Annotated in this window: 48 protein-coding genes (1 of these 48 cut by a window edge); 29 read left to right on the forward strand and 19 right to left on the reverse strand. The window is 60.4% G+C overall.

Annotated elements, in window-relative coordinates:
- Positions 1–211, reverse strand: partial view of a fumarylacetoacetate hydrolase family protein gene (locus MUN82_RS04780; protein ID WP_245095375.1) — the 5' portion only. It extends 404 nt beyond the left edge of the window; the window shows 211 of its 615 coding nt (coding positions 1–211); its start codon is at positions 209–211; its stop codon lies off the left edge, out of view.
- Positions 212–510: 299 nt separating this feature from the next.
- On the opposite strand from MUN82_RS04780, the gene MUN82_RS04785 reads away from it, so the two are divergent.
- Both MUN82_RS04785 and MUN82_RS04790 read left to right on the forward strand, forming a co-directional pair.
- Positions 511–1,308 (forward strand): M48 family metallopeptidase, encoded by a 798-nt coding sequence (locus tag MUN82_RS04785; RefSeq protein WP_245095376.1) that lies wholly within the window; start codon positions 511–513, stop codon positions 1,306–1,308.
- Between the two features lie 17 nt (positions 1,309–1,325).
- Entirely contained in the window at positions 1,326–1,910 is a 585-nt protein-coding gene (locus MUN82_RS04790; protein WP_245095377.1) for a hypothetical protein, read from the forward strand.
- A 159-nt stretch (positions 1,911–2,069) separates the two neighbouring features.
- Here the strand turns inward: MUN82_RS04790 and MUN82_RS04795 are convergent, their stop codons facing one another.
- A complete protein-coding gene (locus tag MUN82_RS04795; protein WP_245095378.1) occupies positions 2,070–3,458 on the reverse strand; it encodes a UDP-N-acetylmuramate--L-alanine ligase in 1,389 nt (462 codons plus the stop codon).
- Positions 3,459–3,877: 419 nt separating this feature from the next.
- On the opposite strand from MUN82_RS04795, the gene dnaB reads away from it, so the two are divergent.
- The 3 genes from dnaB to MUN82_RS04810 all read left to right on the forward strand — a co-directional run bounded on the left by dnaB (position 3,878) and on the right by MUN82_RS04810 (position 8,015).
- The gene (gene dnaB, locus MUN82_RS04800; protein ID WP_245097515.1) at positions 3,878–6,445 is read left to right on the forward strand and encodes a replicative DNA helicase; all 2,568 of its coding nucleotides are present in this window, start codon (positions 3,878–3,880) and stop codon (positions 6,443–6,445) included.
- Positions 6,446–6,601: 156 nt separating this feature from the next.
- A complete protein-coding gene (proC, locus tag MUN82_RS04805; protein ID WP_245095379.1) occupies positions 6,602–7,405 on the forward strand; it encodes a pyrroline-5-carboxylate reductase in 804 nt (267 codons plus the stop codon).
- Between the two features lie 22 nt (positions 7,406–7,427).
- Positions 7,428–8,015 carry a Crp/Fnr family transcriptional regulator gene (locus MUN82_RS04810; protein WP_245095380.1) on the forward strand — a complete coding sequence of 196 codons (588 nt, stop codon included), beginning with the start codon at positions 7,428–7,430 and terminating at the stop codon, positions 8,013–8,015.
- A gap of 146 nt (positions 8,016–8,161) precedes the next feature.
- Here MUN82_RS04810 and MUN82_RS04815 read toward each other — a convergent pair whose 3' ends face one another.
- Complete coding sequence (locus MUN82_RS04815) at positions 8,162–8,536, reverse strand: winged helix-turn-helix transcriptional regulator (RefSeq protein WP_245095381.1); 375 nt, start codon at positions 8,534–8,536, stop codon at positions 8,162–8,164.
- A 218-nt stretch (positions 8,537–8,754) separates the two neighbouring features.
- On the opposite strand from MUN82_RS04815, the gene MUN82_RS04820 reads away from it, so the two are divergent.
- The 3 genes from MUN82_RS04820 to MUN82_RS04830 all read left to right on the forward strand — a co-directional run bounded on the left by MUN82_RS04820 (position 8,755) and on the right by MUN82_RS04830 (position 13,036).
- On the forward strand, positions 8,755–9,351 hold the full coding sequence (locus tag MUN82_RS04820) for an FMN-dependent NADH-azoreductase (protein WP_245095382.1): 597 nt from the start codon (positions 8,755–8,757) through the stop codon (positions 9,349–9,351).
- Positions 9,352–9,594: 243 nt separating this feature from the next.
- A complete protein-coding gene (gene ygiD / locus MUN82_RS04825) occupies positions 9,595–10,482 on the forward strand; it encodes a 4,5-DOPA-extradiol-dioxygenase (RefSeq protein WP_245095383.1) in 888 nt (295 codons plus the stop codon).
- Positions 10,483–10,579: 97 nt separating this feature from the next.
- On the forward strand, positions 10,580–13,036 hold the full coding sequence (locus MUN82_RS04830; RefSeq protein ID WP_245095384.1) for a M1 family metallopeptidase: 2,457 nt from the start codon (positions 10,580–10,582) through the stop codon (positions 13,034–13,036).
- A 33-nt stretch (positions 13,037–13,069) separates the two neighbouring features.
- Here the strand turns inward: MUN82_RS04830 and MUN82_RS04835 are convergent, their stop codons facing one another.
- The gene (locus MUN82_RS04835; protein WP_245095386.1) at positions 13,070–13,510 is read right to left on the reverse strand and encodes a winged helix-turn-helix transcriptional regulator; all 441 of its coding nucleotides are present in this window, start codon (positions 13,508–13,510) and stop codon (positions 13,070–13,072) included.
- 99 nt (positions 13,511–13,609) lie between these two features.
- Between MUN82_RS04835 and MUN82_RS04840 the strand changes: the two genes are divergently transcribed.
- A complete protein-coding gene (locus MUN82_RS04840; protein WP_245095388.1) occupies positions 13,610–14,470 on the forward strand; it encodes an SDR family oxidoreductase in 861 nt (286 codons plus the stop codon).
- A 123-nt stretch (positions 14,471–14,593) separates the two neighbouring features.
- On the opposite strand, the gene MUN82_RS04845 is transcribed toward MUN82_RS04840, so the two are convergent.
- Both MUN82_RS04845 and MUN82_RS04850 read right to left on the reverse strand, forming a co-directional pair.
- A complete protein-coding gene (locus MUN82_RS04845; protein ID WP_245095390.1) occupies positions 14,594–15,433 on the reverse strand; it encodes an MIP/aquaporin family protein in 840 nt (279 codons plus the stop codon).
- 106 nt (positions 15,434–15,539) lie between these two features.
- Complete coding sequence (locus MUN82_RS04850; RefSeq protein WP_245095392.1) at positions 15,540–17,960, reverse strand: TonB-dependent receptor; 2,421 nt, start codon at positions 17,958–17,960, stop codon at positions 15,540–15,542.
- A 404-nt stretch (positions 17,961–18,364) separates the two neighbouring features.
- Between MUN82_RS04850 and MUN82_RS04855 the strand changes: the two genes are divergently transcribed.
- A complete protein-coding gene (locus tag MUN82_RS04855) occupies positions 18,365–19,708 on the forward strand; it encodes a PepSY-associated TM helix domain-containing protein (protein ID WP_245095393.1) in 1,344 nt (447 codons plus the stop codon).
- Positions 19,709–19,717: 9 nt separating this feature from the next.
- Here MUN82_RS04855 and MUN82_RS04860 read toward each other — a convergent pair whose 3' ends face one another.
- The 4 genes from MUN82_RS04860 to MUN82_RS04875 form a co-directional block, all read right to left on the reverse strand.
- Complete coding sequence (locus tag MUN82_RS04860; protein WP_245095395.1) at positions 19,718–20,170, reverse strand: ankyrin repeat domain-containing protein; 453 nt, start codon at positions 20,168–20,170, stop codon at positions 19,718–19,720.
- Positions 20,171–20,243: 73 nt separating this feature from the next.
- Positions 20,244–21,287, reverse strand: coding sequence for a bile acid:sodium symporter family protein (locus tag MUN82_RS04865; RefSeq protein ID WP_245095397.1), 1,044 nt, complete (start codon positions 21,285–21,287; stop codon positions 20,244–20,246).
- A gap of 186 nt (positions 21,288–21,473) precedes the next feature.
- A complete protein-coding gene (locus MUN82_RS04870; protein ID WP_245095399.1) occupies positions 21,474–22,514 on the reverse strand; it encodes an LLM class flavin-dependent oxidoreductase in 1,041 nt (346 codons plus the stop codon).
- A gap of 203 nt (positions 22,515–22,717) precedes the next feature.
- The gene (locus tag MUN82_RS04875) at positions 22,718–24,316 is read right to left on the reverse strand and encodes an MDR family MFS transporter (protein WP_245095400.1); all 1,599 of its coding nucleotides are present in this window, start codon (positions 24,314–24,316) and stop codon (positions 22,718–22,720) included.
- A 123-nt stretch (positions 24,317–24,439) separates the two neighbouring features.
- On the opposite strand from MUN82_RS04875, the gene MUN82_RS04880 reads away from it, so the two are divergent.
- The gene (locus tag MUN82_RS04880; RefSeq protein WP_245095401.1) at positions 24,440–25,207 is read left to right on the forward strand and encodes a sulfite exporter TauE/SafE family protein; all 768 of its coding nucleotides are present in this window, start codon (positions 24,440–24,442) and stop codon (positions 25,205–25,207) included.
- Positions 25,208–25,374: 167 nt separating this feature from the next.
- On the opposite strand, the gene MUN82_RS04885 is transcribed toward MUN82_RS04880, so the two are convergent.
- Complete coding sequence (locus tag MUN82_RS04885; protein ID WP_245095402.1) at positions 25,375–25,845, reverse strand: DUF4890 domain-containing protein; 471 nt, start codon at positions 25,843–25,845, stop codon at positions 25,375–25,377.
- Positions 25,846–26,041: 196 nt separating this feature from the next.
- Here MUN82_RS04885 and MUN82_RS04890 point away from each other — a divergent pair, with 196 nt between their 5' ends.
- The 12 genes from MUN82_RS04890 (at position 26,042) to MUN82_RS04945 (ending at position 39,530) form a co-directional block, all read left to right on the forward strand.
- Entirely contained in the window at positions 26,042–27,067 is a 1,026-nt protein-coding gene (locus MUN82_RS04890) for an SDR family NAD(P)-dependent oxidoreductase (protein ID WP_245095404.1), read from the forward strand.
- A gap of 215 nt (positions 27,068–27,282) precedes the next feature.
- Complete coding sequence (locus MUN82_RS04895) at positions 27,283–29,307, forward strand: tetratricopeptide repeat-containing sensor histidine kinase (protein WP_245095405.1); 2,025 nt, start codon at positions 27,283–27,285, stop codon at positions 29,305–29,307.
- 244 nt (positions 29,308–29,551) lie between these two features.
- Positions 29,552–30,718, forward strand: coding sequence for a phage tail-like protein (locus MUN82_RS04900; protein ID WP_245095407.1), 1,167 nt, complete (start codon positions 29,552–29,554; stop codon positions 30,716–30,718).
- Positions 30,719–30,893: 175 nt separating this feature from the next.
- Positions 30,894–31,523, forward strand: a complete 630-nt coding sequence (locus MUN82_RS04905; protein WP_245095409.1) for a response regulator — start codon at positions 30,894–30,896, stop codon at positions 31,521–31,523.
- 65 nt (positions 31,524–31,588) lie between these two features.
- Positions 31,589–33,397, forward strand: a complete 1,809-nt coding sequence (locus MUN82_RS04910) for a tail fiber domain-containing protein (RefSeq protein ID WP_245095410.1) — start codon at positions 31,589–31,591, stop codon at positions 33,395–33,397.
- 57 nt (positions 33,398–33,454) lie between these two features.
- Positions 33,455–35,140 (forward strand): tail fiber domain-containing protein, encoded by a 1,686-nt coding sequence (locus tag MUN82_RS04915; protein ID WP_245095411.1) that lies wholly within the window; start codon positions 33,455–33,457, stop codon positions 35,138–35,140.
- Positions 35,141–35,171: 31 nt separating this feature from the next.
- Positions 35,172–36,596, forward strand: coding sequence for a T9SS type A sorting domain-containing protein (locus tag MUN82_RS04920; protein ID WP_245095413.1), 1,425 nt, complete (start codon positions 35,172–35,174; stop codon positions 36,594–36,596).
- A 97-nt stretch (positions 36,597–36,693) separates the two neighbouring features.
- Positions 36,694–37,224: a WG repeat-containing protein gene (locus MUN82_RS04925; protein ID WP_245095415.1), complete on the forward strand. Its 531-nt coding sequence runs from the start codon at positions 36,694–36,696 to the stop codon at positions 37,222–37,224.
- On the forward strand, positions 37,224–37,850 hold the full coding sequence (locus MUN82_RS04930) for a M949_RS01915 family surface polysaccharide biosynthesis protein (RefSeq protein ID WP_245095417.1): 627 nt from the start codon (positions 37,224–37,226) through the stop codon (positions 37,848–37,850). Before MUN82_RS04925 ends, MUN82_RS04930 begins: the two co-directional genes overlap by 1 nt.
- A 44-nt stretch (positions 37,851–37,894) precedes the next feature.
- On the forward strand, positions 37,895–38,488 hold the full coding sequence (locus MUN82_RS04935; protein WP_245095419.1) for a hypothetical protein: 594 nt from the start codon (positions 37,895–37,897) through the stop codon (positions 38,486–38,488).
- 22 nt (positions 38,489–38,510) lie between these two features.
- Positions 38,511–38,789: a hypothetical protein gene (locus tag MUN82_RS04940; RefSeq protein WP_245095420.1), complete on the forward strand. Its 279-nt coding sequence runs from the start codon at positions 38,511–38,513 to the stop codon at positions 38,787–38,789.
- A 27-nt stretch (positions 38,790–38,816) separates the two neighbouring features.
- On the forward strand, positions 38,817–39,530 hold the full coding sequence (locus MUN82_RS04945) for a hypothetical protein (protein ID WP_245095422.1): 714 nt from the start codon (positions 38,817–38,819) through the stop codon (positions 39,528–39,530).
- A gap of 60 nt (positions 39,531–39,590) precedes the next feature.
- On the opposite strand, the gene MUN82_RS04950 is transcribed toward MUN82_RS04945, so the two are convergent.
- The 5 genes from MUN82_RS04950 to MUN82_RS04970 form a co-directional block, all read right to left on the reverse strand.
- A complete protein-coding gene (locus tag MUN82_RS04950) occupies positions 39,591–39,878 on the reverse strand; it encodes a hypothetical protein (protein ID WP_245095424.1) in 288 nt (95 codons plus the stop codon).
- Positions 39,879–39,997: 119 nt separating this feature from the next.
- Positions 39,998–42,535 carry a DUF4132 domain-containing protein gene (locus MUN82_RS04955; protein ID WP_245095426.1) on the reverse strand — a complete coding sequence of 846 codons (2,538 nt, stop codon included), beginning with the start codon at positions 42,533–42,535 and terminating at the stop codon, positions 39,998–40,000.
- Positions 42,536–42,589: 54 nt separating this feature from the next.
- Entirely contained in the window at positions 42,590–42,982 is a 393-nt protein-coding gene (locus MUN82_RS04960) for a hypothetical protein (RefSeq protein ID WP_245095428.1), read from the reverse strand.
- A gap of 160 nt (positions 42,983–43,142) precedes the next feature.
- Positions 43,143–46,367 carry a DUF6493 family protein gene (locus MUN82_RS04965; protein WP_245095430.1) on the reverse strand — a complete coding sequence of 1,075 codons (3,225 nt, stop codon included), beginning with the start codon at positions 46,365–46,367 and terminating at the stop codon, positions 43,143–43,145.
- Positions 46,368–46,442: 75 nt separating this feature from the next.
- Positions 46,443–47,783 carry an SWIM zinc finger family protein gene (locus MUN82_RS04970; RefSeq protein WP_245095432.1) on the reverse strand — a complete coding sequence of 447 codons (1,341 nt, stop codon included), beginning with the start codon at positions 47,781–47,783 and terminating at the stop codon, positions 46,443–46,445.
- Positions 47,784–48,081: 298 nt separating this feature from the next.
- On the opposite strand from MUN82_RS04970, the gene MUN82_RS04975 reads away from it, so the two are divergent.
- The 6 genes from MUN82_RS04975 (at position 48,082) to MUN82_RS05000 (ending at position 54,612) form a co-directional block, all read left to right on the forward strand.
- Positions 48,082–49,275 (forward strand): hypothetical protein, encoded by a 1,194-nt coding sequence (locus MUN82_RS04975; RefSeq protein WP_245095434.1) that lies wholly within the window; start codon positions 48,082–48,084, stop codon positions 49,273–49,275.
- Positions 49,276–49,407: 132 nt separating this feature from the next.
- The gene (locus MUN82_RS04980; RefSeq protein ID WP_245095435.1) at positions 49,408–50,724 is read left to right on the forward strand and encodes a transposase; all 1,317 of its coding nucleotides are present in this window, start codon (positions 49,408–49,410) and stop codon (positions 50,722–50,724) included.
- Positions 50,725–50,726: 2 nt separating this feature from the next.
- On the forward strand, positions 50,727–51,713 hold the full coding sequence (locus MUN82_RS04985) for an SPFH domain-containing protein (RefSeq protein ID WP_245095437.1): 987 nt from the start codon (positions 50,727–50,729) through the stop codon (positions 51,711–51,713).
- 655 nt (positions 51,714–52,368) lie between these two features.
- Positions 52,369–53,163, forward strand: coding sequence for a hypothetical protein (locus MUN82_RS04990; RefSeq protein WP_245095438.1), 795 nt, complete (start codon positions 52,369–52,371; stop codon positions 53,161–53,163).
- A 32-nt stretch (positions 53,164–53,195) separates the two neighbouring features.
- Positions 53,196–53,984, forward strand: coding sequence for a hypothetical protein (locus tag MUN82_RS04995; RefSeq protein WP_245095440.1), 789 nt, complete (start codon positions 53,196–53,198; stop codon positions 53,982–53,984).
- 28 nt (positions 53,985–54,012) lie between these two features.
- Entirely contained in the window at positions 54,013–54,612 is a 600-nt protein-coding gene (locus tag MUN82_RS05000) for a hypothetical protein (RefSeq protein ID WP_245095442.1), read from the forward strand.
- A gap of 335 nt (positions 54,613–54,947) precedes the next feature.
- Here the strand turns inward: MUN82_RS05000 and MUN82_RS05005 are convergent, their stop codons facing one another.
- The 3 genes from MUN82_RS05005 to MUN82_RS05015 form a co-directional block, all read right to left on the reverse strand.
- Positions 54,948–55,550, reverse strand: coding sequence for a hypothetical protein (locus MUN82_RS05005; RefSeq protein ID WP_245095444.1), 603 nt, complete (start codon positions 55,548–55,550; stop codon positions 54,948–54,950).
- Between the two features lie 210 nt (positions 55,551–55,760).
- Positions 55,761–56,189: a beta-class carbonic anhydrase gene (locus tag MUN82_RS05010; protein ID WP_245095446.1), complete on the reverse strand. Its 429-nt coding sequence runs from the start codon at positions 56,187–56,189 to the stop codon at positions 55,761–55,763.
- A 30-nt stretch (positions 56,190–56,219) separates the two neighbouring features.
- Positions 56,220–57,497, reverse strand: a complete 1,278-nt coding sequence (locus MUN82_RS05015) for a YeiH family protein (RefSeq protein WP_245095447.1) — start codon at positions 57,495–57,497, stop codon at positions 56,220–56,222.
- Between the last annotated feature and the right edge of the window lie 174 nt (positions 57,498–57,671).

Here is a 57,671-nt window from a genome sequence, read left to right on the forward strand (position 1 = left end):
TCTCCTCGATGTTCTTGCCGTTTTTGCTGATGCGCAGCACTAGCTCCAGCTCGTGGTGCACATCCTGCGAAAAATCGGGGTAGAAGAAGGGCATTCCACGCTGGAGCAGGGCCGTATCGGGCTTGGCGAAGATGACCGGTTCAGAAGGGGTTTCGTTTTGTAGCTCAGCAATATGGTCGGCGTAGTTGCGGCCGATGCACAGTATTTTCATGTGAATCAAGAAAGTCTGGTGAGTAGGGCGTCGTTGAGGGAGGGCCGTGTGGCAAGCTGAGCCGTGGAGGCTCAGCGCGCATACCGCACAACGTGCGTAGGCATCAAAAGTAGGCCTTCATTTTGCGGGACGCAACCCAAAACGGACTCCCTACCCCGGAATGAGAACATTTTACCTGATGCCTGTCGTATAGCACACCACAGGCTACTACGTACTCGTTGCTCCAATGTTGGTGGGGTAGTTGGGCTAGTGGTCTGGCCTGTTCCCTTTTCTCTCTCCCTCCAAAACCACTTAGTAAAATGCTTAAAAAGTATATAACGGTTGCCAGCCTCTGCCTGCTGAGCGCCTGTGCTACGGTGCCCATCACGGGCCGCCGTCAGCTTAGCCTAGTTCCCGAAAGCGAAGTAATCAACCTGGCGCAGCAGCAGTATCGGCAGGTACTGGACTCCAGCAAAGTGATTAACAGCGGCGCGCAGGCCGCTATGGTAAAGCGGGTAGGCCAGCGCATACAGCAGGCTGTGGAAATGTACTTCCGCCAGCAAAATCAGTCGGACCAACTGACTGGCTACCAGTGGGAGTTCAACCTAATTCAGGATGATAAGCAACAGAACGCCTGGTGTATGCCAGGCGGTAAGGTGGTAGTGTACACCGGCATCCTACCCATCACGCAGGACGAAAACGGCTTGGCCGTGGTGATGGGTCACGAAATTGCCCACGCCGTAGCCCGGCACGGCTCCGAACGCATCAGCCAGCAGGAGGCGCAGCAGTTAGGTGGTAGTCTGGTTAGCGCGGCCCTCACGGGTCGGTCGCCTATGGCTCAGCAGTTGGCGGCGCAGGCGTTTGGCTTGTCTACTAGTTTGGGTATTCTGCGTTACGGCCGCAACCAAGAGTCAGAAGCCGACCACCTGGGGCTTATTTTTATGGCTATGGCCGGCTACGATCCGCAAGGTGCCATTGCGTTCTGGCAGCGTATGGCTGCCCGCGAAAACCAGGCCGCGCCACCAGAGTTTCTGTCGACTCACCCCTCCAATGATACACGTATTGCAGACATCCAACGGGAGTTGCCCGAAGCACAGAAGTATTACAAAGCCCGCTAATTTATATCGTATATCCTATGCCACGTTTCTTCCGTTTGCCGCTACGTCTACTCAGTATGGTGCTCGTCAGCCTGCTTTTGCTGCCGGCCTGCGAAACATCCAAGCGTAGCTTTCCGGAATTTGGCACGCCGCCTTCCGACAACCCGGAGGAAGACGCCGCCCGCCGCCGCCGGACGGAAGGCAATACCAAGCTGGTGGCCTGGGCCAGCACCAAAAACGAAAACGTGGAGTACGTGGTGCCCCGCGCCCAGCTGGCCACGGAGTTTATCCGGCAGTTTGGCGACGGCACGGTGGTAGACCGCATCACCATTCGGAAGGTGCAGGACACCCCTCAGGACAAAGCCGTGTACTACTTAGTAGGGCTGGGCTTACGCAATGGCATGTTTCAGGCCATGGCCATCCCGCTGCAAACGTCCTCCGACAACTCCCTGTACATGACCTCTAACGCGTCTCGTTACATTATCACCAGCGTGGGCTGCACTATGTGCTTCTTTGAGTTCGAGAACAGCCAGATTACAGGCACCAGCTGCGCCGAAAACAACGGTGGTGGCCGCTGCGACTTACGCGTGGAAAACGGCAACACTTTCTTCGTCCGCCAATGATCAGCCGCAAGTGGATTCTGCGCCTCTCCCTCACCGCCCTAGCCCTGCTACTTACAACGGATGGGGGTAGGAAGGTGATTAAGAATGAATAAGTAAGATAGGCGCCACAAACGTCTGTCATCCTGCGCGGAGCGCAGGATGACAGACGTTTTTTAATTCCTATTTCTTAATTACCTCTTCCGCCAACCCAGCTAAATCAAGCCCGTCAAAAGTACCGGAGGTCATCATCAGCAGATTGGTATCTTGCCAATTTTGCTGATGTAGGAAGTCAGCCAGGGCCTTGCTGTCGGTAAATACCTGCAAATCGGAACGCTGGAAGGCCTGCTGCACGGCTTCGGGGGGTAGGGCGGGTAGGCGTTTGTGTTCCAGCACGTGCGGGTTGAAGTAAACCACCGCCACATCGGGTGCGTCGAAGGTATGGGCGTACTGAGGTAGGAAAGCCGGGTTGAGCGAGCTGAACGTGTGTAGCTCCAGGCAGGCTACTAGCCGGCGCTTCGGAAACTGCTGTTTCAGGGCCGTAGCGGTGGCTTTCAGCTTGCTAGGCGAGTGCGCAAAGTCTTTGTACACCACCGAGTCCTGGCCCTCGCGTACCAGCTCCAGACGGCGCGCAGCACCTTTGAAGGTCGCAATGGCTTCGTAAAAATCTTTGCCTTTGATGCCCAGCTGCTTGCACACCTCTTTGGCCGCTGAGATGTTGCGCAGGTTATGGGCGCCAAACACCTGCACCGGCACCTGCTCATCGCGCTTGGTGATGAGGTAGGTTTTGCCGTCGCGCAGCACGTGCTCGTGCGGACCGTAGCCCACGTACTTCACATCGGAGGAGGTAGGCACGGTTATCAGCTGCACCTGCTCGTCGTCCTGGTCGTAGATGAGGGTGCCGGCCTTGGGCGTCATCTCCGCGAAGATTCGGAACTGCTCGCGGTAGATTTCCTCGGTCGGAAACACGTTGATGTGGTCCCAGCTAATGCCGGAAATCACGCCAATGTGGTGCTGGTAGAGGTGAAACTTCGGTCGCCGGTCGATGGGCGACGACAGGTACTCATCGCCCTCAATGATAATGATAGGCGCATCTTCCGTGAGCTGTACCATCAGATCGAACCCCGCCAGCTGGGCGCCCACAGCGTAGTCGAACTTTCGCTGGTGGTAGCGCAATACGTGCAGAATTAGCGAGGTAATGCTGGTTTTGCCGTGCGAGCCGCCAATCACGATGCGCTGCTTGTCCTTACTGGCCTCGTAGATAAACTCCGGAAACGAGTACACGCGCAGGCCCAGCTCTTGGGCGCGCAGCAGCTCGGGGTTGTCGGGGCGGGCATGCATGCCCACAATCACAGCGTCAAGGTCGGCCGTGATTTTCTCTGGAAACCAACCTTCGGCGGCCGGCAGGAGCCCGGCGGCCTGCAGGCGACTTTTAGCCGGCTCAAATATCTCGTCGTCGGAGCCCGTCACGTGGGTGCCGCGCTGGTGCAGGGCCAGCGCCAGATTGTGCATGATGCTGCCGCCGGTAGCAATCAGGTGAAGGCGCTGGAAGGGGGAAGGGGTAGCAGGCATTGGGTAAGCGAAACGATGCAAGCGAATGGGCGGCAAAGGTAGGCAGATAGAACATACCAGCCAGGGTAGGGGTTAGGAAGCAGGCAGTGCGGCTTGCCGCCGCCTACCGCGCCGTGCGGCAAAACCCAGTTGAGTGCCTGCGAGGCAGGCCGGTACACCGCAAGGAACATAGCAAAAGAAACTGTATTTCCCACACCTGTTTTCTTCGCGTTAGCCGTTAGTTTTGTACCCCTTTTGCCCGGCCTGGCCGGGTACGTCAGGCATGGCCGGCTACACATTTTTTGGTGCCGCGGCCGGCTGCTACCCTAGTTCTGCTTACCTTAGTATTTCCCCCTCACCCCATGAACGACCGGATGGATGACCGCCTGAAACAATCGGCCTCACGGGCCAAAGCCGCCTGGACCAGCCGCCCGCCGGCTATGTCGATGGCGGCGCCCGCCGGCAAATTGCCTCCGCAGGCCCGCGAGCTGGAAGCGGCCGTGCTCGGCGCGCTCATGCTGGAAAAGGACGCCCTCACCACCGTTATCGACATTCTGAAGCCCCAGAGCTTCTACGACGACCGGCACCAAAGCATCTTCAAGGCCATTCTGAGCCTGTTTGATAAATCGGAGCCCATTGACTTGCTCACTGTTAATCAGGAGCTGAAGGAGCTGGGCGAGCTGGAAATGGCCGGTGGTACGCACTACGTGGCCAACCTCACCTTCAAGGTGAACTCGGCAGCCAACATCGAGTACCACGCCCGTATCATCACCGAAAACGCTATCAAACGCGAGCTGATTCGTATTGCCAGCGAGATTCACCGCGACGCGTTTGAGGACACCACCGACGTATTCAACCTCCTCGACAGCACCGAGCAGGCGTTGTTTGAAGTGTCGGAATCGAACATCCGTAAGAACTTCGACGACATGCGTTCTTTGATGGGTAAAGCCATCAAGGAGCTGGAAGAAAAGAAAAACCAAAAGGACGGCCTCACCGGCGTACCTTCCGGTTTCTCGGCGCTGGACCGCGTAACCAGCGGCTGGCAACCCTCTGACCTAGTGATTATTGCCGCACGCCCCGGCATGGGCAAGTGCCTCGGCAAAGGCACCAAAGTGCTGATGTACGACGGCACCCTACGCAACGTGGAAGACGTGCAGGCCGGCGAGCTGCTGATGGGCGACGACTCTACGCCTCGCCGCGTGCGCAGCATTGCGCGGGGTAGGGAAAACATGTACTGGGTGCGCCAGAACAAGGCTGAGGACTACCGCGTCAACGAAAGCCACATTCTGTCGCTCAAGCGCAGCCGCACCGAAGGCCCGTACCGCAAGGGCGACGTGCTGAACATTACGGTGAAGGACTGGCTGACGAAATCAGACAAGTTCCGCTCGAATTACAAAGGCTATAAAGTACCCGTGGCATTCGCCGCGCAGGACGTATCCGTAGACCCGTATTTTCTGGGTGTGTGGCTGGGCGACGGCAGCTCCGCTAACTGCCGCATCACAGCCCAGGATGCAGAAATTATTGAATATCTGAACGAGTATGCCGATGCGCTGGATCTGCAAGTGACGGTAGGGGTAGTGGCTGACCGGTGCAACAGCTACGGCATCACGCGGGGTAGGCAGGGCGGCAGCCTCACGCAATTCTCCTTGCAGGATGAGCTGCGCCAGCTGGGCGTACTCGGCGACAAGCACATTCCGCAAGCCTACCTCATCAACAGCCGTGAGAACCGCCTACGCCTGCTGGCCGGCCTTATCGATTCCGATGGCCACCTTGACCCTGTAAGCAACGGCTACGAAATCACGCAGAAAAACCACCGCCTGGCCCGACAAATCAAGTTTCTGGCCGATTCGCTGGGTTTTCGCACGTCGCTGAAGAAAAAGCGGGCTGCTATCAGCGCCATTGGCTACGAAAGCGAAGTGTACCGTGTGCGGATTTACGGCGACATCAATTGCGTGCCGGTGCGTATTGCTCGCAAAAAAGCCCAACCCTGGCAGAGCCCGGTGGATTGGCGCGTGACAGGTATCACAGTTGAGTTTGACAAGGAAGACGACTACTACGGTTTCGAAATCGACGGCAACCGTCTGTTCCTGTTGCAGGATATGACGGTGACGCACAACACCGCTTTTGTGGTATCGGCCATGCGCAACGCGGCTGTAGACCACAAGAAGCCGGTGGCCATCTTCTCGCTGGAAATGTCGTCTATTCAGCTGGTAAACCGTCTGATTTCGGCGGAAGCGGAGCTGGATTCGGAGAAGATCAAGAAAGGTAACCTAGCTGACTATGAGTGGGCGCAGCTCAACCATAAGATTTCCTCGCTGTCGTCGGCGCCTATTTTTATCGACGATACGCCCGCGCTCAGCATCCGGGAACTGCGCACCAAATGCCGCCGCCTCAAGGCCCACCACGACATTCAGATGATCATCATCGACTACTTGCAGTTGATGACGGGCAACTCGGATGGGGGCAAGGGTGCTGGCAACCGCGAACAGGAAATTGCCTCTATCTCGCGGGCGCTCAAGGGGATAGCCAAAGAGTTGAACGTGCCCGTACTGGCGCTGTCGCAGCTCTCGCGCTCCGTAGAAACCCGCGGCGGCGACAAAAAACCGCAGCTCAGTGACCTGCGCGAATCCGGTTCTATCGAGCAGGACGCCGACATGGTAGTGTTCTTGTACCGCCCTGAGTACTACAAGATTACGGAGGATGAAATGGGCAATCCTACCCAGGGTACGGGCGAGGTAATTATTGCCAAGCACCGGAACGGCTCCCTGGAAACGGTGCAACTCAAGTTCATCGGCCGCTTCACCAAATTTGCCGACCTGGATGGTGCCGGCGGCTTCGAGGGCGGTGGCGACTACAACCCCGGGGCTTTCCCTACCAGTACGTTCGACGAAGAGCCTGGCGCCTTCGCCCCGAATACCATCCGCCTAGGCTCGCGCATCAACAACGACGGGCCGGCCCCGCAGGCCTTTCCCCGCAGTACCTTCGGCAACGAAGACCCGCCGTTTTAAACGCAAGCCCCTGTCATCCTGAGCACAGCGAAGGACCTTTTCCCGCATGAATAACCGTCGTAACAACGACTAGTTCACACGGGAAAAGGTCCTTCGCTGTGCTCAGGATGACAGGAGTTTTCTACCTTGTCAATCCAACCTTCTACCCTCATAGCAATGCGCGTAGCAATTATCGGATGCGGCAACATGGGCATGGCCTACGCCAAATCCTTTCTGCAAAACAACTTGGTGAAGCCCGATAACATGCTACTGGTGGCTAAAAATCCGGCCCGGCACACAGAGCTGGCGGGTAGGCAGGCTGGGCGCGTAGTGCTGGGCATCACGGAGCAGGTAGGCCAGTATGATCTGGTGATTGTGGCCGTAAAGCCCCAGGATTTCAGTGGGGTAGCGCAAGAATTGCGCGAAGTGGTGCAGCCTCAGCAGATGGTACTATCCATTATGGCGGGCATCCCGATTGCGCGGTTGCAGCAGGAGCTGGCCCACCCCCTGATCATTCGGGCCATGCCTAACACGCCGGCGCTTATTGGGCTGGGCATGACAGCCTACGCTGCCGCCGATGGCCTCACGGTGCAGCAAATCCGGCAGGTGGAAAACCTGATCAACTCCACCGGGCGGGCCGTGTTCCTGGAGCAGGAAAACCTACTGGATGCCGCCACGGCCGTGAGCGGTAGCGGCCCGGCCTACTTCTTCTACATCGTGCGGGCCATGATTGAGGCCGGCCGCCAGTTGGGCTTCGACGAGGCCCTGGCTGCGCAACTAGTGAAGCAGACGATGCTGGGTTCCTTTCACTTGCTCAATAACTCCGAGAAGTCGCTGGATGAGTTAATTAAGGCAGTAGCTTCAAAAGGCGGTACCACCGAGGCAGCTCTCACGGTATTTGGGGAGCGGGATTTAACTGGGGCGTTGATTGGCGGTATCAGCGCCGCCGAGCGCCGGGCGGGAGAGTTGTCGAAGGGGTAGGGGCGAGGTATACGTTGTTTACATGATACCACCGGCCGCGTTTCGGAGCTACTTTCAGCGTCACTTGTCGGGGTTGCCCGAGGAGCAGGTGGCAGCTCTGGCGGCGCTGCTTACTCCGCGTACACTCCGGCGACACGAGGTGCTAGTACACCAAGACGAGGTAGGGCGGCACGGTGCGTTTGTGCTTTCAGGTTGCCTGCGCGCCTACGTGACGGATGCCAAGGGCAAAGAGCACATCCTACAATTCGCTCCCGAAAGCTGGTGGATAGCCGATCAGTATGGCCTGCTGCACCAGGCCCCCGCCCAGTTCTCCATTGATGCTGTGGAGGCTTCCGACGTGCTGCTCTTCGGTCCCGATTTCTACCCCCAGCTGCGGCAGTTGGGGCCGGAGCTACAGCAGTTTTTCTACGAGCTGCTGCAAAACAGCGTAGCCGCCATGCAACATCGCCTCATTGGGGTGCTCAGCGCCACCGCCGAAGCGCGCTACCTCGATTTTCAGCAGCGCTACCCTACGTTGGCGCAACGGCTGCCCTTGCGCCACATTGCGGCCTACCTGGGCATCACGCCCGAGTCGCTGAGCAGGCTGCGGCGGGAGCTGGCGCGAGGGTAAGCCAGTTATACTAGCTGTGGTCCAAAGCAAGGTTGGAGCCTACTCAAGATGGCTGCTCGACCTTTCCAGCGCGATGATAATGTTTCTTCCATGAGCACGTAGACGGGCACCGTACTACGCGTCATGTGCAGGTGCTCATCAGCAAATCACTCAGATGAAATTTGCTGGCCATGAGAGGTAGTAGCATCTAATCGGAGCTGATGTGCAGCACCCCAATCTTTTAAAATACTAATGACTGGCTCAAGCGTGCTGGCGTAGGGGAGGGCCTCGTATTCGACCACTACTGGCGGACCAGGGTAAACGGTGCGCGATAGAAGCTGGTGCGCTTCCAATTCCTTCAACTCCTTGGCCAGTACCTTAGTTGAAATACCTGGAATACTGCGCTCCAAGCCACGAAAATGGCGGACACCCGAGAGCAATGCTACCAGTATCTGCAGTTTCCATTTACCGCTGATGACGTCCAGCGCACTGCGTAATCCCAGTATTGTGTGAGTGCATTCCGCGGCGTTATGTTTGAACATGATGAAGAAGCGAAAAGAACAGTATGTGAAGCAAGGGAAACCCTGATTACCTGTCGGAAACCAGATTACCAAGGTGTAATCTGCAACTAGTGCAGGTCATAAACAAACAGGAAGCTGATTACTTGAGGAAAGCAGAGTTCTCGTCGTACGAGGGCGCCGGCAAAGTAGATGCCACCCATTTCTACGTCGTTCCTTTTTCTCATTTCACTCCTTTTTTCATGCAGATTCTGCAAATCATTTCCAGTGCTCGCGGGGCCGAATCGTACAGCACCCAACTCAGCCAAGGCATCATTGACAAACTACTGGTGGCGCATCCAGGCAGCTCGGTGGTGATACGCAACCTAGCGCAGACGCCCTTTCCTCATTTGGAGGAAGCGCACCTACAAGCCTATTTCACACCAGCCGAAAGTCGTTCGGCGGAGCAGCAACAGGCCGTGCATCACTCCGACGAGGCTATTGCGGAGATACTCGCCGCCGATGTCCTAGTTATCGGGGTGCCGTTCTACAACTTTTCCGTTACCTCGTCGCTGAAGTCGTGGCTCGACCACTTAACGCGGGCAGGCATTACTTTCCGCTATACGCCTACTGGTCCCGAGGGACTGATAACGGGTAAGAAAGTGTATTTGGCTGTGGCTAGTGGCGGCATTTACTCCACAGGACCCATGCAGCCCTACGATTTTGCTACGCCTTACTTGCGCCATATGCTCGGTTTTCTCGGCATGACCGATGTAGTGGTAGCCCGCGCCGAGGGTTTGAAAATTCCCGAGTTTCAAGCCACTGCTCTGCAAAAAGGACTAGATAGCGTAACTGTTTAGCCAGCTAGCTAAGTGCGGATACATAAGAACTCACCAATTCAGCAGCTGCCGGATTGGTGAGTTCTTATTCGTCTAGTGCTTGCAAGCGTAACGGTTCAGCAGGACGTTATGGTCAGCTATAACACCAAATGAGGCTGCTTTCTAACTTCCTGCACGCCGCAATACAACTACCTGTTTCTTACCCTACATCAAGGTCTTGCCGCCCTTGGTAGGGTATTTTTGTTATCGTTAATCCGATAACCCATGCACCGCAAAGGCTTTCTAAAAATGATGGCGGTGCTACCCTTCGCTTCTGCCATGAACTCCTTGCAAGACCTTCACAAAACCGCTTCCACGTTCCAGAAAACCGATAAAATGCCGGTGCTCTTCGTGGGGCACGGCTCGCCGATGAACGCACTGGCCGACAACCCCTTCACCCAAACCTTGCACCAACTGGGTAGGGATATCCGGAACCGGCAACCGCCGCGGGCGGTGCTGGTGGTGTCGGCGCACTGGCTCACGCGCGGCACCTACGTAGCCGTGAACGAGCGGCCCGAAACCATCCATGACTTCGGCGGCTTCCCCGACGAGCTGTTTGCCATGCAATACCCCGCGCCTGGCGCGCCTGATGTGGCGCAGGAGGTGTTGGCCGCCCTGCCCGACGCCCACCCCACCGACGAGTGGGGCCTCGACCATGGTACCTGGACGGTGCTACACCACTTGTTTCCGGAGGCCGATATCCCAGTATTTCAGCTCAGCATCGACTATGGTCGGCCACTTACCTTCCACGCCGAGCTAGCCCGGCAACTCCAGTTTCTGCGGCGGCGTGGGGTGCTGGTGGTAGGCAGCGGCAACATTGTGCACAACCTGCGCCAGAGCATGCCCCATTTTATGCACAACAACCCCGCGCCCCATGCCTGGGCGGTGGAGTTTGACGCGTGGGCCAAGCAGAAAATCAACCAGCGCGATTTGCTGGCGCTGGCGCACTACCAGCAGGCCGGCGCCGCGGGCCCTCTGGCTGTGCCTACCCCCGACCACTACATCCCGATGCTCTACAGCCTGGCCTTGGCCGAAGCCGACGACGATATCCGGCACGCTTTCGAGGAAGTGAGCTTCGGGGGGATGAGCATGCGGACGTTTGTAGTAGGGTAGGAGCGGCGCGCTAGTACTGGCTACCCAAGCGGACAGGCAACCCTGCGTGCTGGCCGCGCATCTGCTATAGCATAAGTTTCTTCATCTTGTGCTTCAGATGCGAAATCTACTCCTACTACTGGCCTTTGCCGTTGCTACCCCTGCTGTTGCCCAGCAACCAACCGACGCCGTGTACCGTGCCGCGCCTGGCAAAATCAACGACTTGGTGCACACGCGGCTGGACCTGCGGTTTGACTATGCCAAGCGCTACGCCTACGGCAAGGAATGGGTGACGCTGAAGCCGCACGCCTACGCTACCGACTCGCTGCGGCTGGATGCGAAAGGCATGGATATTCAGGCAGTAGCCTTGATGAAGGGGGAGAAGCAACAGCCACTGCAGTACGACTACAACCAGCAACAAGTGCTGATCCGGTTGGGGCAAATGGTACCGGCAGGGGAGGCGTATACCATCTACATAGAGTACACGGCCAAACCCGACGAGCTGAATGCGAAAGGTTCGGCGGCTATTCGGGATGCTAAGGGCCTTTACTTCATCAACCCCGACAGCGCGGAGGCTGGTAAGCCCGTGCAAATCTGGACGCAGGGCGAGACAGAAGCCAATTCTGCTTGGTTCCCGACCATCGACAAGCCCAACCAGAAGTCTACCTCGGAAATCAGCCTGACGGTGCCCGCCAAGTACGCTACCCTCAGTAATGGCCTGCTGGTGAGCCAAGTGCTCGCTGGTCCCGGCCTGCGCCGCGACACCTGGAAGATGGAACAGCCTCACGCGCCCTACCTGTTTATGCTGGCCGTGGGCGACTTCCGCAAAACCACCGACACTTGGCGGGGCAAGGAAGTGAGCTACTACCTGGAGCCGCAGTACGCAGCGCAGGCCCGCGCCATCTTTGGGCAGACGCCCCGCATGCTGGAGTTCTTTTCCCAGCGCCTCGGCGTGGATTTTCCGTGGCAGAAGTACGCCCAGGTGGTGGTGCGCGACTACGTGAGCGGCGCCATGGAAAATACTACAGCTTCGTTGTTTGGGCCGCACGCCCAGGGCACAGCCCGTGAGCAGCTGGATTGGGAGTATGCCGATGTGGAGCGTGAAATTGCCCACGAGCTGTTCCACCAGTGGTTTGGCGACTACGTGACGGCCGAGAGCTGGAGTAATCTGACCATGAACGAGTCGTTTGCCAATTTCTCGGAGGTACTGTGGGCCGAGTACGCCCACGGCCCCGATGCCGGCGCCGCGCAAGCCGACCGCAGCCTACGCAACTACCTGAGCCGGGCCGACAACTATTCCAAGCCGCTCGTGCGCTTCACCTACCCCGACAAAGAAGACATGTTTGATGGGGTGAGCTACCAAAAAGGTGGCAGCATCCTGAATATGCTGCGCAGCTACCTGAGTACGGAAGTGTTTTTCAAGGGCTTGCAGCGCTACCTGACCCAACACGCGTTCGGAACTGGCGAGGCTCAGCAGCTGCGACTGGCTTTGGAAGAGGCATCGGGGCAGGATCTGAACTGGTTTTTCAACCAGTGGTACTACCGCGCCGGGCACCCCATCGTCACAATTGATTATGCCTGGGATGCGACCCGCAAGGAGCAGCAGGTCACCATCAAGCAAACCCAGTTGGGGCCAGCCTTTCAACTGCCACTTGCCGTGGATCTATACGCGAATGGTAAGCCCACGCGCCACCAAGTTACTGTGCGGGCAGCCACCGAAACTTTCCGCTTTCCATCGGCTAGCAAGCCGGATCTAGTGAACGTGGATGCTGAAAAGGTGCTGGTCTGGCAGAAAACGGACAACAAGCCGCTGGCCACGTATGCCTACCAATTCCGCCACGCACCGCGCTACCTCGACCGCCGCGAAGCCTTGGCTGCCGCCCAAACGCAACTAGCCCATCCGGCGGCACAACAGGTGCTAGTGGCAGGCTTAGCCGATAAGTCGCCGGTGTTGCGCCAGTTTGCCATCGAAGCCTTGGCGCTCCAGCAAGTGGGTTTGCGCAAGGCAGCTACGCCTGTGCTACGGAAGCTGGCCACCACAGATTCGTCGGTACAGGTGCGGGCGGCGGCGCTACTGGCGCTGGGTTCGCTCAAAGAGAAGCAGTACACCACGTTGTTTGCGCAGGCTCTGGAAAGTCCGTCGTACCGGGTGCAGGGGGCGGCGCTGCAGGGGCTGCTACCCTTAAATCCACAATTAGCGCTGGCTCGCGCGCTGGCTTTTGAAGCTGATAACACGGGTGCTCTGACGGTGGCCCTGGTGCAGGTGTATGGCCAGGTAGGCACCCTGGCGCACTGGCCCCTAATGCGGGCAAAATACGATGCCGCTGCCCCAATCAGGCGCCTAGACATGCTACCCGCCCTGGGCGAAATACTAGGCCGCCTCGACGACCCTACCGTCCTGACCGAAGGCATCACCCGCATCAAAGACCTGACGGTGGGTTTCAAACCCTATTTAGATACCAAGCGGCTGATTGGCTTGCTTCGCCAGATTCAACAGCGTCAAGCTAGCCGGCCTAACGCAGTGCATACGGCCACATTGGTAACTCAGGCCATTGCAGCGATAGAAGCAGCCTAGGCGAGGGGTAGGGCAAATAGCACGAGTTGCTGGTCAACTTCTACCCTCGTGCTTTTCCCGCGCTGCAAATGCCTGGCGGGCTTGGGCTACCTCCTGCGCGTGAGCGTTGGCCCAGGTACCCAGCCCCGAGAAGGCTACAAGTAGGCTGTGGCCCAGTGGCGTGAGCTGGTACTCCACACGAGGCGGTACCTCTGCGTACACGTGACGCTGTACCAAGCCGTCGGCTTCCAGGGAGCGGAGCGTGACGGTGAGCATCCGCTGCGATACATCACCTATTTGTTTGCGCAACTCGTTGAAACGCAGTGTATCGGCGGCGCCCAGGTGCAGGATGCAGAGTAAGGACCATTTATCGCCGATGCGGTCCAGCACGTGGCGCACGGGGCAGATACTGGCGGCCGTTTGAGCGTTCTGTAAAATTTTTTGGGCTTCTGCCCGAAAAGTAATTGGCTGGTTATCAGTGATGGTTACCTGCATGTGCCTTAGGAAAAAGAAAATGCCTTCTTGCGGACGGCAAATACGTCCGCTAGCTTTGAGTTACTAAAAGTAACTATTGTACCTAAAAGAACCAAGCGCATGATTGCCATCACCGGAGCTACCGGCCACCTCGGTCGGGCTACCCTCAACGCCTTATCGTCTAAAGTTCCTGCCAACCAACTGATTGCCTTGGTGCGGGACCCGCAAAAAGCCACCGACCTGAGTGCCCAGGGCGTGCAGGTGCGACAGGGCGACTACAACGACCCAGCCGCGCTGCAAGCAGCTTTTCAGGGCGCGGAGAAAGTCCTGCTGATTTCCGGCGACGACTTGGAAAACCGTTTACAACAGCACAAAAATGTGATTGACGCGGCCAAGGAAGCCGGGGTGCGCCACGTACTCTATACCAGCGTTACAAACCCTTCGGCCGATTCGCACTTTGGCGCTTCGCCCAGCCACGTAGCTACCGAAGCCTACCTGAAAGAATCGAGCCTGACCTACACCATGCTGCGCAACACGCTGTATCTGGACATTCTGCCGATGATGATTGGCGACAACGCGCTACCCAGCGGGCAGCTCTACGCCGCGGCCGGCGACGGCAAGGTGAGCTACGCGCTGCGCCAGGACCTGGCCGAGGCCACGGCTGCCATCTTGGCCACCCCCGGCCACGACAACCAAACGTACGACCTAGCGCCCGCGCCGGCCTATTCTTTCCAGGATATTGCGGCTACGCTGCGTGAGGTAGCCGGCCAGCCGGTGCAGTACGTGCCCATCTCGCCGGAAGCACTGGCCGCGGGTATGCGCGAGCACCATGTTCCCGAACCCGTGGTGACCATGATGGTCGGCCTGTCGAAAGCCATGGCCGCCGATGAGTTCAACCTCAGCAGCCCTACCCTGGAGGAACTGCTGGGTCGTCGCCCCACCGACCTGAAAACGTTCCTGGCGGGCGTCTACGGCAAATAAATTCAATAGCTGCCTGCACTAACAGCCTCCGGTCTTACCCTTTCTAAGGGGTAGGGGCGGAGGCTGTTAGGCGTTAGGATGAGAACTTGCGCTGACGCTAGTAGAGGGCAGGCAGTGCGGCGGCTACTGGTCGCCCTGCGGATCGGGAAACTGCGGTTGCTGCCTGGCATACGGACCCGTTTCGGTAGGGGTAGCGCACCCGGCCAGAATAGCGCAGTCGAAGGTAGCATGGTGGTAGTAGCGCTGAAACAGCACCGCCACCAGCCACATAGCCGCGATGGGGCCCACAAAATACACCCATAGTCCCGTGAAGTTTCCGGCTGCCACGGCCGTGCCCAGCGAACGGGCCGGATTTAGGCTCATACCCGAAAGCGGCGTTTCGAACGCAATGTATAGCGCCAGTAAGCCAGCCAGCAGCCAACCCGCATACTTCCGCCGTGTTTCAGAGTGAAGCGCCCAGAGCAACACAAACATAAAGAAGGCCGAAATGGCAGCTTCGGCTAGCAGTGCCATGCCTACGCCCCAGTGGCCGGGCACCGTCACGTTCTGCCGGACGGCTGGATGGTCGTACCAATGCACCAAAGCCTGTTCCATAAGCATGCCCCCAGCCAGGGCGCCCCCAAACTGAAACACCACGTACCAAAAAGCATCAGTGGCGCGGAGGCTACCCAGCTGCCAGAAGGCCAGCGTCACGGCCGGGTTCAGGTGCGCCCCCGAGCGCTGCCCCCAGGCACTATAGGTCATGAGGGCCACGGCCAGCCCAATGGGTAGGCCCAGCACCATGTGGCGCAGCAATTCGTTGTTGCCGAGCCACTGCCGCACCGGCGAGCTAGGGTGCTGCACCACCACCGCCGCACACGACGCCACGATGATGAACGTAGCTGCCCCGGCTGCTTCCGTCAGGTAGTACGTCCAGTTGCGGCGGAAGGTAGGGAGCAGGCCAGCGGTGGGAGGGGAGGACATAAAACGGGGCTGCGTTAAGCAAATAGTATTCGCTTAACGCAGCCCCGTTCAAAGTGTTGGCGTTCCTACGGCCGAGCTTTTTTCGTGAGGTGAAGCCTGTATTGTTTTACAGCTGATAGGTGAGCGTAGCAGCCAGTTGGCGCGGCGCAATGGGGTTGATGCTGTTGTCGTCGTGGGCGTTGTAGCTGAGCTTGTCGAGCAGGTTGGAGAGCTTCAGGCGCAGCGTGAGGCGCTGGTAGGCGTAGCCCACCGACGCATCGAACTGCGTGTAGCTAGACAGCGGAATTAGCTTGAACGTGTCGTTGATGGGCTGGCCATTGCTGCCTACCTGGCGGGTGCTGCGGCCAGCCTGCCGCTCGCCCACGTAGTAAGCCGTGAAGCCAGCCTGAAGGCCACGTAGAATGGAATGGTCGAGCGTGTAAAACAGGCTCAGGTTGGCCGTGTGGTTGGGGTTATAGCGCAGCAGGCTTCCTACCTCATAGATATTGCTTTTGGTATAAGAGGTGTGGTTGTAGCTGTAGCCGCCAATCAGCGACCAGCCTTGGTAAGGCTTGCTGAGAATGTCCACTTCAAGCCCTTTGCTGGTTACCTCGCCGGCCAACTCTTGGGCATTGGGGAAGTCCGAATTGAAGCTGGGGCTGTTTTGTAGAATGGTCTGCGCCTGTCCGTCGTTCACGATGTGGTAGGCCGTCACGTTGGCCGACAGCGCCCCGTTGAACAAATCGTTTTTCACGCCTACCTCAAACTGATTGAGGGTAGAAGGCGGCAGCGCCCCGCCATTCCGATCAATGCCCGTGTTCAGCACAAATGAGTTAGAGTAAGAGGCAAAGACGGAGCTGGTTTTGATAGGCTGATATACAAGGCCCAGACGTGGCGAAAACGCGTCGTCATAGCGCTTGCTCTGCGTAATAGAGTAGTCCTTGTATGCCAGCGACTTCGTGCCGGTTTCCTGGTAGGTGTAGCGCACGCCAGCCAGCACTTTTACCTTCTCCCCCACGCTAATCAGGTCTTGCACGTAAGCCCCTACCCGCCGGATGGGGGTATGGTTGCGCGAGGCCAACGACAGCGCCGGCATGTCGGCCCGCTGCTTGTACTTGTCCAGGTCCAGAATGTTGATTTTGTCGTAGGCTACGGCCGTGTACGAGGGCGTGGTGGTGTTGTACTTGTCGGCATCCAGGCCTACCAACACAGCGTGGCCGAGGAAAAACGTCTTGAACTTGCCCGTTACGTCCAGCTCGCCCAAAAAGTAATCCTGCATGGTCTGGCTGCCTTGGGCGCTGCGGCTCCAGTCGCCGTTTTCCAGCACGCCAATGGGGCGGGAGGTGCTACGCTGGTCATTGTCGTAGCCCTGGTAGCCACCTAGCAGGCGCACCTGCCAGGTGTCGGAGAGGCGGTGGGTGAGGGTAGTGGTGAGGCTGGTTTGGTCGGTGTTGTTATACGCCCACTTCGGCCCCAGAAAGCGGCTGCGCGGCACGTCCACAATGCGGTAATTGATGGTGCCGATGCCGTAGTCGGGTGTGCGCTCATCGTGCAGGTAGTCGCCCTCCACCAGCAAATCCGTTTTCTGCCCTACCTTGAAAAGCAGCGACGGATTCACGTAGAAGCGGTTCGACGACACGCCCTGCCGGAAGCTGCGGGCGTTTTCGTAGGTGGCATTCACCCGATAGGCCACGTGCTCAGAGTTGTTCACAGCCCCGTATACATCTACAAACGGCTTGTAGAAATCGTAGCTGCCCACGCGCATCCCTACCTGCCCACCCTGCTGGAAACGAGGCTTTTTGGTAACCAGATTGATGATGCCGCCGGCCGCAACGTTGCCGTACAAAATGGCGTTGCTGCCCTTCATCACCTCGAAGCTTTCCAGGGCCGTGGCTTCCGGCAGGGCGCCGTTGTTGTAGCGCACACCGTTCTTAAAGGTATTGTTGCTCCCCATCGAGAAGCCCCGGCTGGCCAGCTCTTCCTGGGTGCCGCCGGTGGTGCCCATCACGTACACGCCGCTCACGTTGGCCAGCGCATCACTCACGCGCAGCACCTGCTGCTGCTCCAGCACCCGCTGGTCGATGGTGACAATGCTTTGAGGGAGATCCAGGGGGCGCACCGGCAGCTTGCCCGCGGCCACGGGCTTTTCATTGATAGTGCGGTTGCCCATCACGGTCACTTCCGAGAGCTGACGTTGGTCCTTCGCCAGCGTCAGTGGGGGTAGGGTAACCGCTTCACCCGCTTTTATTTGCACTGTCAGGAGTTGCGTAACGTAACCCACATGCGTCACGGCTACCGTCAGCCAACCGGCTGGTGCCTGCAAGCGAAAATTGCCCTCTGCATCGGTCGTAGTGCCCAGCGACGTGCCTTTCACCAGAACCGAAACCGATTCGGCCGCTTGCTCATCGGCTAGCTGTATGCGGCCAGTAAGCGTACCGGTTTCTTGCTGCACGTGGCGGGCTGCTGCATGTGATGTAGCCTGTGCCCAGGTAGTCAGCGGTAAGGAAAGACCAAAGAGTAAAGGAATGGAGAGGAAACGTGTTGCCATGCGTTATTTAGAGCGATTCAAAATATTGGCAAAGCACGTATTAAAATGGGGTTAAAACAAATAATCTGGCTTATTATTTTTATACATTCTAAATAGCCTTTGTACGGTTGCGCGTGCATAGCTGCTTTTATGCCTTGCTAGGCTGTGTGGACAGTAAGTAAAAAGAACGTCCTGCTGAGCGCGGCCGAAGCACCTCTACCGCTTTGTTGGCCCGAAATCATTCGGTAGGGATGCTTCGGCTGCGCTCAGCAGGACGTCTCCAAAGCGTTGGAATTCCTTTTCATTACTGTCCATAAACTCTAATGCGCACCGGGATGATTTACAACCTATAGGTATATAATTTATAATTTGTCTAAATTGCCAGCGGTTCTTCTGTATTCATTCCTTACTCTTCATTCCTTCCTGTGAAAACTGAGAAAAATGGTTACACGCTACGCAAGTTTATCCTGGACATTCACTTATGGCTGGGGGTAGGTAGTGGCCTTATCCTATTTATTGTATGCCTGAGCGGTACTCTATATACCTTCCGCAATGAGATTGTGCAGGCCGTGGAGGCGCAGGCCTACCACGTAACACCGCCTGCCACTGGGCAACCGCTGCCAGCCGCTACCCTGGTGAGCAGGCTAGAGCAGGCCTACCCGGCCAGCAAAGTGGTGGGCCTGGGAATTCCCGCCGACGCCGAGCGGGCCTGGACCTTTTCCCTCACCACCAGAGAAGCCCTGGCGCGTCAGCTGGCCGAGGAAAAAGCCGAGCAGCAAGCCGGTGGTAAGCCCGGTGGCGAAGGCCATAAACGGGGTGGCAAGGAAGGCCGCGGCGGCAAAGGCGGCAAGCGTGGCAACCAGGACTCGCAAACACTGCTCGTGAATCCCTACACGGCTGCTGTGCAGGGCAACACCGAAACGGGTGTGTCGGAGTTCTTTCGGAGCGTGATGGGCCTGCACCGCTGGCTGCTGATCGAAGGAGGGGTAGGGCAACTGCTAGTAGGCAGCGCCACACTCATTTTTATCGTGTTGCAGCTAACCGGGTTGGCGCTGTGGGCACCGGCCAAGCTGAAGCAATGGAGCAAGTGGAAGATGTGGCGGCCTGGTTTCGTGATTAAGACCAATGCCAGCCCTAAGCGCCTCAACCACGACCTACATAATACGCTGGGGTTCTACGCGCTGGGGCTGCTTACGGTGATGTCGCTGACGGGCCTATGCTGGTCGTTTGAGTGGTACCGCGACGGGCTCAGCAGCGTATTGGGTGCTAAAGTATTCGGCGGGCGGGGCGAAAAGCCGCTACCCTCTGCCGTACCGGCCACCACGGGCCAAACCCTCTCCGCCGACGACTACCTGGCTCTGGCCAACCGCCAGCTGGCCTACCCCGGTGATGTGCGCCTAAACCTGCCCAAGGGCCCGGAAGGCTCAGCCAGCGTGCAGAAAACCAAAACGGGCTTCTTTGCCCTGGCTGGCACCGACCGCCTCACGCTGGACCAGTACAGCGGCGCCGTACTCAAGGCCGATATCTTCGCCGCTAAGCCCTTCAACGAGCAGCTAACTAGCCTCATCAAGCCCCTGCACACGGGCGAAGTAGCAGGTACATTCTCCAAGATTCTCTACTTTCTGGCTTGCCTGATAGCCACCAGCCTACCCATTACGGGGGTGATTATCTGGCTGAACAAACGGCAGAAAAGCAACCGGCGCCCGGCCCGGCGGGCGGCAGCGCCTGAGGCAATTGCCCGGCCAGCCGCTGTGGGCCGACCGGCATAATAGTCCAGACTATTTGGTTTTAGGTTCGAGGAGGGCAACTACGGCAGCGTGGTTGCCCTCTTTAGCGTAGGCCAAGGCCGTTTTGCCTTCCTCGTCTTTGGCTTTGGCGTCGGCGCCGTTGGTAAGCAGGAGTTGCACCATTTCGAGGTAACCCTTAGAAGCGGCGGCCATGAGGGGCGTCAGCTGAAACTTGTCGCCTTTGTTTACCTGGGCTTTGTGGTGCAGCAGGCTTTTAGCCACGTCCAAGTGGTTGTTGTCGGCGGCGATGAAGAGGTAGGAGGTAGGGAAGCCCGGTACCATCTCAACGGGGGCGTTGGCATCGGCTCCGCCTGTGAGAAGCGTTTGCACCTCGGCCGGCTTGTTTTTCAGTACGGCGGTGCGCAGGTCTTTGGCGGGCGTCTGGGCTAAGGCGGTACCAGTTATAAATACAAAAAAAGCAAGGATAAATAAACGCTTAGGCATATATAAAAAGCGAAAACCAGAAAGACGGGATGACAAAAGTACAACTTGCCTGTCAACTTTCTGGCCATAAATTCTACTCGCTTGCCGGCACCGCCGACGCCATAGCTGTTTGCCGGCCTATGCGCTGGGCCATGGTGCTGGCCACAATAATCTGGAGCGCGTGGTAGAGCATGAGCGGGAGTAGCAGCACGCCCGTTGCCGCCCCCGGAAACAGCAGACTAGCAAAGACACTACCATGCACCAACGATTTTTTGGAACCGCAAAAAACGGCCGTAATCCGGTCTTCGCGCGGGAAATTGAGTAGGCGCCCCAGCCCCCATACCAGCCCAAACACAGCAAAATACAGCGCTACCATACCCACGCTTAAGCCCACCACATCCCACAGCGCGTAGCTACTAAATACGCCTTCGGCAAAGGATTCGCAGAAAGCCGTGAAGACAATCAACAGAATAATAATCTGATCGGAGGTGCGCAGCAGCTTGCCGTTGCGCTCAGCAAAGGCCCCCAGCCAGCGGTTGAGGAGTACGCCGGCCGCCACCGGCACAATCACCTGCCCAACCAGATCCAGCACAAGGTCTTGCAGCGGAATGCCGGCGGCGCTGGTCTGCAGCACCAGCCCGGTAAGCAGCGGCGTGAGTACAATGCCCAGCAGCCCCGACAGGGTAGCGTTGAAAATAGCCGCCGGAATGTTGCCCTGCGCAATGCTCACCATCACGACCGAGGTAGACACAGTGCTGGGCAAAGCGCATAGAAAGAAGATGCTTTGCCAGAGCAGCGCGCCTTCTGCACCCGCAAAAAAGGGCCGCACGGCCAGCGCCAGCAATGGGAAAAGCGCAAACGTAGTGAGCTGCGTCACGAGGTGCAGTTGCCAGTTGCGCATGCCGGTTTTCAGCTTGGCGGGGCTCAGGCGTAGGCCGTAGGCAAAGAAGATAATGCTTACGCCTACCGTGGTGATGGTGTGCCAGGGTAGGGGGCTGGCGTCGCTGCCGGCACTCGGGAACAGGTAGGCGAGCAGCACTACTCCGCCCAGACCGAGCAAAAACCATTCGCTGGCAATGCGGGCTAGCAGGGTAGAGAAACCAGAGGAAGGGGTAGGCGCGGGAGCAGGTTCAGTCATGAAAAGGAAAGACTAGGATGCGCACAAAAGTACGACGGCTGCCAGGGGATGTTATTAGAATTCTATTAGATACGTGTTGGGCAGGGTAGCTTACGGCTGTATGCTATGCCTATGGCAACAGACAAGCATTGCGAGTCGGGCTATTAAAAGAAAGGTCCGAGGCGCTGACCTCGGACCTTTATAGGGTTATACGGATGCTACGTGCGCCGCCGGCTGCAACGCAAATGCTTCGGCCAGCAGCTCATACGAGCGGAGTCGGTCCTGGAAATCGTAGGTGATGGTAACGGCAATGATTTCCTCCACGCCGTAGTCAGCGGCCAGCTTTTCCAGCTGCATTTTCACCTGCAGGGGCGTGCCGCTCACCATGCGCTGGCGGTTGTATTCCAGGCGGGCGCGCTGGGCGGGGGCCAGGGGGTAGTCGCGCACGGTGGCGTAGGGCGGGGTAGGGCCGCGCGAGCCAGTCTCGAGCAGGGTCATTTGCAGGGCCAGAGTGTCTTCCAACTCCTGCGCTTTCTCCTCCGTGTCGGCGCAGAGCACGAAGATGGCCATGCTGGCTTCGGGGCGGGGTAGGCGCGCCGAGGGGCGGAACTTCTCGCGGTACTGCTGCACCGCCTCGGGGCCACCGTGGGGGTTGATGAAGTGCGCAAACGTGAAGGCCATGCTCAGATACGCCGCAAACAGGCCGCTTTGCCCGCTGCTGCTTAGCAGCCACAGCTCGGGTACGGTATCAATCAGCGGCGCGGCTTTGATCTTGGTCTGGATGGTTTCCGGGTCGGCGCGGTCGGTGAGGTAGCGGTCCAGGTCCATCAGTTGCTCGATGAAATCCTGCTCGTTGAACTGGTTGCTGGGGTTGAGCACCTGGGCCGTGAGGCGGTCGGCGCCGGGCGCCCGGCCAATGCCCAGGTCGATGCGGTTAGGGAACAGGCCTTCGAGCAGGCGGAAGTTTTCGGCCACCTTCAGGGCCGAGTAGTGCGGCAGCATCACCCCACCCGAGCCGATGCGGATGTGCTGGGTCTGGCCGGCCAGATGGGCCATCAGCACCTCGGGGGTAGTGCCGGCCAGCGACTCGGAGTTGTGGTGCTCCGACACCCAGAAACGGGTGTAGCCCAGGGCCTCGGCGTGCTGGGCCAACTGCACCGTTTCCAGCAGGGCCTGCCGCGCCGTGCCGCCCTGCCGCACCGGCGACTGGTCGAGCACGCTCAGACGGAGAGAAGAAGGCGTTTTCATCTGTATAGGTTCAAATTGATGAGTTATTGGTAATGTGAAAGGTGCCTGTCATCCTGAGCACAGCGCAGGACCTTATGCCAGTCAAACGACTGACGTACCAACGACTTGTCCTTGCGTGATAAGGTCCTGCGCTGTGCTCAGGATGACAGGCACCTTTCACATTACTAACAACTCTCACTTAACAACCATTCCTACCCAAAGTTCTACCCGGCCACGTCGGGTTCGCCTACTTCGTTGGTTTTGCGCAGGGGCCGCTCGGGCACAAACCACGTGGCCGCCCAGCCCAGCGCGGCCAGTACAATCACCACCAGATACACTCGCTGAATGGCTGTTGAAAACGCGTGCCGTACGGCCGGCGAGGTGCCCGCCCCGCCGGGGGTGCTGGCCAGCTCAGAGGGTAGGGCCGGGCCTTCGCCGGTGGTAGCAGCCGTGCGCGAGGCGGCACCAGCGGCCGTTTCCGCCGTGGCGGGTAGGGCCTGGGCTAGCGTGAGCGTGAGCACCGTACCCAGCAAAGCCGTGGTAATGGCCCCACCAATTTGCCGGAAAAACTGACTGGCAGAGGTGGCTTGCCCCATCAGCGGCGGCTCCACGGCATTCTGAATAGCCAGCGTGTAGAGCGGCATGGTAGGCCCCAGCCCAATCCCGCAAATGGCCAGGTACACCAGCACGCGCGTGTACGAAACGTCCTCGGGCATGGTAGCCAGTAGGCCAAGGCCCGCGAGCAACACCACACCGCCGCCCAGCATCCAGTACTTATAATGACCAAAGCGTGACACCATTTGCCCGGCCAACACGGAGCCCGTCACAACCCCCAACGACTGCGGAATCAGGCTGATGCCGGCTTTCGTGGCCGATACGCCCAGCACGTTCACCATAAACAAGGGCACAAAAATCACTAGTCCCAGAAACGCACCACCCAGCAGAAAAATAGCCACGTTGGCCGCCCGAAACACCGGATTCTCAAACAGACTAAAGGCCAGAATGGGATTGTCGGAACGCAGGGAGCGAAGCACGAACAGCACGAGGGCCACAGTCGCCCCCGCCAGCAGCCCCAGCGTGATGGGGGAGGTCCAGGGGTAGGTAGCTTTGTTGAGCTGCAAGGCCACCACCAGCGGCACCAGCCCCAGCAACAGCAGTAGCGCTGCCAGGTAATCGAGCCGTTTGCCGGTTTCCTGGGGAGCCAGCTTGGGCATGTAGGTTAGGATAAACCACAGGGCCAGCGCGCCCAGCGGCAGGTTCACGTAGAACACCAGTCGCCAACCCGCCACGCCCGGAATCCAGCCGGTGCCGTGGTCCGTCAGCAACCCGCCCAGAAACGGCCCCAGCACCGACGATGTGCCGAACACCGCCCCCGTAAACCCTTGGTATTTACCCCGCTCAGCTGGCGGAAACAAGTCGGCAATGATGATGAACGCCAGCGCAAACAGTCCCGCACCGCCCAGCCCCTGAATCCCCCGGAAAATGACCAGTTGGTTCATGCCGTCGCCCAGCAGGGGTAGGGGGCCAAACTCGCCGGCCAGTCCGCACAGCGCCGAGCCAATCAGGAAGATGATGACCACTATAATTTCCAGGGTGCGGCGTGGGTACATGTCGGCCAGCTTGCCGTAGATGGGCACCAGCGTGGTGCTGGCCACCAGGTAAGCCGTGGCCACCCACGTGAAACGGTCGAGGCCGTTGAGGTCTTCTACAATGCGGGGTAGGGCCGTGGAAACGATGGTCTGATCGAGTGCGCCCAGAAACATAGCCAGTAGCACGCCGGCCAGCGTCAGGAGTTTTTCGCGATGGGAGAGGGTCTCCGTCATACAGGGGAGGGTAGGATTCCCGCAGAGGTACGCGGCCAGTGCATGGAGGTTGGATTGAGTGAAGCTGTTAGCGAGCAGCCAAAAGCTAGCAGCTAACAGCAAATCAACTTTATCTTCGCCCGCATGATTGCCACAAGTACCATTGCCCTGCTATGCGGATTTGCCTTTCTGGCCGGTTTCATCGACTCCATCGTGGGCGGCGGCGGCCTGATTCAAACGCCTGCCATGCTCCTGCTGCTGCCCGGCGTGCCAGTGCCCACGGTGCTGGGCACTGGTAAGGTATCGTCGATGATGGGGACGCTGATTGCGCTTCGCCGCTACGCTGGGCAGGTGCCCATCCGGTGGCGGGTGGTAGGGCTGGCGGCGGGCACGGCCGGCGTTTTTGCGCTGCTGGGCGCGCGGGCCGTGAGCCACCTACCGCAGGATTTGGTGCGGCCGTTGGTGCTGGGGCTGCTGGTGGTTATTGCCGTGTATACCTTCTGGCGCAAAGATTTTGGGCAGCTGCACGCCCCGCGCCTGTCTGCCCAACGTGAGCTGCTCTACGGCTTGCTGATAGGGGTAGGGCTGGGCTTCTACGACGGCTTTTTCGGGCCGGGCATGGGCAGTATGTTGCTGTTTGCGTTCGTAGGCTTGTTTGGCTACGATTTTCTCACGGCGTCCGGTTCAGCCAAAATGGTGAATGCCGCCACCAACTTCACTAGCCTCGCTTACTTCGCCATCACCGGCCATATCATCTACCGTGTGGCCCTACCCATGGCCGCCTGCAACATGCTGGGCGCCACCCTGGGCTCCCGCCTCGCCCTGAAAAAAGGGGTAGGCTTTGTGCGGGTATTGTTTCTGGTGGTAGTCAGCGGCGTGATTCTGAAGCTGGCCTGGGAGATGGTGAAATAGTGATATGAGGTGTAGTGAGTAGAAGAAAACGCGTGTCATCCTGAGCTTGCGAAGGACCTTCTCACGTTTGCACGAGTCGTTTTAACGCCTGTCGTTCTTGCGTGAGAAGATCCTTCGCAAGCTCAGGATGACACGTGTTTTCTTTTACTCAAAATTTTACCATCTCATTACTCCCCATACCCACCGGGTAGGCCAGGTGCCGGGTTGCCTTGGGCGGCGCTGCCGCTGGGCACACCCATTTTCTCCTCGCGCTTGCGCTGGTAGCGGTCAAACTGGGTAGGGGTGAGAACATCCTTCAGAGCAGCTAGGCGCGACTGCCCCACATCTTCCACAATGCCAGCCATTTTGCGCAGGTCGCGGCGGTATTGGGCGCGGGCGGTTTCCACGGCTCGGATGCTGGTGAGGTTGATTTTCTGCACTTTCTCCACCTGCTGCGGAGTCAAGCCCAGGCCCTTTTGCATGTTGACAGTCAGGGCCGTAGCGCGCTCCGTGAGTTGCGTTTCGTTGAGCAGCGGCGCAGTGGTGGCCGCTGCCGCCGGCGTGGCCGTACGGCTGGGTAGGGGCTTGGTATTTTGCGCCAGCAGCGCAGTAGGCGCGGCCAGCAACAGGGTAGCTATAAGAAGAGAAGTTGATTTCATATCGAATGCAAAACTACGGCAGAAAGCGAAGGAAAGCCGGGCAACGCAGCCTGACCTGTGCTACTCCCTCTAAAGATAGTGCCAGACTCGCCCGGTGTGGGTTAACATACGGCCCGCCGTTTTGATGCCCTACCCTGGCAGAATCTGTGCGCGTTGGGCGCAACCTTTTCGGCTCACTTTGCATACAGCTTTCTATATGAAACGAGAAACCCGAAACAACTGGCTGACTGCCTTGGGCGCGGGTGCCCTGCTAGCCGCCGCTACCCTCTACACCAACCGCCGGGGCAGCTATGAGCTGCGCAACCGGGTAGTACTCATCACGGGCGGCTCGCGCGGGCTAGGTCTGCTGCTGGCTCGCCAAGCCGTAGCCGAAGGCGCTAAAGTCGCCATCTGCGCCCGCGACGCCGACGAACTGGAACGTGCTCAGCGTGAGCTGACGGCTGAAGGCGGCGAGGTGGTGGCTCTGGTGCGCGACCTCACCGACCCCGTAGCCGTGCGCACGCTCGTGACGGAAGTGCAGGGGCATCTCGGGCCGATTGATGTGCTCATCAACAATGCCGGCATCATCTCCACCGGCCCCCTCGATAACCTGGATGAGCGCGACTTTCAGGATTCGATGAACACGCACTTCTGGGCGCCCCTGCACGCCATGCAGGCCGTACTGCCCGATATGCGCCGCCGGGGCGAAGGTCGAATTGTGAATATTGCCTCGCTGGGGGGCAAAGTGGCCGTGCCGCATCTGATACCCTACAGCGCCAGCAAGTTTGCCCTGGTAGGACTCTCGGAAGGGTTTCGGAGCGAGCTGAGCCAGCACGGCATCAAAGTTACCACCGTGTGCCCTGGCCTGATGCGCACGGGCAGCCCGCGCAATGCCATCGTGAAGGGCCAGCACCGCAAGGAGTACGCCTGGTTTATGATTGCCGATTCGCTGCCGGCCGTTTCCATGAACGCTGAAACGGCGGCCCGTCAGATCTGGAACGCCTGCCGCCGCGGCGACGCCGAGTTGATTCTGGGCCTGCCCGCCAAGCTGCTGGCTACCTTCCACGGCCTGTTCCCCGGCCTAGCTGCCGACGTGCTAGGGTGGGTCAACCAAACCCTACCCGGTCCCGCCGGCGACCTGGGCGACGTACGCCGCCGCGGCAGCGAATTGGAGTCCGACATCACGCGCTCCTGGATAACTACCCTGACACGGGAAGCGGAGGAAGAGAATAATCAGCGCTAGGCAGCTGCTATTTAAGTATAGGGTGAAGGTAGGTCAGGCCGTCCTGTTCTATCTGGCATTTGCTTGTCGAAGCATTTCGCGTACTGACGTTGTGTGACCAACTCAACGATGCGAGCGAGATGCCTTGACACGCTTATAAATAGCAACATTCCACAACTGCATTTTCCCTAGTAGAGGATAGGTGAAAAGCGCAGTTGTTTTGTTTCTTTGCCTTCATGGCACGACAGTATCCATTTGGTTTATGCTGGATTCTACTGTTGCTGCTATACCCACTTGCTGGTTCCAGCCAAACCGTACCACTTCCGCCGGTTCCGGACAGTTTGCGCACCGTAGTATCGGTTAGTAGTCCTCCAACGGCCGCGGCGCTGTTGCGGGTAGCGCAGGCGTATATGGGGCCGTTCGACTCGGCCGGGGTGGTAGGGTACGCGCGCGCGGCTGAGCGGGCGGCCTATCAAACCCAGCAGCCCCACATTGCCGGGCAGGCCCTGGATCTGCGTGGCGACTATTATCGGCAGGCCGGCAGGCCGGCGCTGGCGCTGCCGTTGCTGCAACGCGCCGGGCAGCAACTCGCCACAGCCCCGACCCGGCTGCGGGCCGAAAACCGCTACCACTTGGGCATGGCCCTGGGTGACCTAGGCCAGCCCGGCCGGGCCCTGGTGCTGTACGGGGAAGCCAGCCGTCTGGACCCTACCAACCGCGAGCTGCAGGCACAGCTGCTGAACTCCACGGGCCTGATTTATGCCCGGCAAAGCCGCCTCGACTCGGCGGCCGCCTGCTTTTTTCGTTCGTTGCGGCGGGCCGAGGGCCTGCCAGCGGGCACCGGCCCCGCGGCCGCTACACTAGGTAATCTAGGGCGGGTATACCTGCGGCAGGGCCGCTGGCGCGAGTCGGCTCGCTACCTGCGCCAGGGTATGGCTCTGGAAGCGGCTGACCTCGACACGATGGGCCTGGCCTCTTCCTGGCAGTTCTTGGGCGAGGCGCTGCTAGGCCAGCCCGATAGCCTCGCGGCAGCGTTGGCTTGTTTCCGGCGTTCGGAGCGGCTGGCCCGGCGCAGCCACTTAGCCAACTACCTGCCCACGGCCTGGCTGCTGCTGGGCCGGGCCTACGAGCAGCGCGGCCAGCCCGACTCGGCCCAGCACTATCTAACGCGGGCCGTGGCGGCCCAGCAGGCGCGTGGGGCGGCGGGGGTGCTGGCCCCAGCCCTGATGGCCCTGGCTGAGTTTCGGGGGCGGCAGGGCCAGTGGGCGGCCGCCGAGCAGGCCGCCCAGCGTGCCGAAGTGGCCCCCGGTGCCACCCTGCCCCTGCGGGCCCAGGGCTGGGAAGTGCGCCGCCGCGCCGCCCTGGCCCGCCACGACTACCCGGCCGCCTACGCCGCTTTGGTGCGCCAGCAAGCCGTGCTGGATTCCGTGCGTGCCCGCGACAATCAGCAACTTACGGAGCTGATGCGGGCCGCGTACGAAACCGACGAAGCCGAATTGCAGGTAAGTGCCTTGCGCCACGAAGGCGAGCTGCTGCGCCTGCGCCAGCAGCGACTCCTGTTGGTGCTGGTGCTGGGTGCGGTGCTGCTGCTGGCGGGCGCGGGGTTGGGGCTGAGTGCCTATCGCCGCCGCCAGCTGCGCCGTGAGCTGGCTTTGCGCACTCGGCTCTCGGCCGATTTGCACGACGAGGTAGGAGGCTTGCTGACGCAGATTTCGATGCAAACCAACCTGCTGGGGGCCGGACTCTACTCGCCCGATGAGCAGCAAGCGCACCTGCAGGAAGTAGCCACGGCCAGCCGTGCCGCCGCCGCCCAATTGCAAGACGTGGTGTGGGGCTACGATGCCCACAACGACACGACCGGTAGCCTGCTCGACCGCATGCGCGACTACGCTTACGAGCTACTGGGTGGTGGCGAGCGGACCCTGCTCTTCACGGCCGACGCGGCCCAGCTGCCGCCGCAGCTACCCATGGAAACGCGCCGGGCCCTGTACCTGATTTTCAAGGAAGCCCTGCACAACGTGGCCAAACACGCTCCGCTGGCCCAGCAAGTAAGCGTGGCGCTGGCTGCCGAAGAAGCCGGGCTGGTGCTGACCGTGGCCGACGATGCCCCGGCCCCGACCAAGGTACCACGGGCCAGCGGCCACGGCCTACGCAACATGGCGGCCCGGGCCGAAGCCGTGGGCGGCAGTTGCATCACTGGCTACGGTGCCGTGCCCAATCAGCCCGGCTGGGGCGTGCAGGTGCGCGTGCCAGTGGGGTAAGAGGGTGTGAGGGTAGGAGGGTAGGGTCAACATTCCTGACCTGCCCGCGCTCTGCCCCGGGTTTGAGAGGGTAAGGGGTAGGGGTTTGGAGGCACAAACTCAGTCAACTAGTAACAACTTTTAGACTCCTACCCCATACCCTCCCAGACGCCTACCCTCTTACCCTCCCAACCTCCTACTCCTCCATCGCTGGTACATCAAGATGTACTTACGCCGTATGGGGGTAGGGCCGTGCTTTGCAAACATGAAACACACCTACCTGCTCTTCGTGCTGTTGGCCCCGCTGGCTGCTGTGGCCCAAACCGGTGGCGTGGGCATCGGCACGAGTGCGCCCGATGTCTCGGCCGTGCTGGAGCTGTCGGCTGCGAACAAGGGGCTGCTCGTGCCCCGGCTGGATTCGGCCGCACGCGTGGGTATTGCCAATCCGGCCACGGGCCTGCTCGTGTTCCAGACCGCACCGCGCCAGGGCTTCTACTACTACGGCGGCGCGGCGGGCTGGCTGTTTCTGGCTGATAAGGCCCGCGGTGGCGACAACCTAGGCAGCCACACCGCCACCCGGAACCTGAACCTGGGTACCAACCGGCTGGTGGGCAACGGCGGCACCACGGGCCTGACCGTCAGCAGCACCGGCCGCGTGGGCATCGGCACGGGCAGCACTACTCCGCGCGGGACGTTAGACGTGGCCGGTGCGGGCGACACGTATCTGGTAGCGGACCCCAACAAAGGCAATACCCAGAGCGTGTACTTGCCCGGTCATCTGTACCTGGCCCCGTACAGCAGCGTCGATCCGGTGGCCTACGTGCAGGCCCGCGTGCCCAGCCCCACAACCAGCACCAACCTGGGCCTGACCCTGCGCACCACCCATGCCGGCACGCTCACGGATGCCCTTACCCTGAACGCCGATGGCAGCGCCGGTACCGCTGGCCCGCTTAGCACCCAGGGCAGCGTGACGGTGCCCGCCACTAGTGCCTTCGCCTACGCCGCCCCCAAAGCCTACGTTCTGCACCTGAGCCGGGCCGACTTTGCGGCGCAGAGCGGCGGGGCAGCGCGCCAGGACGGCGTCCTGCGTACCTTTTCTCTAAGCAGCGGGGAAGGCGTGTTCGAGGCCCCGGTGCATCTGCCCCAGGGAGCTACCATCACCAGCTGCAACGTATTTTTGCGGGATGCCAACGCCAGCAGCCAGCTGACCGTGTCTCTACAAGCGGCTGACCTCACGGCCAGCACCCAGATTACGCTAGGGGCCTTGTTGTCGGTGGACAACGCCGGTTACCAAACCGTCAACATGCCGGCGAGCGGGGTAGTCGACAACACCATGTACAGCTACTTCCTGCTGGTGCGCTTTCCCGCTAACAGCGCCAACCTGAGCGTGGGCAGCGTACGGATACACTATACTATTACCCAGGCCGAGTAAGCCCCGGTCAGGCCGTATCGTTGGCGCTTTACCACGGGCCGGGCTGCATCAGCTTCGTGGGCAGCAGCGCCGGTAGCTGCTGGTGCGTACTTGGTAATATGGCCGGTATGCTCACCGACCGGAGCTGTAGCTTCGTGCTATTTCAACCCTACTAGTTTTACCGTTCTTTATGGCTATGTCGTTACCCCTGGCTATCATCGAAGACCTACCCGCCGTGCGTCGGGGGCTGGAAACCTACCTCTGCGCCCAGCCCGAGTTCAGCTGCACGCTGGTAGTGGGCTCGGTGGAGGAGTTTCTGGAGAAAATCGGGCAGGAGGCCACCCTGCCGCGGCTGGTGCTTTCCGATATTGGCCTACCCGGCCGCTCGGGCATCGAGGGCGTGGCCCTCATCAAGCAGCGCCTACCCCAGACGGAGGTGGTGCTGCTCACGGCCACCATGGGCGACCCGGCCCGCGTGTTTCAGGGCCTGTGCGCTGGGGCGGTGGGCTTCTTTCTGAAAACCACCCCACTGCCCGAGTTGAAAGCCGGCCTGCTGGCCGTGGCCGAAGGCGGCAGCAGCATGAGCCCGGCCGTGGCCCGCGAGGTGGTGAAATACTTCCAGCCCGCGCCCGACCCCACGCAGGTACTCTCTGCCCGCGAGCTGCAAGTGGTGCGCGCCATCGAGCAGGGCCTGAGCTACAAGCTCATTGCCGATCAGCTCGGTATCAGCCTCAATACGGTGCGCCGCCACATCAAGAGCGTGTACGCCAAGCTGCACATCAACAGCAAAGGCGAACTGCTGGCCCGCAACGTGCGCCGCGGTTAAACCCGCCCGGCAGGTACATCAAGATGTACTTTCGCCATATAAAGTAGGACGCGTGCTTTGTAAACATGAAAGCACTTCTCCTCCCTGCTTCTTCTCGGTTGCTGTTGCTCGTGCTGCTGAGCCTGTTGGCCGGCCCTACCCTGGCACAGACGGGCGGCAGCGTGGGCATCGGCACCAGCGCGCCCGATGCCTCGGCTGTACTCGATGTGGCGGCCCCAAACAAGGGTCTGCTCATCCCACGCCTGGACTCCGCGGCGCGCGTGCGTATCCCGGCCCCGGCCACAGGCCTGCTCGTGTTCCAGACCAACCCGCGGGCGGGATTTTACTACTACGCCGGCCCGGCCGCAGGCTGGCGCTACCTGCCCGACCAGACCCGCAGCGCGGCCGGCGACAACCTGGGTAACGGGGTAGCCACCACCACCGTGAACCTGCAAGGCAATGCGCTGGTGGGCAACGGGGCCGAGCTGCCGGCCGGTGTGCGGGGGGTAGGCGTGCGCGCCGATGGAGGCCTGAATGTGGGCCAACACACACCAGGCGACAACTTGTACCTGGGCTACCAAGCCGGGCGGGTTAACACGACCGGCTACTATAACCAGTTTATTGGCTACCAGGCCGGACAGGCTAACACGACCGGCTACTACAACCAGTTTACTGGTTACCAGAGCGGCTACTACAACACGACCGGCAGCTTTAACCAGTTCAGCGGCTATGGTAGCGGCTATAGCAACACGACGGGCGACCAAAATCAATTCAGCGGCTACGAGAGCGGTGTTCTTAATACGGCGGGCAGCAATAACATATTTACTGGTTACCAGAGTGGCTACCACAACACAACCGGCAGCTATAATCAGTTCAGCGGCTACCGGAGTGGCTACAGCAACGCAACCGGCAGCTATAATCGGTTCAGCGGCTATCTGAGCGGCTATAGTAACACGACCGGCAACTTTAACCAGTTCAACGGCTACCGGAGCGGCTACTACAACACAACGGGCAGCAATAACTGGGCCTTCGGCTACCAGGCCGGCCCTACTACAGGTAACCTGACCAACGCCGGGGCTATCGGCTACCAAGCCCAGGTCAGCCAGAGCAACTCGCTGGTGCTGGGTGGCACCGGGGCCAACGCCGTAAACGTGGGCATCGGCACCACAGCGCCGTATTCGCAGCTCAGCAATACGTCCGACAACGTGGTGGGCAGCAACGGCTTCGGCGTGAGCAGTCCCTCGCTGACGTGGAGTAGCCCCGAGCAGGGCTACACGGCCGCCTTCTACAACGGCAATACGAGTGGAGCCGGTGGCGGGGCTTTGGCCGTGAAGGTAGCCTCGGCCTCGGCCGGTACCGCAGTCCTGGATGTGAGCAGGGGCAGCACGCAGAACACCACGGGTACGACGCTGCTGCTCGTGCGTGCTGATGGCAATGTGGGCATCGGTACGAGCAGCCCGGGCTATATGCTGGATGTGGCCGGTACCATTCGCGGTAACAACGTGTCGCCTTCCGATATGCGCTTCAAGCAGCAGGTACGGCCGCTCGCCGGGGCCTTGGCGGGGGCGCTGGCGTTGCGCGGAGTGCGCTACCGCTGGAACGCGCTGGGCGTGGCCCACGGCGGGGTAGCCGGGGCCGAGCAGGTAGGCTTGCTGGCGCAGGAGGTAGAGAAAGTGTACCCCGAGCTGGTAAGCACGGATGCGCAGGGTTACAAAGCCGTCAACTACGCCCAGCTCACGCCTGTGCTACTGGAGGCAATTCGGGAGCTGGCGGCCCAAAACGAGGCCTTGCAGGCGCAGCTACGCCAGCAGCAGCAGCGCGCCGAGGCCAGTACAACCGGCTTCGAGCAGCGCCTGCGGGCCCTGGAAGGCGCCGCTGACCGCGCCGCCCGCTAGCGTCGGAACCGCCTCCTTTAGTTTGATTCCACACTTCCACACTTCACCTGTCACTATATGAAACACGCTCTACTACAAGCTTTTCTATTTGTGCTGCTGAGCCTGCTGGCTGGCCCTACCCTGGCGCAGACGGGCGGCAGCGTGGGCATCGGCACCAGCGCGCCCGATGCCTCAGCCGTACTCGATGTGGCGGCCCCAAACAAGGGTCTGCTCATCCCACGCCTGGACTCCGCGGCGCGCGTGGGCATCCCGGCCCCGGCCACGGGCCTGCTCGTGTTCCAGACTAACCCGCGCCAGGGCTTCTACTACTACAGCGGCGCAGGCTGGCGCTACCTGCCCGACCAGACCCGCACCGGCGGCGACAACCTGGGTAACCACATGGCTACCCGCGTCCTGAACCTGCAGGGCAACGCGCTGGTGGGCACCGGAACCAGTCTGCCAGCCGGGGTGCGGGGCATGGGCGTACGCGCCGACGGAGGCCTGAACTTGGCCCAGAACACGCCGGGCGAAAATTTGTATGTGGGCTACCAGACCGGACAGGCTAATACGGGCGGCTTCCACAATCAATTTATCGGCCGGCAGGCCGGACAGGCAAACACAACGGGTAACGAGAACCAGTTTAGTGGCTACCAGAGTGGTTATAGCAACACAGAGGGCAGTGACAACCAGTTTAGTGGCTACCAGAGTGGCTACAGCAACACAGAGGGCCGTGAAAACCAATTTAGCGGCTATTGGAGCGGCTATAGCAACATAAGAGGCAAAGAAAATCAATTCAGCGGCCACCGGAGTGGCTACTACAACACAATGGGTAGCTATAATCAGTTCAGCGGTTACCGAAGTGGCTTCTACAATACGACGGGCAACGAGAACCAATTCAGTGGCTATGGGAGCGGAAAAAACAATACGACAGGCAGTCGCAATCAGTTCGTCGGCTATGGAAGTGGCATCGCCAACTCAACGGGTAGCAACAACTGGGCCTTTGGCTACCTAGCCGGCCCTGCGACGGAAGACCTGATTAACGCTGGGGCCATAGGATATGATGCCAGAGTCAGCCAAAGTAACTCGTTGGCACTAGGTGGCACTGGTACCAACGCCGTGCGGGTGGGCATTGGTACTGGCGCGCCCGCTGCTCAGCTCGAAGTGCAACTGCCCAGCGCCTCAGAGGCGGCTTCGCTCAAGCTCGAGCACCGCGGCTCCAATCTGATTGTGCGCCCGCTCAATGGGGGCAATACAGCCAGCATCATCGAAAACACGGCCGGCAACCTGCTGCTCGAACCCAGCGGCCAAGGCAACGTGGGTATCAACCAGACCAATCCTACTTACCGCCTCGACGTGGGCGGTAGCATTTATGCTACGGGGGTTATCATCTCCTCCGATGCGCGCTTTAAAACTGACGTGCGCCCACTCACCGGCGCCCTGGCCGGGGCGCTGGCCCTGCGCGGGGTGCGCTACCGCCTCAACGCGTTGGGCTTGAGCCGGGGCGGCGACGCGGGCCAGCAGGTGGGCTTGCTGGCGCAGGAGGTAGAGAAAGTGTACCCCGAGCTGGTAAGCACGGATGCGCAGGGTTACAAAGCCGTCAACTACGCCCAGCTCACGCCTGTGCTACTGGAGGCCATTCGGGAGCTGGCGGCCGAAGCCGCAACCCAACGTGCCCGCGCCATCCAGGCCGAAGCCACGCTTAGCAGCTTCGAGCAACGCTTGCGAGCCTTGGAAGCAGGCGCTGACCGTGCTGCCGCTCACTAGCATCGAAACCGCAACCTCCTTCTGGATTGTCATGAAACACTTTTTCTCTCTTTTGCTGGGGCTCTCTCCGCTGATGAGCCTGGCCCAAACCCTGACCACCACCGGCGGCGCCGTGGTGACAGTGCAGGGCGGCGCTACGCTCTACGTAGCGGGCGGCGTGCAGCAGGCCAGCGGTAGCACCCTCACCAATGCCGGTACCCTGCAGCTCACAGGTGATTTCACCAACGCGGGTACGCTCACCTCGCCGGGTACGCTGCTATTTAGCGGCAGCCAGGACCAGACCTTCGCGCCTGGCTCGGCTACCGTGGCCTACCTCACGCTCCGCAACACCGGCGCCGCGGGCAGCAACCGCCTGTTCATCCCCGCCAATCTGACCATCACCTCCCTGCTTACTCTTACTCAGGGCCTGGTGCGTACCCAGGGCGTTGGGGGCGGTGCGCCGCTCTACACCCTGCGCCTACCCAACGAGGCCAGCGTGGTAGGGGAGGAGGCGGGCCGCTACGTGCAGGGGCGTCTTCAGGTGACGCGCACGGCCGGTGTCGGCGCAATGGACTTCGCCAACGGCCTGGTGCTGAACGCAAACGGTCAGAACCTGGGAACCGTGACGGTGACGCGCACGGCGGGGCTGCAACTGGCCGGCGTCAGCTACGGCCAGAACGGGAGCGGTACCAGTAAGGGCATCGACCGGGTGTGGGAGGTAACGGCCGACCAGCCGCTCAACCCAGCCACTCCGGCCTCCGTTACGGTGAGCTGGGTGGCCGACGACGACCACGGGCTGACTATGCCCACGACGGCACAACTCTGGCGCGCCGACCAAACCACGGGTCCGTGGGCGCCGCAGGGCGCGCCGGTTGGCGTCAGTGCCCGTTCGTTTACGGCCAGCGTGGCGCAGCTAGGCGTGCTCACCCTGAGCAATACCAACCAGCCCCTACCCGTGGAGCTGGTGCGCTTCACAGCCGAGCGCCGCGGCACCGCGGCGCTGCTACGGTGGAGCACGGTCTCGGAGGTGAACAACGACCGATTTGAGGTGGAAGTGAGCGAGGACGGGTACGCGTTTCGGCGGATTGGGCAGGTGTCGGGCCACGGCACGAGCAGCCTGCCCCACGAGTACCAACTGCTGGATCCGACCCTGGCGCAGTATGGGGCAGCGCAGGTGTACTACCGCCTGCGCCAGGTAGACCACGATGGCACAGCCCACTTCTCGCCCGTGCGCACCGTGGTTGTCAGCGGGCAGCCGGAACTGGCGCTATTTCCAAACCCCACCAGTCAGGCTACTACCCTAACGGGTGCCCTACCCGGAGCCGTGGTGAGCGTGTATGATGCCACGGGTCGGCTGGTGCATTCGGGCACCGTCGATGCGGCTGGCTCGGCCCAGTTACGCCTGCCGGCTGGCAGCGCCACGGGCGTATACCTGGTACGAACCGGCCCGCATGCCCTACGCCTGATAGTGCAATAGCTGCTGCATACGCTCTGTCATCCCCTGGTAGAGGAAGTGCCGGCTTAAACTTTTGGGCCATTTTCTACGAATAGCCTTATCATCCTACCCTGCATGTATGCGCAATTTTCTGACCGGCTGGTGGGCTGTTGTTGTGGTAGGGCTACCGGCCTGTCAGGCGGCACCCGAGCCGCCGTGGCGACTAGTGCAGCGCCCCACCGACGAGGCCTGCGCCTACGTGTCGGCGGCAGGCGACACGGTTATTCCCTTTGGGCGCTACGATAGGAGCGTGACCGAACGGTTTGACCGCGTGGCTATTGTGCACCGGGTAGGGACGGGCTGGGTCGGCATCGACCGGCAGGAGCGGGTGCTTTTCCATCCCTACCTCTTCGACAATGGCCCCGACTACCCCGCCGAGGGCGTCCTGCGCATAGTGAATGCGGCGGGCCTGCTCGGCTACGCCGATACCGCCACCGGGCGGGTGGTGGTGCCGCCGCGCTACGAGGCCGCGTTTCCCTTCGAAAAGGGCCGGGCTAGGGTAGGACGGGGCTGCCATACGGAGCAGGCGGTTGAGCACTCGTACTGGACCTGTGCCACGTGGTCCTATATCAATCACCAAGGTCAGGCGCTGACCGATTCTATCCGTTGATGATGCGTGTAGCTTTCTTCCTGATTACGTTTTCCTTCGTGACGGCATCGGCGCATGGGCAGGTGCAAGTCAAGCCGTTGGCGCCGGCTGCCGTGCCGGCTACCCTGAAGCGCACTGGCCGCGTGGTGCAGGCCCTGCGCTACACCGACCGCACCGGCACCTACACCGTGCTGGCCACCCAAACCGGCGCCCGGCCCGACCCCGCCGCCAAGGACACCGACGATGCCCAACGCGCCGACCTCTACGCCTACCACTACTCGGCCAGCGGCGCGCCTACCTGGCAGGTGCACGACTTCGTGGAAGAATGTCCGCTGGATATCGGCGCGGAGTTTCGCCCGAAAGGCCTCACCGTGACGGACCTCGACCAGGATGGCACGGCCGAAATCTGGCTCGTGTACCGCACCGTGTGCCGTGGCGACGTAAGCCCCAGCACCCAGAAGATTATCCTGTACGAAGGCTCGCGCAAGTATGCCGTGCGCGGTACCAGCCGCATTGCGCTGGGCGGGGGGCAGTTTGATGGCGGCACCTACACCTTCGATGCGGCCTGGAAAACCGCTCCGGCTGCCTTCCGCCAGCACGCCGAGCAGCTATGGAAACAGCACCTCACGGAGAAGGTAGGGGAATAAGGCAGGCGCTATCGGCACAACTTATTATGACAGTTCTTGGTACGATGTCTCCTCGACTAACTCCGATTTGCGCCTCCCTAAGAAGCAGACGCCTGGCGTGGTCGTTGCTGGCCGTAGCCAGTGTAGTGGGCTGCACCCACCAGCCCGACGCTGCTACTCCGCTCGCCACCCGCCCTACCCTGGCCCCACTCGCTACCGCAACCTACGCCGGCGAATACCGCTGGGGCCGGCCCGAAGCCGACGAGTCGGGCGGCATTCTGATAGTCTATCCGGAATCCGACTCGACGGTTCTTTTTCAGGTGGATGCCAACGATGGTCCCCCGGCATACCACTTGGTGAGCGTGATGGGGCGCGCCACGCTGCGCCACGACACGGCGTACTACTTCGTTAAGGCGCCCGGAGACGAGCAAGGCTGCCAGCTGCGCTTGGCTTTTGCGCCTACAGCCGCTACCGTAATCAGCGTGCGGGGCTACACGGAGGACTGCCTGTTTGGCAGCAGCTTCACACCCGACGAAACCTACCGGCGCGTGAGCCGCCAAGTGCCCACCTACGTACTCGATAGTGCCGGCGACACGTTGCGCTTTGCTCAGCTGCCGCCTGAGCAACTGCAATACGCGCAGCATCTAACCCGCCGGTAGCGGCTGCCCCTCATTCAGTAGTATGACCATCGCCAGTTGTTTTGCCTGTGGTGAGTTTAAAGTGGGCGCCTTCACGCCTTGCCCGGCGTGTGGCAACGCGCCCGCCACGCTGGAGCAAGAAGCGCAGTCTTTGGCCCTCACTGACCACTATCTTGCGCCCGAGGAGCTGGAGCACGTGCGCCAGCAGGCCGCCGTCGGCCAGCCCATCCACATCGACCCTGTTTTCTACGAGCAACTGCTCCAAACCCTCCGCGACGAGCGCACGGCCCGCGCCAACCGTCCCTGGTGGAAGTTTTGGTGAGCACGTCGCCCATTTTACGCTGCCGCCATGCCCCGCCGTCCGCCTACCCCGCCTGCCCCCCGGCCTACCCTGCGTAGTCAGGTTGTTATCAATCCGCTTGGTCTGTGGGCTGGGGGCATGTTTGGGCTGGGCGTATTGCTGCTGTTGATAGCCGCTCTGAAAGCAGCGGCGGGCAACGAGCAGCGGGCCGTTACGGCCGGGCTGCTGGGCCTAGTGCTATTGCTACTGACGTGGCGCCGGGTGGCCCGCCGCAACTGCCCCATGTTGCTGACCAGCAGCGCCGATGCCTTGCACCTGGAGCCCGCCAACCACCGCCGCGCGCACGGTCTCAGGGCCGAAACCATTCCGCTCGCCAGCATCGTGGCGTATGCCCACTGGCTTCGGGTGCTTCGGTTTCGGGCGTTTGCGCAGTACCACCTGCGCCTGGAGCTAGCCGATGGCCGGGTGCTGCACCTCGCCGACCAGCCCCGCTCCGCTGCCGATGACCCTACCGGGACCGTGCGCCTAGATGCGGTGGCCCGGCGCCTGGCGCGCCGAGGCAAAGCGGGGCCTCGCCGGCGTCAATCCTTCTACCTCACCCAAACGGCCCGAGCGCTACTGTGGGGCAGCTGGGGCGCTGTAGCGGCCGGCCTGGCTCTGGTAGGACTAGGCCAGGATATGGGGCTCTTTCTGGTAGTGCCGGGCGCAACCTACTGGGCACTGTATTCCCTGGGCCGTGGCTCGGCGGAAATCACGGCCTAAGGGAAGAAGCGGGCAGGTAACCTGTTCCGAGGGTACTGTTTTGCAGGTTGTTGGTCGGTTTCAGTCGCCAAGTCGCGCGGTGGCATCGCGGGCAACGTATCCCAGCATGTAGTGCTCGGCATCGCGGTACTCTGGTTTTGGCATACTGGCCAGCCACTCATGACCGGCGGCCAGGGCTTGCTCATACGCCGTGTTGTTATCTTCACCGGAAGCCGAGAAGACGTTGCCGTGCACTTCCAGCTCCGTGCCGTTGGGTAGGGTTTCGTAGGCGCGCAGGCGCCAGCCGCCTAGCTCACCCGACCGCGGCCGCACGGTGAACCGGTAGGGGCCTCTGATTTCCTCTGTCATAATAGCGTTTTTGTATGTTGTAAAGTAAACAAAAGCCGTGTGTGGAGCTATCAAGCAGCGGCTTGCTTCAGTAAGCTCAACAGGACTCCATATCCTAGAGATGATGAGCAACTACGGGCCTATAGCTGCCGCAAAATGGTTTGGTCGGTAATCTTATCATCGTCCATGAGCAGAAGGGCTTTGCTGAGGATGATGGAGAGTACGGCGTCGCCCTCAAAGGGTAGGAACACGTCGGTGGCGCCCGGTTTTTTGCTGGTGCGGTCGGGTACGATGCACAGGTATTGGTCATTGGGCTCCATGAGAATATTGCCCGAGCCCAGGTGAATCTTGTAGACGTGGCGGTGGCCCTTCACCACCAAGAAGTTGCCCTTGATTTCGCTCACTTTCCCAATTTTCAGGCGCGGTACCAGCCGTTGTAGGGCCAGCTTGCGGGTTTTGGCCACTTCGCTCAGGTCGCCAAAGGAGTAGCTCTCCCAGTAGTTGCGGTACTGGGCCAGGCCGCCGTTGTCGCGCCACTGTGGATCGTTGCCCACTGAGGCCACGCCTACGAACAGGTCCACGTCGCGCATCACCTCCGAGAAGGGTAGGGGCGGCACTTCGGGCAGCGGCACGGGCTCGTTCTGGCGCACAAAACGCACTTGGTCGGTGCTAACGTAATTGTAAATACCAGTGTCGTTCCACTCGCCATCGGCGTGCACCTCGCTTACCCAGAACTCGGCGGCGAGGTCGTGGGTAGGGAGCAGCAGGGTAGCAATTTCGGAGTCGTAACCTTTGTCGTAGGCGCCGAGCAAACTGTAGCGCCAGCCGCGTAGCTTGGCTAAGCTATTGAACTGGTGCTGTTTGAGGATGTGCGCGGCCATACGGTTGGAGTAGGTGCGGGTGCGCTCCTCGGGTGGCGTGAGCAGGTACACCTCTCGGAACGCCTGCTTTAGCGGCTGACGCAACTGCTTGTCTTCCAGCAACTGCCGCCAAGCCAGTACCTCGTCGGTGGGGGCCAGCACGGGGTGCCAGAGCTGCACCTGCGTGTCGGGGGTAGGGATGGGCACGGGCTGCCCGTGCGCGTCCTGCCAGGTGTCGTGCTGAAACAGCGCGTCTCGCGTGGTGCCATCGGGGTAGTGCAGCCGCCAAATGAGGGGCCGAGCCAGCAAACTCATCAGGCCATGCTGGAAATAATACTGCTCGAACCAGGGCCATGGAATCCGGCGCTCCTCCACGAAGCTGCGGTCGAGCCGGTCGCGCTGGGTGGTGTAGGTTTGCTGGGCCTGCGTTTGGGCGGCTTTTAGCTCCTTTAGCTCGTCGGCGTGGGTAGCTTTGAGGGCCGTGGGGGCGCTTTTCAACGGCTTGTCGGCTTTCTGCCACTGCACATCGGCTTTGCCATCGGTGAGGGTAAGGGTAGCGGTGTAGTCGCCCAGCGTCTCTACTAGCCGGCCGCCTTCCAGCCCAAAATTGGGCACGGCCATGTCCTCAATCTCGGCCGGGCTCACACCCAGTTTCACGGATTCCTGCGCAATGTGGCGGGCAATCAGCTCCTGGGTATTGGTCTGGCGGATTTTGGAGCGCACCCGCGCCAGCGCTGCCACGCCGGGCAGGCCGTTCTGCGACAGGGCCAGCAAACAGGCATTGCCCAAGCCAGCGGCCAGCGGACCCTTGCCCGGAATTTTGCGGAAGCACTTGGCCGCCAGTGCCGTCAGCAGTTCCAGCATAGTGGCGTCAGCCAGCGGTTGAAGGGTCCAGATCAAGCCCTTGGCAACAGTGGCGTTGGCGTCCGTGAGGAAGTCCCAGGAGGAATAGGTGTAGGTACGACCATCGCCGTAATCGTGCGTGTGTGTCTGCTCCGTTACGGGCGTAGCAACCAGCAATTGGAGCCACGCCTGGCCTTGAGTACGAACGGTATCGGAGCCTATGGCGGTGGTGGCAGCGTCTAGTTCCTGGCGCAGTTTGGCAGTAGGCTGGGAGGCGGTGGCTTTTTGCCAACGTTGCAGCAGGCCCAGCCACGCGGCGGTTTTTGGGTTGGTGCGGTCCAAATCAGCCACAAACTGGCCGAGCGCCTGGCCCAGTGGGTCGCCATCGGCAAATACCACAACGGGCAGCATATCGTCGCCGGTGGCCTGGCCCAGTATTTCCTGGGTTTTGAGGTGTATTTTCAGCAAGTCGTTGGCTTGACCGGCGGTATGGTCGCGTAGCTGCCGCAAAAAAGTCAGCATCGGCTCGCCCAGGGGTCCGCGCTTCGCCAGCTTGGCTACCTGATGCAGGGTCAAAAGCACCGGGAAGGGGTAGAAGTGCAACGACACGTTGTCTGCATCGGTGAAATCGAGGCCGTAGCTGGCAAACAGGCGCAGGTATTCGGCTTCAGTAAGGCTGAGCGTAGTGCGCATCAGAGCCGTCAGCACCTCGCCCAGATCCCACCGGACGCGGTAGTTTTCTTCCCGGCTCACGCGGTTGATGGCCGTCGTCAGGGCCAGCACCAGCCGGCTTTGGTAGGCGGTATTTTGACGGCGTATCTTCTGGTAAGCTGGCAACTCGTTGAGCTTGGTGCCGTAGCGTTTGGCGAGCAGCTGGGGTAGCAGCTCTAGTAGTATGGGCTTCATCTCCACCGCTTCAGCGCTGGTATCGTCTAAAATAGCTGGGTTGAACTCTTCTTGCTTGGTGGTTGCCATAGGGGGAGTAGGAGACGTGAAAAAGGCCAGAAAACGGTCGAGCAGGCGCATCACTCAGCCACCTACCAGCGGCGTGAGCTTCACGAAGCTGGCCGTCGCGCCCGCGCCCAGCCACACGTCTTCGTCTAGGCTCTCGGCCTGCCGGTCGTTCACCAGTACAAAGAATCCGTTTTGCTGAAACGCTTCCAGCGCTTTATATACTTGTTGCTCGGCATCAATGAGCTTGCGCGGGCGCAACTGATAGCCGTTCAGCACCCGTTCCGATTCGGTGGGCTGAATCAGACCCTGAAACGTACCGCTTTGCCGCTCGTTGTAGGCCGTCACTTCGTCGTGCACGCGGCGGGTTATCAGCTCGCGCACCGTAAGGGTTTCTTGCGCAATTTCCAGCTCCAGCCGGTGCAGCACGTTGCCACTGGCGGTTTCGTCGAGGATGGTGAGTAGGGGCATAGGTAGGGGTTGATGGGACGTGAACTGTCGAACAATATGCTACTTCTGGCGCTCAACAAGGTACGTGATTCGGGGTAGGGAAGGGCGTATCAATACAGGGAACAGCCCTGCTCAAGGTCGAGAGCAAGCGCTGCATTTCGCCAGCGTTGTAGCGCCACTGCTACTTTAGCAGAGCTCCAACCGTCTTTCTCAAGCTGCCTACCCGCTGCCACTCGCGCAAGCGGTCCTGCACAGCTTCCGGCAGTGGGCGGTGCACCCGGCTCAGAGTGTCGGCGTAGGCATCGAGCAACTTGGCGGTGTTGCGCACGGGCGTGGCGGGCAACTGCGTCAGCAGGGCTTCGAGCAATTGGCACAGCGCGTCGTCGGTGCGGGGACTGATAGCGCGGGCTTGGGACAGGTTGTCGGCGAGGCGAGCCAAGGGCGCCCGACCAGCAGCCAACAGACGCCCGAGGGTGCGGCCTAGGTCGGCGGGCACTAGGCGGCCGGTGTCGGTGGCGCTCAGTAGTACTTCTAGCGCCATCGCGCGTACGGTAGCAGCCTGGTGCACCAGCCCGGCCGCCAACAGCGTGGAGGTGCCCACGGCGTGTCGCGGCCCCATGCCCAGCAGTCCGGCCAAGGTGAGCTGCACAGCATCGCGGGCTTCGGAACCGGCGTCGTCGGTGCGGCAGCAGGTACGCAGCACGTGCCAGTGCAGCGGCTCGGGGTTGTTAGGAAGCAGGGCTACAGCAATCGGCACATTGAAACGAAGCGTCCAGATGTAAGAGTTGATAGGCTGGGGTAGGCTGACGTAAGCAGCGTAAGGCAGCAGTGGAGACGGTCGAGCAGCGGGCGCGTCGGGCACCTGTAGTTCTACGTGTTTAATAGTAGTAGTGGGCTTGGCCTTATCCCAGGTGATGACGTAGGTAAGCGCAACTTCGGCCATGGTCCAGCCTGGTTGCCAAGGGCGAGCTAGGCCAGGCAGTTTGCCCAGCGCTGCCAAGGCAGGCAGCTCGGCGGTGGGGTAGCGGGTACGGGCAGCCACGGTCCATAGCCAGGGTAGGGCATCGGCTAGATCAATGGGAAATGTCGGCTCAGTTCCGGTTTTAATAGGAATGAGCTTGCTGAGCTTTTCCCTGGCGCGCTGCAACAAGCTGGGGCCAGCCGCTAGGTCAGCAGATGGTAGCCATGCAGATAGCTCGGTGGCATGAGCTGGGGTAGGCGTGGGTTCGGGTACCAACCTAGGAGCCAGTGGCGTAGTCGTTTGCGTGGCATCGGATCCGTAGTGCTTCAATTTCTTGGTTTGCGGCGCGTCAGGCGCGGCGGCACAAGTTTCGGGTGTGGCGTCAGGTAGCAGCGCGTCTTCCTCAACAGGAGCTAGCAACCAGGTGAGCAGCTCACGCAGGTCGGCGTTGTGCAATTTGGGTAGACGGGTGCGGGCCGCGCGGGCATCGTCGGGGTGCGACCATGCGCAGCGGGCCAGGGCCACAACCAGGTCGGCAGCGTCGGGTGTTTCGGCAGCGTCTTGGTAGCGCAGTAGCTTATCCACCAATGCGGTAGGCGCCACCCAGTGCGGGGCGTGCGTAGCAGTGCTCAGCAAGGGTAGGGGCGCGGACCCAGGTTGCAGACGAGCCTCGGCGGCGGCCAGGCGGCGCTGCTCCAGGTACAGCAGTGGGTCTGGCGCATGGTACTCGTTAGGACGTAGTTTGATACGCGCTACCTGCGGCTGCTCGAAGCCAGTAGCCAGGCCAAGCACCAGCGCCACCAACAAATCATATGGCCCCGACCGGCCGCTGGTGCCGGAGTAATCACGCAGGTGGGCCGTTACCTCAGCCAACGTCCTGTTTGTCCCCAGCGTCCCTAGCTGGTTCAGGGCTTGCTGCACATAGGGGTGCAGTTGGGTGGCATAATCGTTTGGCAGATGCGGATATAGGCGGAGCAAGCCATCCACCCAGCGGTCCACGGCTATGGGGTCGTCGGCGGCTAGCAGGGGGCCTGTCAGGAACAACAGCTCGTGCCAGTCGGCTACCGGGACGAGGGCGTTAGCGGGACTGAGGTCGGGCTCGAAGTGTGGGCGCGGCGCGTAGCCAGCTTCGGGCGTGGTTTCAACCTCAGCGGCAGCCGCTACCGTGAGCCAGGGCGCCAAACGGGTGCGGGCGGCAGGAGCCAGCAGATCGGCGTAGGTGGCGAGAGTGACGGTGGTTTCTTCCATTTCGGCGGGGGAGAGCAGCGGCTGCTTGGCCCCCAGCACTGTAGCCAGCAAGCGGGCGGCGCGGTCCTGCACGCCGGCATCGGTGTGGGGTAGGGCGGCCGTGGCCAGCTGGGTGAGGGCCGCCGCTTGAGTGGGTTGCTTTTTCAATAGCTTCTCGAAACCTGCTAGCAATGTTTTTAGGCCTGTTTTCAGGTCCTGTCGCGTCATTAGACCGTCGGCGTATTGCAGGAGTGGGGCAAGGTCGAATCTGGGCTCATCCCACAGACTTTTCAGTTGCTCGATAGCAAAATTGACTACTACCGGCAGTGGGTGGGCTAGCAGCTCCACCAATTCGCTTTGCCGGGCCAGGCGCTCGGCGGGGGTAGGCTTCAGCTCCGTAAACAACTCTTTGAACCACCCCAGCAACGGCCGCTTGAAGTCCCGGCGCAACGCCAGCAGGCTCCGCGTGAGTAGCTCGTCGCGGCTCAGGTCGCCGGCCGCGGCTAACGTGGTCAGTAAGGGTTTCCACCCAATCGAAATGCCATCGGGGTAGGGGCCAATGTATGTGCTGTCGTAGTTAACGTTGGTTTCGTAGTCGAACAGTAGCCACACGTCGCGGCGCAGCAGTTCGGGGTCAGCGCGTAAGTCGTTGAGCACAAATTCTTCTACTTCCGGCAACGTGCGTTTTTGTTTGTTCTCTGCACGGGCGTAGCGCGAAAGCCGGTTGCCAAGCAACTGGGCAAAAGTGGGCATATCGTAGGCAATAAGTCCCTCACGCTCCAACGCTCGCAGCTCTGTATAATCAGGAGCCTGCCACACATTGGCGCGGGTAAGAGAAGCCAGCATGTCGCCCAGCCAGTCGGGCCGCGCGTGGCGCAGCACTTGCCAATACAGATCGTAGAGCTGTTGGCTTTCCTGGGGGTTGCGCAGGGTCCAGGGCAGCTCGAAGCTGCGTGCCAATCCTTCTTTGCGCGTAAAGGTGGCTACTCCTGCCATCGCCAACATGACCTGCTGCTCGGTGGTGAGCAGGCGCTCATAGCGCGTTTGCCCCTTTTTATCTTTTATCTGGCGATACTCCTCTAGGTGCTTCTTAAGTTTCTGCGTAGGCCGACGCAAGGTCATGGCTTCCTTTTTGTCGAGGTTCAGCAGAAAAGGCACCAGCTCCTGAGCGGTTTTATGCAGGATAATGTCCTCAAACGTTTCGGCAGGGGTAGGCATAGAGAAGCGGAGGTATTGAGTTGTATGCTAAAGAATTATAAGCTATTGATGTGTGCGTCGGCTTAGCAAGGCGACCTACCCAAACCGTAGCTGCGCCGCCAGAATATGCTTGCACGGCCCGCGCTGGCCCTGATGGCCCGTAAACCACGGACAGGTGCAGCGGGGCGGCTCGTTGCTGCCGAGCACCACGGTGTGCCACACGCCGGTGCCCCGCACGCGTACTTCGGTGCGGCCCTGCGGCCCTACGCCTACCAGCTGCACATCGTCGGCGTTGTCGAGTAGGGCGCGGGCATTTTTAAGGCGTGGATTCAGCTTCAGGATGCGCTCCGTTTTGAAGGGTAGGCGCCGGTAGAAATACTGGTTTTCGCGCAAATCAAAGCCCAGCAGGCCCAGGGCCGAGAGGTGGGCGCACAGCCGCGCTACGGTAGCGCGGCTCAGGTCGTGCGTCAGGCCAAACAGGGTAGGGTTGAACGTTTCGTTGCTCTGAAACAGATTGTTGGCGCCGGTCAGCCACTCAGCCGGCAGTTCCTCGGCCAGTGTTTCGAGCTGAGCACCTTCGCCCGAGAAGCCGCGGTTTACCTCCGCCGACAACGCCAGCAGAAACTCGTGGCCGCCGCCCAGCGTCAGCACTACGGCGCTGGCCTGCCCATCGGGGGTAGCGTATATGCGTACGGTTTCGCTTAGCGGCAGCAGGCCGTCGAGCAGGCGCAGGCGGTGCGCTCCGCCTACCCGCACGGCTCCCGGCCCCGCTACCGGCGAAAAGGCTGGCCGGCCCCCGCGCAGCACTAGATACGTGTCGGTACGACTGGTACCGGCGGGTAGGGTTTGCAGCAATTGGGCGGCCTGCACGCGGCTGAGCGTCAGGCGCTCCTCCATGTGGGCAAGGTAGTCCTGCGCGGCCGTGAGGCCCCGCAGCCACCGCTCCGGCAGCGCTACTTTGCGCTCGGTCACGTGGCCAGCGGCGTGCTCCAGCGTTACTTCCTGTTGGCCTACGCTCAGCCGCACCGGCTCGGTACGGCTAATCCTACTCAACGCATTCACCATCGGCTCGTTGAAATCGACGTTGGTGGTGCCGCTGTGCACAAACTCGCCGTCTAAGGCATCCGGGCCCAGGTCGAGGCGGGCGTACACGCCATTGCACGACGAAAACGCCTCGAAGCGCAGCCGTTCTGCCCCAGCCGTCACGATGGGGTCGCGCAGGGCGGCGCTTTGCGGCACGAAGCGTGAAGCTACTACTTTGGCTAACGTGGTTAGTCCGCGCGCTGCTAGCCACGGGTTGCGCAACTGGCCCCGAAAAAAGCAGGCAGCGCCGGTAGCCGGAGCATTCTCGGCGTAAGCGGCTAGCAGCAACGTGTCGCCTTCTGTGCGATGAATCAGCGTAGAAGCCTGATCGTAGGCATAAGCGAAATCGGTCATAAGCGTAGTTATTAAATAAAGGCAGAGCAGACAAATAGAGGCGCTACTGCCTGCTCAGTGTACTGCAAGTATACGAATATAGTTACTTTTAATTGCTAACATATTTAGTTTATTTATGCTAGCTAACATTTTTGGCTATTGATGACAAGGCGCATGCATATATATGCACAAGGAATGGGTAGGTGACACATAGAAACTGAAGTAGTTATCCGAGTAGATCCAAAACGGTAGCACGTGCCTTCACCACGAAAAAGCAGCCATTCATGACTGCTAACGGCTTTTTACGTACTGTTGCGTCATGGCCAAAACCCTGCGTCCCATCCTGTGTCCTCAGTGCGGCAGCCCCGCCAAGACCACCCTCGGCCCCGACCTGTTCCGATGCGACGCTTGCCAAACGGAGTACTACCTCGACTCCGATGACGTGACGGTGCATGTGCAGCACCACTACCCACCGACTCCAATCCCGACCCCGCCAGCACCTATGGCGGCGCGGTACTGGGTAGCCAGCCTCTTCTTACTCATTGCTATTGGAGCGTTGACGTGGTTGTACCTGCGGAACGCCCGGCACCCCGAGCAGGCCAGCCAGGTAGTCAGCAAGCCGGTTTCCTACCTCACCCGCTACCTCTACGCCGACGCCCGGCGGCAGCCCGTGTACGTGACCTTGCGCACCGAGGCCCCACGCTGGGGCAGCGACTCCACTGCCTGGACGGCCGTCTTTCTGGACCCGCGCACCGGGCAAGTGCGCCGCGAGCAGAAGCTATTGCCCTTGGGCCGGCACCCCGACAACCATATCTACTCCTGGCACACGTTTCCAGGCGACCGGGTGTATCTACTGGGCAATGAGCGGCTCTACCTCATCGAAAGTAACCCCGACCGCCTGATCGATGTGACGGACACGTTGCTTGTGCGCTTTCCGCCGGCCAGCAGCGGTGTGGCCCAAATCGAGTTTGAACCTAGCTACGAAGCGCTGCGCGTGCTCACCAACGACGGACAGACGTTCTTTTATCTACCTGCTTCCGGCCATGTGCTCTCCAAGGGCGAGGCCTTGTATCGCGCCGCCTACGCCAACCTGCCCCGCCGCTTCTTCACGTTTGAGTGGCCCGAGCGGACAGGGGACGAGGAAAGCTGGCCGCTCCTACTGGCCAACCGCCCTACCCACTACCCGGTCGTCGCCTTCGACGACCTCACCCAAAACCGGCGCTTTTTTGAGCCGCGCATACTCTATCAGGATGCCAAAACGCTGCTGATAGCCGTGGCCCCTACCGCCAAGCGCAACGGCCCCGCTGTGGTGCAATGCCTCGACGCCAAGACCGCCCGCCTTCTGTGGAGCCGCCCGGCTAGCCCGTACACGTTCCACGAGGCCGTGCGCACCACCGATGGTTTCGCGCTGGCCTACAGTACCGGCCCAGCGCAAGACTACGTGCACGGCATCGTGCTGCTGGCAGACGACGGGCGGGAACTACATGATTTTCAACGCAAGCGATTGGAGTAGAGCGGGAAAGGGTGGGTCGTTAGATACTTAGCAGCTTTCTGGAAAAGACGGTAAGCTACGGCCTAGCAGCTCACTGAACCCGGCAGGAACATCTCGCCAAGCAGTACCGTAGGGGAGTATAACTATTCTGGTATGGCCAAGACGATTAAGCCGCTGCAATGCCCCACCTGCGGCAGTCCGCACAAAGCAGACGTTCGCCCCGACGTGTACCATTGCCAGAGCTGCGGCACCGAGTACTTTCTCGATTCAGATGACATCACCATCACCCTGCGGCAGCAACCAACGGCCGCCCACCCACCGGCGTCGCTGCCGCAGGCAGTGTGGCAATGGGTGTTGCTGGGAATGGTGTTGGTAGGACTGCTGTTTGGCGTCGCCATGTGGTTGTTTCGCCCCAGCCGCTCGGCTAGCGTGCCGGTAGCCACCTGGCCGCCCGCCCTGCCGCCCCGCTGGGGGCTGGCCCACTCGCTGCTACTGCTGGGGCCAAAACAACAACCCGTGCTCGTGGTGGCCGGCAACCACAACAGCGGGGACTCTCAAGCGGCCGATTCGGCGCTGGTGGTGTTCTACAATGCCACTACCGGCAAGCGGCTGCGGCGGGTAGCGTTGGCCGGTCAATCCAATGGCCTGGACACCGACCTGCACCTCAAGTCGTTTTCAGACGGTACCGTGCACGTGCTCTACCACCGCACGCTCTACCGGCTGAGCACAACGCCGCCAGCCCTGGAAGATGTGACGGAGCAACTGCTGGGTAAGCAACGGGCGCTGGCGAGCGGAGTAGCCAGCCTCGACCTCGGCAGTAATGAATACGACCGGTACCAGGTGTTCACCAACGACGGCCACCACCTGACTTACTACCCCCTCATTGCCCGCACCTACACCGAAGACGAGCACTGGAAGGCGGAGCGTGGCCTCAGCAGCCTGCGCCCCGACAGCAAGGTGCGCCCGCGCTTCACCTTCACAAAGCCCAGCTTCAAGTACCCCGACGCCCCCATCCAGCTCGTTGCCTACCAAGTGCACGATAACGGTGGCGGGCCGCGCGTCCACCCCGATTTTTCGTGGCAAGATGACTACGGCGGCCCTGGTTCCTACACCGACGCCGACCCGCACACCAAGCGACTTATTTCGCGTGAGGATGCTGCCATTAGTCGGCTGATTTCCTACCGTGATTTCACACCTGGTCGGCTGTATTTCGCGCCCAGCGTGCTGTTTCACGATGCCGACGTGGTGCTGATAACCTGCCAGGCCAACGCCGCAGCCGATAGTCCACAGGTGGTGCAGGCGCTGGATGCGCGTACCGGTCGTGCGCTGTTTACTACCCCGTTGCCCGCCCAGGCCCCGCGCCCCCGGTTGGGGCTCCGCTACCCCGGCGGCTTCGTTATTGGGCGCGACCAAACCACCTACACCCTCAGCCCCACCGGCAAGCTCGGCCCGGTTCTTACGTATCATTAGGTATGGCATTCAACTTTTTTCGCGGCCAAACGGCCCAGGTTATCCAGTGGGACGCCCCTCAGCCAAGCCAGTTGCTGTGGCAGTTTCCCTCGCCCCACGACGAAATCAAGAACGCCAGCCAGTTGCTTGTAGGGCCCAGCCAGGGCGTGCTGCTGGTGTATGAGGGTAGGGTAGCCGAGGTACTGGACACGGAAGGCCTCTACCAGCTTCGTACCGATAACCACCCGTTTATCACCACCCTGCTCAAGCTGCGCACAGGCTTCGAGAGCGAGCACAAGCTGAAGTTATACTTCTACCGACGGGCCGAAAACGTGAACCAGCCGTGGGGCACTGCCGCCCCCGTGAAGTACCTCGACCCGGTGTACCAAGTGCCGGTGGAGTTGGGCGCGCACGGCAATTTCTCGTTTCGGCTAGCCGATGCTCGTCGGTTTTTTACGGAGGTAGCAGGCCTCGCCGAAGCGTATTCGGTGCTGCAAGCCAAGCTGCTACTGCAAAGCCGCATTGCACAAACGCTGGCCACCCAGCTGGCAACCGCAGGCCTCTCGTATCAGCAGCTCGATGCGCATTTAACCGTTTTGGCCGAGCAATTACGCACCCCGCTAGCCGCTGAGTTTGCTCGCCTGGGCATGGAGCTGACGGATTTTCGCCTGACGGGTACTGTGTTCGATGCGGTTACGCAGCAGCGCATCGGCCGCGTGGCCGATGCCGCCGCCACCACCCAAGCTGCCGCTACAGCCGGCCTGAGCTACGCCGAACTAGAAAAGCTGCACGCCCTGCGCGATGCCGCCCGCAACGCCAGCGGCCTGGCCGGGGCGGGCGCCCAACTGGGCGCGGGTGCCGAGCTAGCCCGCCAACTAAGCGCCTCCGCTTCGCCTACCCCTCCCGACCCCGCCGAGCAACTCCAGAAGCTAAAGCAACTCCTCGACGCGGGCGTTATCACGGCCGAGGAGTTTGCGGCCAAGAAAAAGGAGTGGTTGGATAAGTGGTAGGCGTTCCTGTGGGCTGAGCAGAGGGTAGGGCTACGCGCATCAGCAGCTCTGTAGCCGAAAGGAAATCTGCGTGGGTTCGTTGGGGTCGGCGCAGAAGTAGACTAGCCCGGAGTCGTGCTAATTAAGAAGGACTCGCTTTATCCCATGTAGCTACAGAACTGATTTTGCTATCGAGTCCACATGCTGCAAAGCATAAAAGCATTTGTCGGCGCTGACAAAATAGAGTGTCTGCCATACGCTAGTGGGTTACTTACTGTAGCGTTCAGTATATACCTACACGTATTTCCACTGCCTATACCACCTACCATTATGGCCTCATCTACTGCGCAATGGCCTTTGCCTGGCCAAGTTGATCCGAACCTTACTCCGTGCGCTTTCTGCCGGCGTCGGCTGCGTATTGCCGGCAAACCAGTTTTCACTTCCTGCTCATGCAGGGCCTTTGGGCCGGCGGTTACCAACGCGGCGTTGGTAGCGGGGGCGCTGGCAGTAGGAGCCGTTGGCTGGTGGGCGTGGAGGCAAAAGACTTCGCGCGGATGAATCGGTACTGAATACGGCAATGGGTAGGCTGCGTAGCGCTCAGTTTGGGCCAATGCGTGAGGAGTCTATACCCATAGTAAAGTACTCGTTCCTACCCCTTCGTTGATGGTATATGCTGATGAAACCCTTGCTTTGGCTCGTTGCCGGCGCTAGCTGCCTGGTTGCTTGCCGCCCCGACTCGCCGCCTTCTACGCCTGCCGCCCGCAACCACGACAACCTTCCTGCTGGCTCCTACCGCTCGGGCGACGCCGACCAAACCTCTACTCAGGACACGCTGCACACCGCCAATGGCACCGTGCTCTACCTGAAACCGGTGTCGGCGGACTACTTTACCCGCTTCCCCGACCAACTCGGCGGCTACCTCGACAGCACGCTGACTGCTACCAGCGGCCGGGTACGCCGTCAGTACGACGACCTCATTTTTCAGCCCGAACACGGCCCACAGGTACGCTTCCACACGGTGTTATCCGGCGTACGTGGCCCCGACGACCCCACCGGGCGGGCCGTGCATCAATACTGGGGCGAACTGCCTACCGCCCACCAGTGGGTGGTAGCCACGGAGGAAGAAAACCGTCAGGTAACAACGTTGGTTGACCAGCGCACCGGTCACCGCACAAAGGTAGTGGGTCAACCGGCCGTGTCGCCGGATGGGCGCTACCTTATAGGAGTGCGCAGCGACCAGGCCAACGACGGCAGCGACGAAAGTGCCACCGGCATGCAGCTATATCAACTCGGGACCGGGCCACCGCGCCTGCTCTGGACGCGCGAAACGCTGCACTGGGGTGCTACCCGCGCCCGCTGGAGTGGTCCGCGCACAGTAGTCCTGGAGCAAGAACGCACGCCCCCAAGCCAGGAAGAAGAAGGCCCACTGCCTACCTACGCCGAACTGACCGTACCGGCTCCACAAGAATAAGCTGGCGCACTTTCCATCTAGTATCCTCCCTCATGCTACTCGGCACTTACTGGTACTACGGCTTTCCGGAAGGCCTTTATCACTACGACTACTTCACCTACCGCCCCGGCATTGGTGGCATGGCGGGCGGCCCGGCCGAGCTAACCGTCACCGTGCAAGCGCCTGATGCCACGGCGCTGCTGGCGGCCGTGCGCGTCGTCGCTGCCCGCTACCCGCAGGTTTATTTGCTGGCCGAAGCGCATGATTCTTTGCTGCGCCTCACCATCGGCGACTGGGCACTATCCGACTACGCCTTTTTTGTGGCAACGACGCTGGAAACCGTCTTGCAGCAGCACGCCGCCACTCGCACCACTGAGGCCCTACCCAACGGCGTGCCGCTGCTACGCCTGACGGAACCCGACACCGACGATACGCCGCCCTACCGCTACGGCGGCATCTTCGAGGCGGTCAGTGCCCGCAAAAAGAAGCACAACGCCGAACACGCCCTCCTGCGCCTCGATTGCCACGTACCGTTGGCGCACAAGGAATCTTTCCTGCATGAGTTAGACGCGCTGTGCCCGTCGTTTGGGGTGGAGGTGTTTTATTACTTTGACCGGAAAGTGGCTGACCAAATCAACCTGATGCTCTTCTTCAGCAATGGCCGACAAGGCGTAGGCGGTGCCCCCTTGCGCTATACCAACGTCACGACGCTGGCCGACGCCGTAGCAACGGTCATGACAGCCCACGGGGCAGCGACCGGCCACCTCGGCGGCTATCCAGCCGACTACCCCCGCCGCGGCCCGCACGTGCTACGTATGGTAGATGCCGAGTTTGTATTGTAAGTATTTGTCTCTATAAGACTTTTATTTCATGAATATTACAATAACCATCAGCGTCTTTTCCTGCCTCTGGTTGTCTGCGCTTACCGTTCTGTCGCAAGTTTCCCCGTCTGTCTCGCCACCGCTGCCAGCCGCTATCCGGCGTGCCCTGCCGGCGGGCTACCAGGTGCTAGCCGCCGAGAAAGGCGACCTGAACCGCGACGCCCTACCCGACTACGCCGTGGTGCTGCACCGCCCCGATGAGCAGAAAACTTCCGATGTCATCGACCATCCCACCAAGCGCCCCTTGCTGCTATTTGTGGGTGGGGCCGGCGGCACCTACACCCTGGCTGCCCGCTCCGACAACGCCGTGTATTGCGTGGACTGTGGCGGTATGATGGGCGACCCGTTTCAGGGGTTAACGCTGAAAAACGGCTACTTCACGGTGGAGCACTACGGCGGTAGCGGCCAGCGTTGGACCCGCCTTATCACCTTCCGCTATGATGCCACGGCCCGCACCTGGCTGCTGCACCGCGACGGGGGAGAGTATTTCGACGCTTCTGACCCCGAGCACAGCAAAACCACCATGCGCACTGCCAAGAATTTCGGTCGGGTTGTCTTCACGAAGTTCGATATCTACAAGGAAGAGTAGCCGGGTACTATCGTCTGAGCCAGCGGGGGCAGCTTTTGCGGCAGCGGCGTTTGTGGGTAGACCGCCGCGCAGGCCGCCACCAGCACCGATAAAGTTGCAGTACGACCTGGCTTGGGCTAGCCTACCGCGCTTGCTCCAGTGTCTGTCGGTGTCGGCCAGGCGCTCGAAGGCTGGACACTGCCTCGCGTTAAAGTGGCAAGCGCATCACTTGAGGCTACCGTTTTCTGCTAGAAGATTCGTCCTTCGTCCTACCTGATAGCAACGCCAGTGCGGGTGTGTTGTAATACACTGTAGCCACGGGGTAGGAGTGCAATGATGCAGCCATATGTGCTATGTTAGGCATTAGCGAACACGCTGCACCAAGTGGCGTAGTATGAGCCTGCCCAGCGGCGCATGCGGGGGAAATACCAGGCTGCGGCCTGGGGGGCCAGGCAAAAGTCCTCCGCATCGTCCCGAATCACGTCGGCTTCGAAAGCCGTAAGGGCGTGGTGCTGGGCAATGGTACACAGCAGCCACTGCCCAAGCGTGTCAGCTATTGTGTCGCCCGCTTCCCAGTCCCCGTTGCCATGCCACCGCTGCGTAATACCGGCTTCGGGCTGAGCCAGATCAAGTACTACCGGATCACCACCTTCGTCGCCGAGCAGGAAAAAATCAGGATTCCACCCAGGAATGGGGGTTTGCGTAACCGGATTCCAATTGTAACCGGGTTGGTGCTGACCCAGGCTGGTCAGTCCATACAGCCGAAACGGGTTGCCAACGGTGTCAAACGCTGCATCTTGCGCGGGAGCTACCTCGTCAAGGTAGTAGATGAGCTCCGGTGGCAGCGGTTGCGTGAATTCCTGGGATAGGCGGGTAGCCGCGTTGCCATGACCGAGAGGGAACGGAAAGCCACAGGGCCAAAAATGACGTATTTCGATGAAAGCATCGGGAAGATTCATCGGTAGCAAAAAGGCATTATACGGCAATGATAGGGTTTGGCATAGCTGCCCGGTAGAGCGCGATACCCAGTGCACGCTTGCTACTATACGGGTAGGTATTGATGCTAAACAGATGAATGATAAGCAATATAAAGCCAAACGATATAGTTGGGTGTAGTGCATTTGGGTAATGGTAAGAAAATGCCTTTCACCCGCGGTTTTTCTCCTCGGCTACTCCTCCCGAGGAAGCTGTACTTCCAGGAGCTGATTGTGGCGTACGTCGTACACGTAGCCAAACACATGTATTTCTGCGGGCAGTTGGGGGTGCTGGCAGATACGTGCCAAATCGGAGGCTACGGCCGCTGTGAGAGCCGGGAAGGAAGCGGGCATCAGTGCTGTAATGACCGGCACCTTATTCGATAGTGTAGCGGCCAAATCGGCATCGGGTAGGTGTACGCCACAATCGGTATGCTGGATAAGAAACCACTCGCGGGTGCCCAGTACTTGATGGGACAGCAAGAGGGCCTGTAGCATTTCGTCGGTGACCCGGCCACCGGCGTTGCGCAGGACGTGGGCACTACCCTTGGGCACGCCTAATAGGCGCGTGGGGTCGAGGCGAGCATCCATGCAGGTGAGAATAGCGAAGCGGCGAGTAGGCACAGCAGGGTGGGGAAAGAGCAAACGGCTGCGTTATCGGAACAGCAGCCACGCAATGAGAAGAGTGATAAAAATGTTGAATGTCTGGGCCAGCAAGAAGGCGTAAAGCGGCTTCTTGTTTTCGTGCTTGAACAAGTCTTTGAAATTGGTTTCCAGACCAATGCTCGTAAAAGCCAGTGCAAACCACCAGCCCTGGAGGCTTTTCAGACCGCCTTTCACGGCATTGGCCGTTTCAGGAGTCAGGGCAAACGAGAAGAGCAGCGAGGCAGCCACAAAGCCCAGCACAAACTTGGGAAACCGCTCCCAGATAACGCCCAACGTGGGTTTGGCGCCTGGCTCGGTGGCATTGGGGTGCTGCGTGTAAGTCCAGTACAAGGAAATGGCGAAAGCAGCCAAGCCTAACAGCACGTTCTGCGAGAACTTAACAATGGTGCTGATCTTCAGGGCCTCTTCGCCTACCAGCGTCCCCGACGCCACCACGGCCCCGGTGGTGTCGATGCTGCCGCCCAGCCACGCCCCGGTAACTTGCTGCGAGAGGCCCAGCCACTGCGCGGCGTAGGGCATGAGCAGCATCATGGGAATGGCCGTGATGAGTACCAAGGAAATAACGTAGGACAGCTTCTTGCCGTCGCCCTTGATAGCTCCGGCCGTGGCAATGGCCGCCGACACACCGCAAATGGATACGGCGCTGGAAATCATCATGGTTAGCTCTTCGTCTACCCTTAGTCGGCGGCACAGCCAGAAAGCAAAGTACCACACCGATACGACTACCACCAGCGCCTGTGCCAAACCTAATGAACCCGCCTTGAGAATATCTGTGAAAATGACGCTGGTGCCCAACAGTATCAATCCAATTTTTACAAATAGCTCGGTGCTGAGCGTGGCCCGCAGCCAGTCGGGGAGGCCCACCAGATTGCCGATGAGCAGACCGGCCAGTAGACTAAAAATCACGGCTTCCAGCCCCAAGTCGCGGGCCGTTTTGCTGCCGGCTGCCACTAGGGCTAGCAGCGTGAGCAGGTACACAATAGGAAAACCCAGGGCGTAGTTTTGTAGAGGCCGATTAGTGAGCCAGGCGCCTACCGCACCCACGGCCGCCAGGTACACGAATTGAATAAAGATCAGCTGCAAATTGGCTGCTTGGAGCACTTTGCCCGTCAAATCGGCAGTGGAGTCCCAAGTGAATACGGGTACGGCAAAGGGCAACCCCAATAAGGAAAGCCCGATAAGCAACGTGCCCAGCACCACAACTACCCAGTCTTCATGCAAGCTAAGAGCGGATTTGGTGGGGGCGGTTTCAGTGACAGTTGACATACTGGAAGAGGTAGGAAAAGAAGGTGGCGAGCAACCAGCTAGCGAATGAGCTGCTCTATGTATAGAAAGGCGAATGAGAGAGCAATACGTTGCGTAGGGTAGGGAAAGAGTGTACAGTTATCGGCATCTTGAATGGCGCCATCTTTCGTCACTCCTGGTGCTACCAATCAGCTC

This window comes from Hymenobacter aerilatus (assembly GCF_022921095.1).
Classification (GTDB): Bacteria; Bacteroidota; Bacteroidia; order Cytophagales; family Hymenobacteraceae; genus Hymenobacter; species Hymenobacter aerilatus.

Excerpts from the sequence above, each read along its gene's own strand:
- MUN82_RS04785 (WP_245095376.1), top strand. The coding sequence starts at position 511 with ATGCTTAAAAAGTATATAACGGTTGCCAGCCTCTGCCTGCTGAGCGCC.
- MUN82_RS04790 (WP_245095377.1), top strand. The coding sequence starts at position 1,326 with ATGCCACGTTTCTTCCGTTTGCCGCTACGTCTACTCAGTATGGTGCTC.
- MUN82_RS04795 (WP_245095378.1), bottom strand. The coding sequence starts at position 3,458 with ATGCCTGCTACCCCTTCCCCCTTCCAGCGCCTTCACCTGATTGCTACC.
- dnaB (WP_245097515.1), top strand. The coding sequence starts at position 3,878 with ATGTCGATGGCGGCGCCCGCCGGCAAATTGCCTCCGCAGGCCCGCGAG.
- proC (WP_245095379.1), top strand. The coding sequence starts at position 6,602 with ATGCGCGTAGCAATTATCGGATGCGGCAACATGGGCATGGCCTACGCC.
- MUN82_RS04810 (WP_245095380.1), top strand. The coding sequence starts at position 7,428 with ATGATACCACCGGCCGCGTTTCGGAGCTACTTTCAGCGTCACTTGTCG.
- MUN82_RS04815 (WP_245095381.1), bottom strand. The coding sequence starts at position 8,536 with ATGTTCAAACATAACGCCGCGGAATGCACTCACACAATACTGGGATTA.
- MUN82_RS04820 (WP_245095382.1), top strand. The coding sequence starts at position 8,755 with ATGCAGATTCTGCAAATCATTTCCAGTGCTCGCGGGGCCGAATCGTAC.
- ygiD (WP_245095383.1), top strand. The coding sequence starts at position 9,595 with ATGCACCGCAAAGGCTTTCTAAAAATGATGGCGGTGCTACCCTTCGCT.
- MUN82_RS04830 (WP_245095384.1), top strand. The coding sequence starts at position 10,580 with ATGCGAAATCTACTCCTACTACTGGCCTTTGCCGTTGCTACCCCTGCT.
- MUN82_RS04835 (WP_245095386.1), bottom strand. The coding sequence starts at position 13,510 with ATGCAGGTAACCATCACTGATAACCAGCCAATTACTTTTCGGGCAGAA.
- MUN82_RS04840 (WP_245095388.1), top strand. The coding sequence starts at position 13,610 with ATGATTGCCATCACCGGAGCTACCGGCCACCTCGGTCGGGCTACCCTC.
- MUN82_RS04845 (WP_245095390.1), bottom strand. The coding sequence starts at position 15,433 with ATGTCCTCCCCTCCCACCGCTGGCCTGCTCCCTACCTTCCGCCGCAAC.
- MUN82_RS04850 (WP_245095392.1), bottom strand. The coding sequence starts at position 17,960 with ATGGCAACACGTTTCCTCTCCATTCCTTTACTCTTTGGTCTTTCCTTA.
- MUN82_RS04860 (WP_245095395.1), bottom strand. The coding sequence starts at position 20,170 with ATGCCTAAGCGTTTATTTATCCTTGCTTTTTTTGTATTTATAACTGGT.
- MUN82_RS04865 (WP_245095397.1), bottom strand. The coding sequence starts at position 21,287 with ATGACTGAACCTGCTCCCGCGCCTACCCCTTCCTCTGGTTTCTCTACC.
- MUN82_RS04870 (WP_245095399.1), bottom strand. The coding sequence starts at position 22,514 with ATGAAAACGCCTTCTTCTCTCCGTCTGAGCGTGCTCGACCAGTCGCCG.
- MUN82_RS04875 (WP_245095400.1), bottom strand. The coding sequence starts at position 24,316 with ATGACGGAGACCCTCTCCCATCGCGAAAAACTCCTGACGCTGGCCGGC.
- MUN82_RS04880 (WP_245095401.1), top strand. The coding sequence starts at position 24,440 with ATGATTGCCACAAGTACCATTGCCCTGCTATGCGGATTTGCCTTTCTG.
- MUN82_RS04885 (WP_245095402.1), bottom strand. The coding sequence starts at position 25,845 with ATGAAATCAACTTCTCTTCTTATAGCTACCCTGTTGCTGGCCGCGCCT.
- MUN82_RS04890 (WP_245095404.1), top strand. The coding sequence starts at position 26,042 with ATGAAACGAGAAACCCGAAACAACTGGCTGACTGCCTTGGGCGCGGGT.
- MUN82_RS04895 (WP_245095405.1), top strand. The coding sequence starts at position 27,283 with ATGGCACGACAGTATCCATTTGGTTTATGCTGGATTCTACTGTTGCTG.
- MUN82_RS04900 (WP_245095407.1), top strand. The coding sequence starts at position 29,552 with ATGAAACACACCTACCTGCTCTTCGTGCTGTTGGCCCCGCTGGCTGCT.
- MUN82_RS04905 (WP_245095409.1), top strand. The coding sequence starts at position 30,894 with ATGTCGTTACCCCTGGCTATCATCGAAGACCTACCCGCCGTGCGTCGG.
- MUN82_RS04910 (WP_245095410.1), top strand. The coding sequence starts at position 31,589 with ATGAAAGCACTTCTCCTCCCTGCTTCTTCTCGGTTGCTGTTGCTCGTG.
- MUN82_RS04915 (WP_245095411.1), top strand. The coding sequence starts at position 33,455 with ATGAAACACGCTCTACTACAAGCTTTTCTATTTGTGCTGCTGAGCCTG.
- MUN82_RS04920 (WP_245095413.1), top strand. The coding sequence starts at position 35,172 with ATGAAACACTTTTTCTCTCTTTTGCTGGGGCTCTCTCCGCTGATGAGC.
- MUN82_RS04925 (WP_245095415.1), top strand. The coding sequence starts at position 36,694 with ATGCGCAATTTTCTGACCGGCTGGTGGGCTGTTGTTGTGGTAGGGCTA.
- MUN82_RS04930 (WP_245095417.1), top strand. The coding sequence starts at position 37,224 with ATGATGCGTGTAGCTTTCTTCCTGATTACGTTTTCCTTCGTGACGGCA.
- MUN82_RS04935 (WP_245095419.1), top strand. The coding sequence starts at position 37,895 with ATGTCTCCTCGACTAACTCCGATTTGCGCCTCCCTAAGAAGCAGACGC.
- MUN82_RS04940 (WP_245095420.1), top strand. The coding sequence starts at position 38,511 with ATGACCATCGCCAGTTGTTTTGCCTGTGGTGAGTTTAAAGTGGGCGCC.
- MUN82_RS04945 (WP_245095422.1), top strand. The coding sequence starts at position 38,817 with ATGCCCCGCCGTCCGCCTACCCCGCCTGCCCCCCGGCCTACCCTGCGT.
- MUN82_RS04950 (WP_245095424.1), bottom strand. The coding sequence starts at position 39,878 with ATGACAGAGGAAATCAGAGGCCCCTACCGGTTCACCGTGCGGCCGCGG.
- MUN82_RS04955 (WP_245095426.1), bottom strand. The coding sequence starts at position 42,535 with ATGGCAACCACCAAGCAAGAAGAGTTCAACCCAGCTATTTTAGACGAT.
- MUN82_RS04960 (WP_245095428.1), bottom strand. The coding sequence starts at position 42,982 with ATGCCCCTACTCACCATCCTCGACGAAACCGCCAGTGGCAACGTGCTG.
- MUN82_RS04965 (WP_245095430.1), bottom strand. The coding sequence starts at position 46,367 with ATGCCTACCCCTGCCGAAACGTTTGAGGACATTATCCTGCATAAAACC.
- MUN82_RS04970 (WP_245095432.1), bottom strand. The coding sequence starts at position 47,783 with ATGACCGATTTCGCTTATGCCTACGATCAGGCTTCTACGCTGATTCAT.
- MUN82_RS04975 (WP_245095434.1), top strand. The coding sequence starts at position 48,082 with ATGGCCAAAACCCTGCGTCCCATCCTGTGTCCTCAGTGCGGCAGCCCC.
- MUN82_RS04980 (WP_245095435.1), top strand. The coding sequence starts at position 49,408 with ATGGCCAAGACGATTAAGCCGCTGCAATGCCCCACCTGCGGCAGTCCG.
- MUN82_RS04985 (WP_245095437.1), top strand. The coding sequence starts at position 50,727 with ATGGCATTCAACTTTTTTCGCGGCCAAACGGCCCAGGTTATCCAGTGG.
- MUN82_RS04990 (WP_245095438.1), top strand. The coding sequence starts at position 52,369 with ATGAAACCCTTGCTTTGGCTCGTTGCCGGCGCTAGCTGCCTGGTTGCT.
- MUN82_RS04995 (WP_245095440.1), top strand. The coding sequence starts at position 53,196 with ATGCTACTCGGCACTTACTGGTACTACGGCTTTCCGGAAGGCCTTTAT.
- MUN82_RS05000 (WP_245095442.1), top strand. The coding sequence starts at position 54,013 with ATGAATATTACAATAACCATCAGCGTCTTTTCCTGCCTCTGGTTGTCT.
- MUN82_RS05005 (WP_245095444.1), bottom strand. The coding sequence starts at position 55,550 with ATGAATCTTCCCGATGCTTTCATCGAAATACGTCATTTTTGGCCCTGT.
- MUN82_RS05015 (WP_245095447.1), bottom strand. The coding sequence starts at position 57,497 with ATGTCAACTGTCACTGAAACCGCCCCCACCAAATCCGCTCTTAGCTTG.